At 47.5% G+C, this 57,221-nt stretch carries 58 protein-coding genes, 1 tRNA gene and 1 pseudogene (1 of these 60 cut by a window edge); 36 read left to right on the top strand and 24 right to left on the bottom strand.

What is annotated here, in order from left to right:
* The first annotated feature begins 219 nt into the window (after positions 1-219).
* Both BBR47_RS10740 and BBR47_RS10745 read left to right on the top strand, forming a co-directional pair.
* Positions 220-1,458, top strand: coding sequence for a glycosyltransferase family 2 protein (locus tag BBR47_RS10740; protein WP_012685793.1), 1,239 nt, complete (start codon positions 220-222; stop codon positions 1,456-1,458).
* 176 nt (positions 1,459-1,634) lie between these two features.
* Positions 1,635-2,603, top strand: coding sequence for a TIGR01212 family radical SAM protein (locus BBR47_RS10745; protein WP_012685794.1), 969 nt, complete (start codon positions 1,635-1,637; stop codon positions 2,601-2,603).
* Between the two features lie 48 nt (positions 2,604-2,651).
* Here BBR47_RS10745 and BBR47_RS10750 read toward each other — a convergent pair whose 3' ends face one another.
* Complete coding sequence (locus tag BBR47_RS10750) at positions 2,652-3,380, bottom strand: glycerophosphodiester phosphodiesterase (protein ID WP_012685795.1); 729 nt, start codon at positions 3,378-3,380, stop codon at positions 2,652-2,654.
* Between the two features lie 96 nt (positions 3,381-3,476).
* On the bottom strand, positions 3,477-3,791 hold the full coding sequence (gene yjcZ / locus BBR47_RS31945) for a sporulation protein YjcZ (RefSeq protein ID WP_419761083.1): 315 nt from the start codon (positions 3,789-3,791) through the stop codon (positions 3,477-3,479).
* On the opposite strand from yjcZ, the gene ablB reads away from it, so the two are divergent.
* Complete coding sequence (ablB, locus tag BBR47_RS10755) at positions 3,739-4,593, top strand: putative beta-lysine N-acetyltransferase (RefSeq protein WP_012685797.1); 855 nt, start codon at positions 3,739-3,741, stop codon at positions 4,591-4,593. The two genes, yjcZ and ablB, sit on opposite strands and share 53 nt — an antisense overlap.
* 4 nt (positions 4,594-4,597) lie before the next feature.
* Here ablB and BBR47_RS10760 read toward each other — a convergent pair whose 3' ends face one another.
* A complete protein-coding gene (locus BBR47_RS10760; protein WP_012685798.1) occupies positions 4,598-6,142 on the bottom strand; it encodes a PucR family transcriptional regulator in 1,545 nt (514 codons plus the stop codon).
* Between the two features lie 157 nt (positions 6,143-6,299).
* On the opposite strand from BBR47_RS10760, the gene BBR47_RS10765 reads away from it, so the two are divergent.
* The 7 genes from BBR47_RS10765 to BBR47_RS10795 all read left to right on the top strand — a co-directional run bounded on the left by BBR47_RS10765 (position 6,300) and on the right by BBR47_RS10795 (position 13,727).
* The gene (locus tag BBR47_RS10765; protein ID WP_012685799.1) at positions 6,300-7,652 is read left to right on the top strand and encodes an aspartate aminotransferase family protein; all 1,353 of its coding nucleotides are present in this window, start codon (positions 6,300-6,302) and stop codon (positions 7,650-7,652) included.
* A gap of 16 nt (positions 7,653-7,668) precedes the next feature.
* Positions 7,669-8,361, top strand: a complete 693-nt coding sequence (locus tag BBR47_RS10770; protein WP_012685800.1) for a 3-oxoacid CoA-transferase subunit A — start codon at positions 7,669-7,671, stop codon at positions 8,359-8,361.
* Positions 8,343-9,020: a 3-oxoacid CoA-transferase subunit B gene (locus BBR47_RS10775; protein WP_012685801.1), complete on the top strand. Its 678-nt coding sequence runs from the start codon at positions 8,343-8,345 to the stop codon at positions 9,018-9,020. Before BBR47_RS10770 ends, BBR47_RS10775 begins: the two co-directional genes overlap by 19 nt.
* A gap of 32 nt (positions 9,021-9,052) precedes the next feature.
* Positions 9,053-10,333: a peptidase gene (locus BBR47_RS10780; protein ID WP_012685802.1), complete on the top strand. Its 1,281-nt coding sequence runs from the start codon at positions 9,053-9,055 to the stop codon at positions 10,331-10,333.
* 97 nt (positions 10,334-10,430) lie between these two features.
* Entirely contained in the window at positions 10,431-11,849 is a 1,419-nt protein-coding gene (locus BBR47_RS10785; protein ID WP_173362200.1) for an aldehyde dehydrogenase family protein, read from the top strand.
* 67 nt (positions 11,850-11,916) lie between these two features.
* Positions 11,917-12,005 (top strand) — tRNA-Ser (locus BBR47_RS10790).
* A gap of 156 nt (positions 12,006-12,161) precedes the next feature.
* Positions 12,162-13,727, top strand: a complete 1,566-nt coding sequence (locus BBR47_RS10795) for an acyl-CoA synthetase (RefSeq protein WP_012685804.1) — start codon at positions 12,162-12,164, stop codon at positions 13,725-13,727.
* 65 nt (positions 13,728-13,792) lie between these two features.
* On the opposite strand, the gene BBR47_RS10800 is transcribed toward BBR47_RS10795, so the two are convergent.
* Positions 13,793-15,856, bottom strand: a complete 2,064-nt coding sequence (locus BBR47_RS10800; protein ID WP_012685805.1) for an exo-beta-N-acetylmuramidase NamZ domain-containing protein — start codon at positions 15,854-15,856, stop codon at positions 13,793-13,795.
* A gap of 223 nt (positions 15,857-16,079) precedes the next feature.
* On the opposite strand from BBR47_RS10800, the gene BBR47_RS10805 reads away from it, so the two are divergent.
* From BBR47_RS10805 to BBR47_RS10835, 7 genes are all read left to right on the top strand, one after another.
* On the top strand, positions 16,080-16,910 hold the full coding sequence (locus BBR47_RS10805; protein ID WP_012685806.1) for a copper amine oxidase N-terminal domain-containing protein: 831 nt from the start codon (positions 16,080-16,082) through the stop codon (positions 16,908-16,910).
* A 66-nt stretch (positions 16,911-16,976) separates the two neighbouring features.
* Positions 16,977-17,600 carry a YhcN/YlaJ family sporulation lipoprotein gene (locus BBR47_RS10810; RefSeq protein WP_012685807.1) on the top strand — a complete coding sequence of 208 codons (624 nt, stop codon included), beginning with the start codon at positions 16,977-16,979 and terminating at the stop codon, positions 17,598-17,600.
* Between the two features lie 122 nt (positions 17,601-17,722).
* On the top strand, positions 17,723-20,929 hold the full coding sequence (locus tag BBR47_RS10815; RefSeq protein ID WP_012685808.1) for a BTAD domain-containing putative transcriptional regulator: 3,207 nt from the start codon (positions 17,723-17,725) through the stop codon (positions 20,927-20,929).
* Positions 20,930-21,057: 128 nt separating this feature from the next.
* Entirely contained in the window at positions 21,058-21,669 is a 612-nt protein-coding gene (locus BBR47_RS10820) for a TetR/AcrR family transcriptional regulator (protein WP_012685809.1), read from the top strand.
* Entirely contained in the window at positions 21,666-22,856 is a 1,191-nt protein-coding gene (locus BBR47_RS10825) for an HlyD family secretion protein (protein ID WP_012685810.1), read from the top strand. Before BBR47_RS10820 ends, BBR47_RS10825 begins: the two co-directional genes overlap by 4 nt.
* A complete protein-coding gene (locus BBR47_RS10830; RefSeq protein WP_012685811.1) occupies positions 22,846-24,024 on the top strand; it encodes an ABC transporter permease in 1,179 nt (392 codons plus the stop codon). The genes BBR47_RS10825 and BBR47_RS10830 overlap by 11 nt, the downstream gene beginning before the upstream one ends.
* 162 nt (positions 24,025-24,186) lie before the next feature.
* The gene (locus BBR47_RS10835) at positions 24,187-24,699 is read left to right on the top strand and encodes a YpuI family protein (protein ID WP_012685812.1); all 513 of its coding nucleotides are present in this window, start codon (positions 24,187-24,189) and stop codon (positions 24,697-24,699) included.
* Between the two features lie 79 nt (positions 24,700-24,778).
* On the opposite strand, the gene BBR47_RS10840 is transcribed toward BBR47_RS10835, so the two are convergent.
* From BBR47_RS10840 to BBR47_RS10860, 5 genes are all read right to left on the bottom strand, one after another.
* Positions 24,779-26,179 (bottom strand): S8 family peptidase, encoded by a 1,401-nt coding sequence (locus BBR47_RS10840; RefSeq protein WP_012685813.1) that lies wholly within the window; start codon positions 26,177-26,179, stop codon positions 24,779-24,781.
* Positions 26,180-26,264: 85 nt separating this feature from the next.
* Complete coding sequence (locus BBR47_RS10845; RefSeq protein WP_012685814.1) at positions 26,265-27,035, bottom strand: Cof-type HAD-IIB family hydrolase; 771 nt, start codon at positions 27,033-27,035, stop codon at positions 26,265-26,267.
* A 112-nt stretch (positions 27,036-27,147) separates the two neighbouring features.
* Complete coding sequence (locus tag BBR47_RS10850; RefSeq protein WP_012685815.1) at positions 27,148-28,263, bottom strand: ABC transporter ATP-binding protein; 1,116 nt, start codon at positions 28,261-28,263, stop codon at positions 27,148-27,150.
* A gap of 112 nt (positions 28,264-28,375) precedes the next feature.
* Positions 28,376-29,383, bottom strand: coding sequence for a PucR family transcriptional regulator (locus BBR47_RS10855; RefSeq protein ID WP_012685816.1), 1,008 nt, complete (start codon positions 29,381-29,383; stop codon positions 28,376-28,378).
* 42 nt (positions 29,384-29,425) lie between these two features.
* Positions 29,426-30,325 carry a metallophosphoesterase gene (locus BBR47_RS10860; RefSeq protein ID WP_012685817.1) on the bottom strand — a complete coding sequence of 300 codons (900 nt, stop codon included), beginning with the start codon at positions 30,323-30,325 and terminating at the stop codon, positions 29,426-29,428.
* 162 nt (positions 30,326-30,487) lie between these two features.
* Between BBR47_RS10860 and acsA the strand changes: the two genes are divergently transcribed.
* On the top strand, positions 30,488-32,203 hold the full coding sequence (gene acsA, locus BBR47_RS10865) for an acetate--CoA ligase (RefSeq protein WP_012685818.1): 1,716 nt from the start codon (positions 30,488-30,490) through the stop codon (positions 32,201-32,203).
* A gap of 49 nt (positions 32,204-32,252) precedes the next feature.
* On the opposite strand, the gene BBR47_RS10870 is transcribed toward acsA, so the two are convergent.
* The 3 genes from BBR47_RS10870 to BBR47_RS10880 all read right to left on the bottom strand — a co-directional run bounded on the left by BBR47_RS10870 (position 32,253) and on the right by BBR47_RS10880 (position 34,880).
* Positions 32,253-33,278 carry a cation diffusion facilitator family transporter gene (locus BBR47_RS10870; RefSeq protein WP_012685819.1) on the bottom strand — a complete coding sequence of 342 codons (1,026 nt, stop codon included), beginning with the start codon at positions 33,276-33,278 and terminating at the stop codon, positions 32,253-32,255.
* 27 nt (positions 33,279-33,305) lie between these two features.
* Entirely contained in the window at positions 33,306-34,346 is a 1,041-nt protein-coding gene (locus BBR47_RS10875; protein WP_012685820.1) for a flavin-containing monooxygenase, read from the bottom strand.
* Between the two features lie 144 nt (positions 34,347-34,490).
* Complete coding sequence (locus tag BBR47_RS10880) at positions 34,491-34,880, bottom strand: ArsR/SmtB family transcription factor (protein WP_012685821.1); 390 nt, start codon at positions 34,878-34,880, stop codon at positions 34,491-34,493.
* Between the two features lie 175 nt (positions 34,881-35,055).
* Between BBR47_RS10880 and BBR47_RS10885 the strand changes: the two genes are divergently transcribed.
* The 4 genes from BBR47_RS10885 to BBR47_RS10900 are packed head-to-tail and all read left to right on the top strand — an operon-like array spanning position 35,056 to position 39,011.
* Positions 35,056-36,060: a permease gene (locus BBR47_RS10885; protein WP_012685822.1), complete on the top strand. Its 1,005-nt coding sequence runs from the start codon at positions 35,056-35,058 to the stop codon at positions 36,058-36,060.
* A gap of 10 nt (positions 36,061-36,070) precedes the next feature.
* Positions 36,071-37,063, top strand: coding sequence for a TIGR03943 family putative permease subunit (locus BBR47_RS10890; protein WP_012685823.1), 993 nt, complete (start codon positions 36,071-36,073; stop codon positions 37,061-37,063).
* A gap of 16 nt (positions 37,064-37,079) precedes the next feature.
* Positions 37,080-37,532, top strand: coding sequence for a GNAT family N-acetyltransferase (locus tag BBR47_RS10895; protein ID WP_012685824.1), 453 nt, complete (start codon positions 37,080-37,082; stop codon positions 37,530-37,532).
* A 24-nt stretch (positions 37,533-37,556) separates the two neighbouring features.
* Positions 37,557-39,011 (top strand): M1 family metallopeptidase, encoded by a 1,455-nt coding sequence (locus BBR47_RS10900; RefSeq protein WP_041749364.1) that lies wholly within the window; start codon positions 37,557-37,559, stop codon positions 39,009-39,011.
* A gap of 86 nt (positions 39,012-39,097) precedes the next feature.
* On the opposite strand, the gene BBR47_RS10905 is transcribed toward BBR47_RS10900, so the two are convergent.
* The 3 genes from BBR47_RS10905 to BBR47_RS10915 form a co-directional block, all read right to left on the bottom strand.
* Complete coding sequence (locus BBR47_RS10905; protein WP_012685826.1) at positions 39,098-39,502, bottom strand: SET domain-containing protein; 405 nt, start codon at positions 39,500-39,502, stop codon at positions 39,098-39,100.
* Positions 39,503-39,583: 81 nt separating this feature from the next.
* Positions 39,584-40,231, bottom strand: a complete 648-nt coding sequence (locus BBR47_RS10910; protein WP_012685827.1) for a response regulator — start codon at positions 40,229-40,231, stop codon at positions 39,584-39,586.
* Positions 40,228-41,034 carry a sensor histidine kinase gene (locus BBR47_RS10915; RefSeq protein WP_041749365.1) on the bottom strand — a complete coding sequence of 269 codons (807 nt, stop codon included), beginning with the start codon at positions 41,032-41,034 and terminating at the stop codon, positions 40,228-40,230. Before BBR47_RS10915 ends, BBR47_RS10910 begins: the two co-directional genes overlap by 4 nt.
* Before the next feature lie 108 nt (positions 41,035-41,142).
* Between BBR47_RS10915 and thiD the strand changes: the two genes are divergently transcribed.
* Positions 41,143-41,937: a bifunctional hydroxymethylpyrimidine kinase/phosphomethylpyrimidine kinase gene (thiD, locus tag BBR47_RS10920; protein WP_012685829.1), complete on the top strand. Its 795-nt coding sequence runs from the start codon at positions 41,143-41,145 to the stop codon at positions 41,935-41,937.
* 66 nt (positions 41,938-42,003) lie between these two features.
* Here the strand turns inward: thiD and BBR47_RS10925 are convergent, their stop codons facing one another.
* Both BBR47_RS10925 and BBR47_RS10930 read right to left on the bottom strand, forming a co-directional pair.
* Positions 42,004-43,335 carry a DUF4179 domain-containing protein gene (locus tag BBR47_RS10925; RefSeq protein WP_012685830.1) on the bottom strand — a complete coding sequence of 444 codons (1,332 nt, stop codon included), beginning with the start codon at positions 43,333-43,335 and terminating at the stop codon, positions 42,004-42,006.
* A gap of 5 nt (positions 43,336-43,340) precedes the next feature.
* Entirely contained in the window at positions 43,341-43,886 is a 546-nt protein-coding gene (locus tag BBR47_RS10930; protein WP_012685831.1) for a sigma-70 family RNA polymerase sigma factor, read from the bottom strand.
* Positions 43,887-43,993: 107 nt separating this feature from the next.
* Between BBR47_RS10930 and BBR47_RS10935 the strand changes: the two genes are divergently transcribed.
* From BBR47_RS10935 to BBR47_RS10950, 4 genes are all read left to right on the top strand, one after another.
* Positions 43,994-44,221, top strand: coding sequence for a hypothetical protein (locus tag BBR47_RS10935; RefSeq protein ID WP_012685832.1), 228 nt, complete (start codon positions 43,994-43,996; stop codon positions 44,219-44,221).
* A gap of 73 nt (positions 44,222-44,294) precedes the next feature.
* Positions 44,295-45,368 (top strand): spore photoproduct lyase, encoded by a 1,074-nt coding sequence (gene splB, locus BBR47_RS10940; RefSeq protein ID WP_012685833.1) that lies wholly within the window; start codon positions 44,295-44,297, stop codon positions 45,366-45,368.
* 153 nt (positions 45,369-45,521) lie between these two features.
* Positions 45,522-46,163 carry a deoxynucleoside kinase gene (locus tag BBR47_RS10945; RefSeq protein WP_012685834.1) on the top strand — a complete coding sequence of 214 codons (642 nt, stop codon included), beginning with the start codon at positions 45,522-45,524 and terminating at the stop codon, positions 46,161-46,163.
* A gap of 42 nt (positions 46,164-46,205) precedes the next feature.
* Entirely contained in the window at positions 46,206-46,898 is a 693-nt protein-coding gene (locus BBR47_RS10950; protein WP_012685835.1) for a deoxynucleoside kinase, read from the top strand.
* Positions 46,899-46,967: 69 nt separating this feature from the next.
* Here the strand turns inward: BBR47_RS10950 and BBR47_RS10955 are convergent, their stop codons facing one another.
* Both BBR47_RS10955 and BBR47_RS10960 read right to left on the bottom strand, forming a co-directional pair.
* Complete coding sequence (locus tag BBR47_RS10955; protein WP_012685836.1) at positions 46,968-47,558, bottom strand: TetR/AcrR family transcriptional regulator; 591 nt, start codon at positions 47,556-47,558, stop codon at positions 46,968-46,970.
* A 33-nt stretch (positions 47,559-47,591) separates the two neighbouring features.
* Positions 47,592-48,017: a VOC family protein gene (locus BBR47_RS10960; RefSeq protein WP_012685837.1), complete on the bottom strand. Its 426-nt coding sequence runs from the start codon at positions 48,015-48,017 to the stop codon at positions 47,592-47,594.
* A 175-nt stretch (positions 48,018-48,192) separates the two neighbouring features.
* Between BBR47_RS10960 and BBR47_RS10965 the strand changes: the two genes are divergently transcribed.
* From BBR47_RS10965 to BBR47_RS10995, 7 genes and pseudogenes are all read left to right on the top strand, one after another.
* Complete coding sequence (locus BBR47_RS10965) at positions 48,193-48,930, top strand: class I SAM-dependent methyltransferase (protein ID WP_012685838.1); 738 nt, start codon at positions 48,193-48,195, stop codon at positions 48,928-48,930.
* 76 nt (positions 48,931-49,006) lie between these two features.
* Entirely contained in the window at positions 49,007-49,291 is a 285-nt protein-coding gene (locus BBR47_RS10970) for a 4a-hydroxytetrahydrobiopterin dehydratase (RefSeq protein WP_007724250.1), read from the top strand.
* Between the two features lie 111 nt (positions 49,292-49,402).
* Complete coding sequence (locus tag BBR47_RS10975; protein ID WP_012685839.1) at positions 49,403-49,723, top strand: hypothetical protein; 321 nt, start codon at positions 49,403-49,405, stop codon at positions 49,721-49,723.
* Positions 49,720-50,484, top strand: coding sequence for a DUF3109 family protein (locus BBR47_RS10980; RefSeq protein WP_012685840.1), 765 nt, complete (start codon positions 49,720-49,722; stop codon positions 50,482-50,484). The genes BBR47_RS10975 and BBR47_RS10980 overlap by 4 nt, the downstream gene beginning before the upstream one ends.
* 56 nt (positions 50,485-50,540) lie before the next feature.
* The gene (locus BBR47_RS10985) at positions 50,541-51,050 is read left to right on the top strand and encodes an acyl-CoA thioesterase (RefSeq protein WP_012685841.1); all 510 of its coding nucleotides are present in this window, start codon (positions 50,541-50,543) and stop codon (positions 51,048-51,050) included.
* Between the two features lie 75 nt (positions 51,051-51,125).
* Positions 51,126-52,046, top strand: coding sequence for an aldo/keto reductase (locus BBR47_RS10990; protein ID WP_012685842.1), 921 nt, complete (start codon positions 51,126-51,128; stop codon positions 52,044-52,046).
* Positions 52,047-52,060: 14 nt separating this feature from the next.
* Positions 52,061-52,358 (top strand): annotated as a pseudogene (locus tag BBR47_RS10995) (RNA polymerase alpha subunit C-terminal domain-containing protein).
* A gap of 61 nt (positions 52,359-52,419) precedes the next feature.
* On the opposite strand, the gene BBR47_RS11000 reads toward BBR47_RS10995, so the two are convergent.
* The 4 genes from BBR47_RS11000 to BBR47_RS11015 form a co-directional block, all read right to left on the bottom strand.
* The gene (locus BBR47_RS11000) at positions 52,420-52,860 is read right to left on the bottom strand and encodes a thiol-disulfide oxidoreductase DCC family protein (RefSeq protein ID WP_012685844.1); all 441 of its coding nucleotides are present in this window, start codon (positions 52,858-52,860) and stop codon (positions 52,420-52,422) included.
* A gap of 79 nt (positions 52,861-52,939) precedes the next feature.
* Positions 52,940-54,454, bottom strand: coding sequence for a histidine ammonia-lyase (gene hutH, locus BBR47_RS11005; protein WP_012685845.1), 1,515 nt, complete (start codon positions 54,452-54,454; stop codon positions 52,940-52,942).
* A 329-nt stretch (positions 54,455-54,783) separates the two neighbouring features.
* On the bottom strand, positions 54,784-54,975 hold the full coding sequence (locus BBR47_RS11010; RefSeq protein ID WP_041749367.1) for a hypothetical protein: 192 nt from the start codon (positions 54,973-54,975) through the stop codon (positions 54,784-54,786).
* Positions 54,976-54,981: 6 nt separating this feature from the next.
* The gene (locus tag BBR47_RS11015) at positions 54,982-55,566 is read right to left on the bottom strand and encodes a hypothetical protein (RefSeq protein WP_231850583.1); all 585 of its coding nucleotides are present in this window, start codon (positions 55,564-55,566) and stop codon (positions 54,982-54,984) included.
* 56 nt (positions 55,567-55,622) lie between these two features.
* Here BBR47_RS11015 and BBR47_RS11020 point away from each other — a divergent pair, with 56 nt between their 5' ends.
* On the top strand, positions 55,623-55,943 hold the full coding sequence (locus BBR47_RS11020) for a hypothetical protein (protein ID WP_041749369.1): 321 nt from the start codon (positions 55,623-55,625) through the stop codon (positions 55,941-55,943).
* Here BBR47_RS11020 and uvsE read toward each other — a convergent pair.
* Positions 55,902-56,828: a UV DNA damage repair endonuclease UvsE gene (gene uvsE / locus BBR47_RS11025; protein WP_041749370.1), complete on the bottom strand. Its 927-nt coding sequence runs from the start codon at positions 56,826-56,828 to the stop codon at positions 55,902-55,904. The genes BBR47_RS11020 and uvsE overlap by 42 nt on opposite strands.
* Before the next feature lie 190 nt (positions 56,829-57,018).
* Between uvsE and BBR47_RS11030 the strand changes: the two genes are divergently transcribed.
* A protein-coding gene (locus tag BBR47_RS11030) for a bifunctional diguanylate cyclase/phosphodiesterase (RefSeq protein WP_012685848.1) crosses the window boundary here: on the top strand, positions 57,019-57,221 show its 5' end (the start). It continues 2,215 nt past the right edge of the window; the window shows 203 of its 2,418 coding nt (coding positions 1-203); it begins with the start codon at positions 57,019-57,021; its stop codon lies beyond the right edge, outside the window.

Below are 57,221 nucleotides of genomic sequence, written 5' to 3' on the forward strand. Positions count from 1 at the left end.
TTTTTTTCTGCCACCTGCGAAGCACTGTCGAATAGAAAGAGAAAAAGGTGGGAAAGGTGATAGCAGTGCCTTACTTTTTCCCACTTTTGGGTCATTGCTTATGAATCGTATTTGATGTAAACTGCCAATTGAGAGAAAAACAATAGAGAAATGTTGGAAAAACAACACTACCTAAATTCAGATCAGACCCAATCTGGTTTAGGTCGAGGAGAAGAACCCATGAGTGTAATTAGAGAGATCATTGAGGGATTATTCATCGGATTTACTTCTGCGGTGGGCGTAATCGGCACATACCAAACACTGGTTTCTTGTGCAGGCCTGTTCCGCAAAAAAGAGCAAGTAACATCTGAGCCGCAAAAGACGTTTGCTGTGCTCGTGGCTGCTCACAATGAGAGCGCCGTAGTTGCTCCGCTTATTGAAAACCTGAAGAAACTCGACTATCCACGTGAAATGTACGACATCTTCGTCATTTGCGACAACTGTACAGATAACACGGCAGAAATTAGTCGGGCGCATGGTGCAATTGCATGTGAGCGTTTTGACACATCCAAGCGTGGGAAAGGCTACGGCATCGAATGGATGCTGGAGAACCTCTGGGCAAGACCTAAGCAGTACGACGCTGTCGTCATGTTTGATGCTGACAACTTGGTTGAGAAAAACTTCCTGAAAGTAATGAATGACCGTCTTTGCAAAGGGGCTCGTGTAATTCAAGGTTACCTCGACTCCAAGAACCCGTTTGATTCCTGGATTACGCTGTCCTATGCGGTTACCTACTGGTTTACAAACCGTATGTGGCAGCTTGCTCGTCACAATTTGGGACTGCCGAACACTTTGGGCGGAACTGGCTTGTGCATTGAGAGCAACCTGCTCAAAGAAATGGGCTGGGGAGCAACCAGTCTCACGGAAGACCTGGAATTTGCAACACGTTGTATTGAACGCGGTATTTACCCGACTTGGGCTCATGATACCAAGGTCTGGGATGAAAAACCGATTGACTTAAAATCGTCTATGCGCCAGCGTTTGCGTTGGATGCAAGGGCACTACGATGTGGCAGGACGCTACATTCGAGCTGTATTGTTTAATGGATTGAAGTCAAGAAAGCTGGGAATGCTTGACGCAGCCTTCTACCTCTTCCAACCGATGTATGTGCTGATGGTGACGATGATGTCGGTATTGTTCTTGGCAAGATTTTTTGATATCGGTACGCTGACAACAGTATCCACGATCTTGCCTACATGGCTGGTATACGGTTCTACTGCCGTGTTCTACCTGTTGCCGCTCTTGGCTCTCTACTTGGATAAAGTACCGTGGAAGGGGTATTTCGGGCTCCTCTTGCTGCCATTCTTTTTCCTGACCTGGCTTCCGATTATGTTTTACGCGTTCTTTACGAAGAAAAACCAGGAGTGGAGTCATACCTCTCACACACGCGCGATTCGTATCGAGGAGATCCAGCAATAGCGAAGTTAACAAGCAAAAACCACAGGGGGAATATTCACCTGTGGTTTTCCTATTATCTTAAAGTAGCGAGACCGTTGCCGAATTTGGTATAATGACGTGATCAAGCAAGTAGCGTTCGCCAACGGGATTAAGGCACCAGCGCCAGACGTAGCGGTGCCCATAGGAGGAAAACAGCAATGAAGCTCGCGACAGATATTCACAACAACGACGTCCCATTGTTGTGGGGCGATAAACGATACCATACATGGAATTATCATTTAAGAGGGACTTTTCACGAAAAGATTTTCAAGGTTCCACTGGATGGCGGTTTTAGTTGCCCGAATCGGGATGGGAAAGTAGCGACAGGCGGCTGCACGTTTTGCAGCGCGAGAGGATCTGGAGACTTTGCCGGTGACCGCAGAATGGATCTGGAAAAACAGTTCCATGATGTGAAAAATCGCATGCACGAGAAGTGGCCACAAGCCAAGTATTTGGGCTTCTTCCAAGCGTACACAAATACGTATGCGCCTGTGGAGGAGCTGCGGGAGATGTACGAAGTCATCCTCCAACAAGAAGGCGTAGTCGGACTCTCCATTGCCACACGTCCTGACTGCCTGCCAGACGACGTCGTGGAGTATTTGGCTGAATTGAATGAGCGCACCTATTTGTGGGTGGAGCTTGGTCTCCAAACAGTCCATGAGCACACAGCCCAGTTAATTAATCGAGCGCACGATTATCAATGCTACGTGGACGCTGTAGAGAGGCTGCGCAAGCACAACATCCGTGTATGCTCTCATATCATCTATGGATTGCCAGGAGAGAGCCACGAAGAGATGATGCAGACGGCAGATGCTGTGGCACATCTGGATGTGCAGGGAATCAAAATACACCTGTTGCATCTGCTGCGCAAAACGCCGATGGTGAAGCAATATGAAGCAGGTCTCTTGGAATTCCTGTCGCAGGAAGAGTACACGAAGCTCGTTGTAGATACATTGGAAATTTTACCTCCAGAAATGATTGTCCATCGAATCACAGGGGACGGACCACCTGATCTCTTGATTGGACCGATGTGGAGTCGTAAAAAGTGGGAAGTTCTGAATGGCATTGACGCAGAACTGAAAGCGCGGAATAGCTGGCAAGGAAAGCTATTCGTACCACGCACGTAAAAGTCATAGCAACAAACAGGGAGCCTTTTTAAGGGCTCCCTTTCTTTTTTAAAGATTGCGAATCAGATTTCTCGCACGCTTCGGGTAATTGGTGATCAGACCATCTACCCCACAGTCAATGGCTCGCTGGATTTGCCGACCAGTATTTATCGTCCAGCTCAAAACTTCAAAATGATGCTGCTTTGCTTGTTTGACCAAGTCTTCCGTCAATTGATCATAGGGGACGTGCAGTTGATCAGCACGATATCTGCTGGCTACTTCCCAAGGCTTGACGAGTGGTCCCACGTATAAAAGTCCTGTTGTTTGCCTGGCATCCAATTGCTTGATTCGTAAAAGGCTGTCGAAGTTAAACGTTGAAATGATAGTTCGCTCTGTTAGCTGATAACGTCTGATTTGTTCGATGACGAGCTCCTCTAAGTGAGGTTGATCGAGGAAAAAATTTTTCATCTCGATGATGAAGCGCAGTGGTGAGTCGACAAACGACTGAAATACCTCCTGCAGGGTTGGAATGTGTGCTTTTGGTAGTCGCATAGACGAGCCTTTATCTGCTCGAAGCTGACGCAGTTCACGCAATGTGTAATGGCGAACCAAACCGGAACCATTGGTCGTGCGCTCCAGATTATGGTCATGAATGACAACCAGCTTATTGTCACTGCTGAGCTGAACGTCTAATTCGATCCCATTGGCTTTTCGTCGGACGGCTCCTTGAAACGATTCCATCGTATTTTCCGGAAACAGGCCGGAAGCGCCACGATGGGCATAGATAAGTGGGGGCACGAGGGCTTCCTCCCTTCTCGAGCGTGTCATTACCTACTACTATGATATGTAAAGGGCCCCTCGATACGACCTGACATGAGAGGCATCTCCAGAAGTCTATCCGATTACGACGAGTACGATGACCAAAAGGACAAAGAGGACAAGGATCAGGGCAAAATTGTTATTGCAGCTCACAAAAAACACCCTCCTTCCCGCACATGAAGCACCTACTCTCATGGTATGAAGAACCGGTAAATATGACCCAACAGAATGCCCACCTTCTGTTTTTTTGTGCATGAGGAACGCTTTTTTATACAGATTGGCAGATGACGGCCTTACTCGTTTTGCTACAATGAGAGGAGGAGTATTGCAGGGGAGGATGAAGACCGTGATAAATGTTGTAGGCTCACAGGATGCTGGCGACCTGATCATTGATCGACAAAATGGCCGCGTAAAGCTGCACGTGTATGAACCATCACAAATCGAGCAGTGGGATCGGGTCATGAAGGAGCTGGCTGAAGAGTCAGAGGCAACAAAAGTGATTGTGTACGGGAAGAAACAAGATATTCCACAATGGCAATCCCTGGGGTACGAGCTAGAGGGAACCATTGATGGTTTTTTTCAAGGGGAAAACGCACAGATGCTCACCTGCTATCTGACAAAGGAGCGGGCTACCTCTGGTGCAGAAAAACTTGCCGAGGAAATTCTTACGTTGAGCCTGTCAAAAGCGGGGAGTACGATAGAGAAATCATTACCAGAGGGATACAACCTGCGTGAAGCAACGGAGGCAGACACGAAGGAATTGGCGTGTTTGTATGGACTGGTATTCGCGACGTATCCTACACCGATGAACGATCCGTCCTACATTCGCAAAACCATGCAGGAAGGTACCATCTACTATGTCGTTGAATTTGAAGGCAAGATTGCATGTGCTGCATCAGCTGAAGTATCTGAACGATTTGGTTCTGCGGAAATGACGGATTGCGCGACCCATCCAGACCATGCGGGGAAAGGCCTCCTCCAACCACTGTTTATCGCGCTGGAACAAAGGATGGAGGAGACGGGGATATACTTTTTGTACACCTTGACCCGGGCACAGTCAGCAGGAATGAATGTGACGGCTGCCAAGATGGGCTATGCATACCGAGGACGGCTGATTAACAATTGTACGATCTTTTCAGGCTATGAAGACATGAATATATGGGTAAAGCCACTTCGCCCGACGAGGGATTAACAGGCTACCTGTTTGTAGGATACAACTGCTGTTGCAGACGACGGGCCATCAAGGCCAATTGAAGCTGCCAGCGTTGATGAGCATCCTCCAGGCGGTAGCCTGTTTTTTCTTCAATTTGGGTTAACCGGTACTTGAGCGTATGTCGATGGATATACAAGGCTTGCGAGGTCTGTAGCCCGTTTCCATTCTGAGCCAAATAAACCTCAAGGGTTTCGAGAAGCTGTTGATTGTATTTCGTATCATAGCGAATTAATGGTTCCAGCAATGGGTTCCACAGACGCAGCAAGCTTTCTTTTTCACGATGGTACGGAAACAAAAACTGATAGCCCTGCATATCCCGGTATCGCAAAATTTGCGGGGATTGGGCCAATAGCGGGTACGCTTGTAGAGCAAACAGCGCTTCTTCGGAGGCACTGACGACGTTTGGTAATTGCTCGCAGGGATTGCTCAAGGCGATCTGTAGGGCAAGTTCAGGGTGCAGCCCTCTCCAGCGGGAAGTAAGCTGTTCCAACAGGCGTAGGCTCGTCTGATCATCCGGCAAAATAAACAAGAGGCAATGCGGTCGTTCGCGCAGCAAATAAGAGCGCTGATGACGGTCGCTAAGCCTCCGCATCAATGTAATGACACTTTGATGCATGTCTCCGAGCATCGTCTGATCAGCTACCTCTACACGAACAGCGACACAGAGATGATGACCAGTAAGCGGGTACCCCAGCATGCGACAACGGCTCTCCAGCTCCGTATGGGTCATCTGCTGCCCATTCAGCAATTCCTCCACAAAATCCCCTTTTAACCGCCATTCCGTTGCGGCTACCGCTCTTTCCTTTACATATTCGAGTGCACATAAGGTAGAGGCATGCTGTAGAGCGACGTCATCGAGCTCTTTCCAAGCGTGCTCGGGCTTCGTTAAGGTCAACGTGCCAAAATGCTCGCGATTGGCGCGAATCGGTACACGATGCGCGATCTCCTGAGACTGATCAAGCGGCAGTGCTTCCGAACTGCCATGCTGTGTGACTTCAAAGCCTAATGCATCGACGAGCGACACGACGCCTCCGGTAAGTGCTGCAAGCTCGCCAGCAATGGCGGGAAGGCCTCCCTTGGAGAGGGCAGCATCAATCATTCGGTTATGAATCGCCGAGGAATAGGCCAGCGTTTCAAATTGCCGATTCATGATCGGCTGCAAAATGGCTTTGGTTATGGTTGAAAAGTTTATCTCCGTAGGAATTTCAATCAATGGAAGTTGATAGTGATCCGCCAAGGTCAAAAACGTCTCGGGAATTTCCCGTAAATAAAAGCCCGTATGAATCGCAACGCCACTCAGCTTTTGCTTCGCCAACGAAGGAATAAAAGAAGCAAGCTTTTCTGTATGCTCAGCCAGTCCAAAGCCGGTTGTTATCAAGAATTCGCCTTCTTGCAGGCGACTCGTATCCTCCAGTACTTCGACAATTGTTACCCAACGAATCGGATTGTCGAGTCCGCCTGCTCCTGCGATCAGCCTGGTGTGAACCATATCCGGCAGTTGTAGTGCTTCTCTTATCGTGATGGTCATCAGGCATCTCCTCCAAAAGCTCTCGGTAAAGGTTCTCTTATACAAAATGTACAAAAGATTTTGTCTCTTTTCCATGTTTTTTTGCCAGCACGTCGGATGGCTCTTGCGTGCTGGTCAGCTAGGATAGAGATAGAGAATAAGCGAGGTGGCGACGAAAATGACGAAAAGCTATGTAATCAAGCCTGAATTGGGCAAAGAGTATCCAGTTATTTCTCACGGAAAAGGCATCTATCTTTACGATAAAGAGGGGAATCGTTACATCGACGGTTCCAGCGGAGCGGTGACGGCAAGCATTGGTCACGGTGTAGAAGAAGTGGCTGAGGCGATGTATGCGCAAGCCAAGGAGGTTTCCTTTGTATACCGCTCGCATTTCAGCAGCGATGCTGTGGAGAAGCTGGCAACAAAGCTAGCAGAGTGGGCACCAGGCTCTCTGAACTGGACGTTTTTTGTCAGCAGCGGTTCGGAAGCAACGGAGACAGCACAAAAAATTGCGATTCAGTACTGGCAGGAAAAAGGAAGACCAACGAAAAATCGGATTATCTCCCGCTGGATGAGCTATCACGGGATTACAATGGGCGCACTTTCGATGTCTGGGCACGTCTTGCGCCGAAAGCGTTTCACTCCATTATTGGCTGACTATCCGGCGATCACAGGACCATATCCGTATCGCAAACCAGAAGACATGTCCCTCGAATCGTATGCGCTTGCGTGTGCAAACGAGCTGGAGACCGCAATTTTGCGCGTAGGACCTGAGCAGGTAGCGGCATTCATCGCAGAGCCTGTTATCGGGGCTTCTGGGGGAGCGGTCGTGCCGCCAGACGGTTACTTCCAACGTATTCGCGAGATTTGTGATAAGTATGAGGTTTTGTTTATCGCAGACGAAGTAATGACAGGAGTAGGGCGCACGGGGAAAGCGTTTGGGGTCAACCATTGGGGCGTCGTACCTGACTTGATGACATTGGGCAAAGGCATGAGTGCCGGTTACACGCCTATGGCTGCTACGATTGTCTCGGACGAAATCATTGAGACGATTACAAAAGGCAGCGGCTCGATTATGGCAGGACATACGTATAGTGCTAACCCACAATCTGCTGCTGTTTCTCTGGCTGTCCTCGATTATGTAGAGAAGCATCAGCTCGTCGAGAAAGCGGCAGAACAAGGTGCCTATTTGCTTGCCCGCCTGAAAGAACTGGCCGACGAGCTCCCATTGATCGGAGATGCACGTGGTCTTGGTATGCTGTGCGCGCTGGAATTTGTGAAAAACAAGCAGACAAAAGAGCCGTTTGCGCTTTCTCAAGGAGTAGGCGGGAAGGTCATTCAAAAAGCATTTGAAAAAGGCCTGCTTATTTATCCGGCAATGGGCGGAATCGAAGGGGTGGCAGGCGACGCTGTCATCATCTCACCTCCACTGACCATTACTACGGAGCAAATCGATGAACTGATAGCTCTGCTAAAAGAAGCGGTGATAGCTGTTCAGCAAGAGCTCCAGGACAAAGCACTGATCGGATAGAGAAGGAGGAACGAGGATGACAAACCGATTTGAAAAGGTCGTCTCCCTGTCCGAAGCACTCACCCATTTTCGCGATGGGATGACGCTGTTGGCAGGGGGATTCGGTGGGGTGGGCAATCCGCCTACATTGATTCAGGGAATTTTGGATAAGGGCGTGCGTGATCTGACGCTGATCAGTAACGATACTGCTTTCCCGCATATCGGAATAGGTAAGCTGGTGACCGAAAAGCGCGTCAAAAAGGTGATAGCTTCTCACATTGGCTCAAATCCGAACGCAGGGGCCCAAATGACGGCTGGAGAGCTGGAGGTAGAGTTCTGCCCGCAGGGGATACTTGCAGAGCGTGTACGGGCAGGTGGAGTCGGCCTGGGAGGCATTCTCTCGGATGTCGGCATCGGGACGATCGCGGAAAAAGGGAAGCAGAAGGTCGTTCTGGATGGAAAGGAATACTTGTTGGAGACACCGCTCACTGCCGAAGTGGCTATCGTACATGCGAAAAAAGCGGATCGTTTTGGCAATTTGGTGTTTGATACTAGTGCACGCAATTTCAATCCGTTAGTGGCGATGGCGGGCGACATTACCATCGTGGAGGCGAATGAGATAGTAGAGGTAGGCATGATCGACCCGGAAGAAATCGTCACCCCGGGCGTTTTCGTGAACTTTATCGTCCAAAGTGAAGGGGTGAACTGGCAATGGGCATGGGAGAAGTAAAAGAAACCGAGAGCTATCGTGAACGTATTGCCCGCCGCGCAGCATTGGAAGTGGAAGACGGGATGATTATTAACTTGGGAATCGGCATTCCAACGTTAGTTGCGGATTTTATCCCAGCTGAGAAACGAGTCATGTTTCACGCGGAGAACGGCATCCTTGGTACAGGACCAAGCCCTGCGAAAGGCGAGGAGAACGCCATGCTATGCAATGCGGGCGGTTTTCCTGTCACGCTTGCCACAGGGGCATCCTTTTTTGACAGTGCGACTGCTTTTGCCATCATCCGCCGTGGACTATTGGATATGACGATTTTAGGAGTCTTGGAAGTAAGCCAAAATGGTGACATTGCCAACTGGATCGTTCCAGGCAAGCGTGTCCCTGGCATGGGTGGAGCTATGGAGCTGGCACAAAAGGCCAAGAAGGTCATGGTTGTGACCACGCATCTGGATAAAAACGGACGTTCGAAAATCGTTCGGGAATGCTCACTGCCGTTAACCGCGACAAAAGCTGCGGATTTGATCATCACGGACATGGCTGTAATGGAGGTCATGCCAGATGGTTTGTACCTGCGAGAAGTCATGTATCCATACAGTGTCGCTGACGTGATTGGAGCAACGGAAGCCGAACTCAAGATGGACGGAGAGGTTGGCGTTTTCCGCTAAGCAAAGACAAATCCATGGAACGGGGGAAAAACATGGCAAACTGGCAGGTGCTTATACGGGAGCAGTTGGAAAAAGATCGCGAGGCCGCAGTTCAACTGCTGCAGCAATGGGTAAAAAGCCCGAGTGTACAAGGAGAAGAGCAATCCATTCAACAAAGCATTGCAGAGCTTTTGGAGCAGATGGGGCTGGCCGTTGACTTATGGGTGATGGAAGGCGATGAGCTGGTGTCACATCCGTATTTTGTCTCCCCGCGTACGACGTTTGAAAGCAGCCCGAATGTCGTCGGTGTGTGGAAGGGACAAGGAGAGGGCCGGTCCATCATTCTAAACGGACACGTGGATGTAGTGCCCGCGGGTGATCTGGCACAGTGGAGCGATGATCCGTTTAGCGGGAAGGTTGCGGACGGCAAGCTTTACGGGCGCGGAGCAACCGACATGAAGGGTGGAAACTTATCTTCCCTGTTGGCGATCCAGGTTCTACAGAAGTTGGGTGTGCAGCTGAAAGGCGACGTCATTTTTCAAAGCGTCGTAGAAGAAGAAAGCGGTGGTGCAGGCACATTGGCGACGATCATTCGTGGTTACAAGGCGGATGCTGCCCTGATTCCAGAGCCGACCAATATGAAAATTTTCCCGAAGCAGCAAGGTTCCATGTGGTTCAGATTGACCGTCAAAGGCCGTTCAGCTCACGGAGGGACCCGCTACGAGGGAGTCAGTGCCATCGAAAAGAGCATGCTCGTCGTTCAAGCAATTGGCCAATTGGAAAAAGAGCGTAATGATCGACTCGACGATCCGCTTTACGCCAAGCTGCCCATTCCAATCCCGATTAATCTGGGGGTGATTGAGGGAGGCAAGTGGCCTTCGTCTGTAGCTGATCTCGTCAAGCTGGAAGGAAGGATGGGAGTTGCCCCAGGAGAACAGATGGACGATGCCAAAGCGGAAATGGCGGCAGCACTCAAAAAGCTGGCAGAGGTCGACCCGTGGTTTGCGGAGCAGCCTGTTGAGCTGGAGTGGTTCGGAGCTCGTTGGGTTCCGGGAGCAGTGGAGCTCGATCATCCGTTAATGGATATTTTGCAAGCGCAGTTTGAAGCTGTGACAGGAGATCGTGCCATTGTGGAAGCATCGCCTTGGGGAACAGACGGCGGTTTGTTGACTGCTTTGGCCAATACGCCAGCGATTGTTGTTGGACCTGGAGTCACGCAGGTTGCACATTACCCGAATGAGCACATCGTGTTGGATGAGGTGTTCCGTTGTGCGGAGATCTTTGCGCTGACGTTACTAGAATGGTGCGGTGTAGCTGAAAGAGTGACAGAGTAAAGATATCCAAATATTTAAAATTCAAGACAGGAAGGCACGGGTATGAGGGAGAATGATTGCAAGGTGAACGCCAATCAATGAGGGTGGGGATATGCCGATGAAAAAAACGTGCTTTATCGGGGGAGAATGGGTGCCAGCTACTGTTCATGCACCCCTACTCTCTCCATGTACGGGTCAAGAGATTGCACAAATTTCGCAAGCAGACTCATCATTGGTTGAAAAAGCAATTGCTGCGGCCCACGAAGCGACTGCCGTCATGCGGCGCCTTTCTGCCTATCAACGTGCCTTCCTACTTGAAAGAATCTCGATTTTGATGAATGAACGTTTGGAGGAAGCGGCGCGGATCATCGCAATAGAAGCGGGGAAACCAATCAAAACAGCCCGTGGTGAAGTGATTCGAACCATTCAGACGTATAAGTTTGCGGCAGAGGAAGCCAAACGCCTCCACGGCGAAATCGTACCTCTCGATGCAGCGATCGGGGGAGAGGGACGCTTGGCTTATACCGTGCGTGAACCACTGGGAGTTATCGGGGCCATTACACCCTTTCCTTTTCCGATGAATCTCGTTGCCCATAAGGTCGGACCTGCTCTCGCTGCTGGCAATACCGTAGTTCTCAAGCCAGCATCGCAGACACCGCTTAGCGCATTGTTTCTCGCAGAGCTCGCAGAGCAAGCTGGTGTGCCTGCTGGCGCCCTCAATGTGATCACGGGTAGTGGGGCGAGCGTTGGCGATCAAATCGTGTCTGACCCGAGAGTCAGGGCGGTGACCTTTACAGGGAATCCAATTGTTGGGCTGGATATACGCAATCGAGCGGGAATGAAAAGAGTCACGCTCGAGCTGGGATCGAATTCGGCAGTGATCGTTGATCGCGATGTGCAACTGAATGAAGTGATTCCCCGATGCGTTTTTGGCGCCTTCGCCTACTCTGGGCAGGTATGCATCTCTGTGCAAAGAATTTATGTGGTCAAAGAAATCTATCAGGATTTCGTCCAACGTTTTGTTGAACAAACACGAGCACTACGCGGTGGTGATTCGCTTTCTGAGGATGCGGACTATTCCGCTATGATCAATCCCCGGGAAACAGAACGTGCGATGGAGTGGATTCATGAGGCACTCCTACAAGGGGCGCGTTTGGAGTGTGGGGGACAGATCGTGGATCGGATGCTCCAGCCTACGGTGTTGACGGGTGTTCCGGCAGATGCAAAAGTATCTTGTCAGGAAGTACTCGGCCCTGTCGTTCTCATCAATCCAGTGGAGTCGGTCCGGCATGGCATTACGTTGGTCAACGATTCCCGCTTTGGATTACAGGCTGGTGTCTATACCAACAATCTGTCGTTGGCTTTGGAAGCGGCAGAAGAACTTCGCGTGGGCGGTGTGATGGTAAATGATATTCCGACATTTCGCGTGGACCATATGCCCTATGGTGGCGTAAAGGAGAGCGGACTTGGTCGGGAAGGGGTCAAATACGCGATAGAAGAAATGACGGAATTGAAACTCGTTGCCATCAAGCGATAAAAGAAATAATGAAAGAGCTCTTGCAAAAAATAGTAGAGCTGTGATATAATTTATATTGTTGAAATACGGAGGGATACCGAAGTGGTCATAACGGGGCGGTCTTGAAAACCGTTAGAGTGCAAGCTCACGCGGGTTCGAATCCTGCTCCCTCCGCCATAAATACAAATGAACCGACTCCAGTTGAAAAGCTGGGGTCTTTTTTATGGTCGAGAGCTTTGAGAGTGGTTGTCGGCTCTTTTTTGTAAAAATATCAGAAAATAAAGAAAACTATTATATAATGGAGAGGAGACTATAACTGATGGGGGAATTTGCATGCTTGAAGCGCAAAGGGTTCGTAGAAATGCACTTGGCGATATTTTGCGAAGAAGTCGTGGACGAAATCCTGATAAGCCTGCCCTATACTTTGAGGAAGAAGTATTGACCTACACGCAGCTTGATCAGCTTGCTAACAAGACAGCTCATTCGCTTCTTTCCAAAGGCTTGCAAAAAGGGGAGCGGGTAGCAGTATTGTCACGCAACTCGATGGATTTTGCGATTCTAAACTTTGGGATAGCAAAAGCAGGGGCCATCATGGTGCCGATCAACTTCATGTTGAATAAAGAAGATGTCGCCTATATTTTCGGTCATGCGGAAGTGAGTGCGTGCTTCGCAGCTCCCGAATTCATGCAACTCGCCCAAGACGGACTCCAATTAGCTGGAATGTCCCCCAAGCTGCTTTCTCTTATGTCCAAACCAGCCGTACAAGCAGGGGAATGGTTGCCTTTTCGCACGCTGATTGAAGCGGCAGACGACCACGAGCCTGAAGTAGACATAGTGGACGAAGATGTTGTGCAGATTTTGTATACCAGCGGAACGGAATCAAAGCCAAAGGGCGTTATGCTCACACATAAAAGCATTATCTCCGAATATGTCAGCACGATTATCGAAGGCGGGATGACTCAGGATGATGTGGCTGTTCATGCACTTCCCTTGTTCCATAGTGCACAGCTTCACTGCTTTTTGGGACCGTACGTGTATCTAGGTGGAAGTGGAATTATTTTGGAACAGGCAACCCCAGCGTTGATGCTACAGACAGTAGAGACGTATAAGGCGACTCAGTTGTTTTGCCCGCCAACTGTGTGGATTGCTTTACTGCGGTCTCCCGATTTTGCCGCGCGTAATTTGAGTTCTTTGCAAAAGTGCTACTATGGTGCAGCAATCATGCCAGTAGAAGTGTTAAAAGAGCTCGGTAAACGCCTTCCAAACGCTCAGTTTTACAATTTTTACGGACAGACGGAAGTGGCGCCATTAGCAACTGTGTTACAACCGAAGGATCAGATGAGAAAACCAGGCTCTGCAGGCAAGCCAGCATTAAATGTGGAAACGAAAATCGTCGATGATGACGGGAATGAAGTCCCTCGTGGTAGTGTTGGTGAAATTGTACACAGGACCAGCCATGCGATGCTGGGGTATTTCCGAGATGAGGAAAAGACACAGGCTGCCTTCCAAGGAGGGTGGTTTCACAGCGGGGATTTAGGCATCATGGATGACGAAGGCTATATCACGGTCGTTGACCGGAAAAAAGATATGATTAAATCGGGGGGAGAGAACGTAGCAAGCAGGGAGGTTGAGGAGCTTATTTATCAACATCCGAAAGTGTCAGAGGTCGCTGTGATCGGAGTTCCCCATCCGTTCTGGATCGAAGCAGTGACGGCTGTTGTTGTCCCAAAAGCGGGTGAGTTACTGACTGCTGACGAGATGCTTGCTTTTTGCAAAGACCGCCTTTCCTCCTTCAAAGCACCCAAATATGTAGTGATTGCTGACAATCTTCCTCGAAACCCCAGCGGAAAAATCTTGAAAAGAGAGTTGCGCCTCCGATACGAAACACTGACGACTTAGCCAGTCACAAGGTCTAAAGCACAGAAAAACCCGCTCTGTTATGGAGCGGGCGTTTGCTGCTGTGATTATTTGACGTTGGAAACAGTTGGGCGATCGGCTTGAATGACTTCAAAACGATAACCTTTTTCCTTCAAATACGAAATGATTTGGGGGAGAGCTTCAGCTGTTGGCGACTTGGTGCTGGAATCATGCATCAAGACAACGATTTCTTTTTGTGACTTTACTTGCTGCTTTACATTTGCCAGTGCCTGCGCGGCTGTGTACTTGTTGCTCCTTGCATCGCCGTTTGTTACATTCCAGTCGATAAACGTATAGCCACGTTGTTTTGCTTCTTCTTTGATCGCATGCATGACGGTCTGCTGCTTGTTATAACGTGTGGGATCTTGATATTTCAAACTAACGGTATTCGTACTGCCACCTGGATAGCGGTACACGGTTGGTTTTACGCCAATTGCCTTTTCAATCATTTGACTACCTTTTTCCACGTCTGCAAAAAAGCCATCCATATTTTTGTAAAGAAGCTGATAATTATGGGAATACGAATGTCCTCCCACCGCATGTCCTTCAGCTACGATCCGTTTGAGAATGGCCTCATGACCAGCTACCTCACGGCCCACAATAAAGAAAGTGGCTTTGACCTGATGCGCTTTCAGCGTATCCAAAATGCGTGGAGTGACAGGTGAAGGTCCATCGTCAAAGGTTAAATAAGCGATCTTCTCAGAAGACTTCGGTGTCTGAGGGATCGGCTTTGTAGCTGGTTCAGGCTTCTTCGTTTGATTGGTCGTTCCTTTTTGTTTGTCAGTCTGCGGTGGAGTCGGTGTCTCTGGTTTTGCTGGCTTAGATGGTTTTGGTTGTTCTGGTTTCGGTTGCTCCGGTTTCTTTGGTTGTTCTGGCTGCTTTGGTTGCTTCTGTTGAAGCGGCTGCATCGGGATAAACGGTTCATCGCCATAGATCAAATATTTTTGCCGCAGCTCAACAAATTTCTTAAGATCCGCTTCATAGGAAGAAACAATCTCCTGAGGGGATTTGCCTTGTTCGAGAAGCAGACCGATTTTGTTGGTACCCATCACCTTGTCGAACATGGAGATTTGCATACTCGTACTTTTTGGTATAGGGAATGATTGTAATTGCTTGGCATAAGCCAGCGCGTAAATACCTGTTTTTGCCGGGTTAAACTGATGTGGATCGTTGATCTGAAGGCGGACGCCCCCGGCAGTTCCTTTAGTCTCAGGAATAAAGATGACGCCAGGCAGAAGACTTCCATTTAACAGATCGGCGTACTTGTGCGAATCTAGACCCTCTGCCCCGATCCAAGTGAAATGGTCGCCTTGTCGAAGGGGGGTACCCTCACCCAAACCAGTTGCCATATACCCGAAAACCGAGGTCAAGTTAGGGAGATGCGGAGAACTCGGAATCCAGGCCAATCCTGTCTGTTGATAAATCAAGCTACGTGTATACCCTTGCATCGGAATAACGGTTAGATCTACACCGATGGTACGATTGAAATACAAGGCCAGCTCTCCGATGGTCATGCCATGTGCAAGCGGGAGGGTATCCACTCCGATAAAGGAACGGTAAGGCAGTTCAACTACTGGCCCCTCGACAATCGTTCCACCGAGAGGATTCGGTCGATCCAGTACCATTACTTCTTTTCCTTGTTCTTTTGCTGCAGTCATGGCGTATTGCAAGGTAGATATGTATGTGTAGGTTCTCGATCCAATATCCTGCAAATCAACGAGAAGAATATCAATGTCTTTGAGCATTTCTGGTGTCGGCTTGCGAGTTGAACCAGACAAGCCGTAGACCGGAATAGCGTAGACGGGATGAACAAAGCTCGTTACCTGTTTTCCTGCTACCGTTTTTCCGTCGAGGCCGTGTTCAGGTGCAAAGAGAGCGGCTAAATGGACGGAGCGATCTCGTCGTAACATGTCGATCGTGCTAACCATTTGACTGTTCTGACCTGTTTGATTCGTAATTAATCCGACTTTTTTGCCTTCAATGAGATAGTGGAACTGATTGAACAGTACATCACTTCCCAATTGGATGGCAGTCGTATTGGCGGAGCTTCCTACTGGAGGAATTAAAGTTAAGATAAGTGCCAGGATGAGGAAAGGGAGAAATTTGTTCATCATTCATTGCCTCTTTCAAGATAAAATACTGTCGCTTCTTGTCTATTGTAACGCTTTTGGAAAGCAAGATGGTTGCATTTTTGTAACAATTTGAAATTAGGTCAAAAGGAGCAGAAAAAAGGAACAGAAAAGAGGAGGGGCATTAGGAAAAAATGTTCTTTTGAAAGGGAGTCTACAGGAAAATCTTGAAACAGCCTTCATCCTATAGTAGATTAAGAATCGTGTGAACCTTTTTGGAAATGGAGTGAATGTATTGCTGAAAAAAGTAACCTCATTACTGCTCGCGATTGCCTTGGTACCGATGGCAGCGTTTTCTGCAGCGGCAGCGACTGCACCTGTAGTGCCTAAAACCGTACAGAATGCTGTTAAGGTGGAGTACAATAAAAAACAAATTGCGTTTCCTGACCAAGCACCTATTATCTCCCAAGGGCGGACATTGGTTCCGATTCGTCCGATTGCAGAGAGTCTTGGATTTGAAGTGAAATGGAATGAACAAACTCGTACCGTTACCATCAATAAAGGGAAAGATAACATCAGATTGGTCGTTACTCAAAAAATTGCCAACAAAAATGGACAAACCATCAACCTCGACGTACCTGCACAGATTGTGAACAAGCGTACTGTAGTGCCTGTTCGTTTCATCGCGGAAGCTCTGAGCTACAAGGTTGAATGGGATCCGAAGACACAAACGGTATTGATTGCGGATAATGTGAACCCTAATCAAGTCGGCCAACAGGAAAAGCCAAAAGATACGACGAAACCGGCAACAGATGAGAAAAAGCCTGAGCAGGTAGCTTTGATCGACAAGGAAAGTATTGAAGGGAAATCTACCAAAATAGCTGTGATCGGACTGTATCGAGTTACTGGTAAGGTTGATCCGAAAGCGGATCTAACCGTTGTAATTGACGATGATACACATGAAGTAGATGTTAATGCAGATGGAACCTTTAAATTACAAATTAATGGCGATGAAGGTATTCGCAGCTTTACCGTAAAAGCTGAAAAAGACGGTAAAAAAGATACTTTTGAAGGCGAATTTATTTCCATTGATTAAGCCATCTGATTTCTGAGTAAGAACACCTCCTGCACATCACACTAAGTGCAAGGAGGTGTTTTTGTTGTGAGACGAATAAGTAGGAGTATCATTGCTGTACTCCTGTTTGCCGGCTTGCTGACAGGGTGTTCGCCTAACAAAGAACAGGGCACCGAAGATCAGAACGGAAATCAGGCCAAATTTGAATCTCTCGGAATTAACTTCCAGAACGATAACGTCGGTAGGGACAAAGGACCGGCAGCCATGATTAGCCAAAAGAGGGTTCATCAGCGAGAACCGCAGCTGGTGACGTACTTGGAAGGGCGTGCGGAAAAGCTACCTGGTGTAGCCGATATCAAGGTGTTAGCGTACAAGGATAACTTGATTGTAGGTGTGCTGCCAGTTGATACACCAAAGCCTGACGAAGTCAATCCGCGAACGTCGATCCCGTATACGCCTGGAAAAATTGTGCGAGTCGATAATGGACATCCAGATTCCCTGCACAGACGTGTTGTGAACCGGATGAGGTCAAGCTTACAGGCAGAAACACGCTTTAACATTTTGTACGTGTCTACCAATCGCGCTATTTATGACCGAATCGCAGATTTGCATTCACGAATTACGAACGGAGAGCACATCAGTGACGAGGAATTTCAAGTCCTGTTAAATGATATTGGATATACGGTTATTGGATATAATTTAGTGGATTGAAAGAGCACCACCTGGACTCCCGGGTGGGCTTTTTGTCGATTAAGGGTCAAATGGCAGGAGAATAGTTAGAAATGGGGAAATAGTCAAAGAAGAGCAGGAGAACGGCAAGGAGTGCACATTATATGATTCCAATCCACATCCCTATATCCAAAATAACTCCTCCAGGACAGAAGCCATATGTTTTACGGCGACCTGCATTGGCAAAAAAATTACGCCTGTTGAAATATACGCAGATTTGTCTCATTCATGCAGGGGCAGGCTATGGCAAAACGACTTCTTTGGCTACATTTCTACATGATGAAGCACTGGCTGCGTCCTGGTTTACCATTCAGGATGGAGACGATGCCCTTCTTGCGTTTGTCCTTTGTCTCGTCGAAAGTGTTCGGCAGGTTCATTCTGGTTTTGGACAGGTATTGAAAGAACAACTCAAAGACATCACTGAGCAAAGTCCGGTGCCGTCCCTAGACAGTAAAGTTCTGGTCGACTGGTTTGTCGGGGAATGCGTACAGCTCCAGGCTGACCACATACTTGTTTTGGACCATTTCCAACGAATTGAGAATGGGTGTGAAGTCGATCAATTTGTTCAACGATTAGCCGAGGCGCTTCCACAAAAGGTCAAGCTGGTTATCTTAACGCGTTCCCGACCGAAATGGTCCAATCTCGACTTGTTGTCCGCAAGAGGAGAGTGTCTGGAGCTTACAACCAATGACCTTTCTTTTACACTGGAGGAGAGCGAGGCCTTTTATTCTGATCAATACGACATCACGTTGTCCGAAGAAGATTGGGGTCGAGTCGAAGAGGTGGCGCTAGGCTGGGTGATGGCACTGCGAACTTTTGGTGAAATGGTAACGAGGGGGCAGACGGTGCCCGATAGTCTGCGTGAGTTATCCCGATTGTTGCATTTGCTGGAAGTAGAAGTCTGGACACAGCTGGATGCAGGTATGCAGCGCTTCTTGATGGAGGCAGCGGTTCTCGAACAATTCGATTTGGAGGATTGCAAGCAAATACTCGGGGAGGGATGTATCGAGCACCTGTTGGAAGCACAGCGTTGTCATCTTTTTCTGCATGTCCAAGCAGATTCTCATTATTCCTTTCATCCGCTATTTCAGCGTCTCCTGTCGAGCAAGCTGGCAGCGAATCAAGCGACGTACGTGCATGTAAATCAAAAGGCCGCAGGATGGTACAGACGAAAAGGGGACGAGGCAAAAGCTTTTAGGCGGTTGCGTCTCGTCGAACAGTGGGAGATGCTGGGTGAGTGGCTGTGCCAAGCATCGGAAAGGTTGCTGCAAGCAGGGAAGCTGGACTTTTTATACGAGTGGATAACGTTATTACCAGAGCACATCAAGTGCGAACAGCATTGGCTGTTGTTTTATCAGGGCGAGGTAGAACGCTATCGCTGTCTATATGCGAAATCCTTTGCTTCTTATGAGCAATTTTTGAAACAATGTGAACAAAAGCAAGATCAAATCGGATTGTGCCGCGGGTTGGAAGGGCAAGCACGTGTCCATCTCGACAGCGTCCAAGGCGTCAGGGCCGAAGAGCTGCTTAAGCGGGCAATTCAACTTTTGCCCCCATTTGAACAAGAGAATGAGATGGCACCGAGGCTATATCGCTTGCTGGCAGAAATTTATACGAATCGCGGAGATGCCAAACAGGCGGCAGCTTGGTATGAACGGAGTCAGGAATTAGAGCAGCAGACGGAGGTTGAGCTAGAATCACGCCTGTTGTTTCGTACTGGCCGACTGCAGTCCTCCATCCAGCTCTTGGAAAGTAAGTGGCAGGTAGAACAAGGGAAGCATCCCCCACTGACCAGATCGTATCGGGAAACCTCTTTACTACTATCTTTTGTGTATGCATTGAATGGCGAATGGGAGCGAGGGTGGGAAGCAGCAGAAACTGCCATACAACTCGGACGTGCAGCGCATTCCCCTTTTGTAGAGGCGAATGGCTATGTTCGAAAAGCGCATGCGGCCCTCATCAGTCAAACATTGCCTACGGACGAGATTCGTGAGCTTTATGAAAAAGGTTTGCAAATCATGGAGGAGCTCCAGTCCACACGCGGAAAGTCAGAAACGCTTCTGGGACTAACCTTGTTTTATGCAAGAGAAAAGGCACTCGACCAAGCACTTCTGTATGGCAACAGGGGAATACAAGAGACAGAGGCAATGCGCGACGACTGGTTAGGCAGTTTGGTACGTATGGCCATTGGGATTGCCTATGCCAAATACGGGAAAGAAGAGGAAGCGTGGGCTATCTTTATCGATTGTGCCGACCGACTCAGTCACTGCGGGGATAGCTATAATGTCGTCATTTGTCAATTGTGGTTGAGCTTCTTGGCTTATCGTAAAAAACAATGGGATTTGTTTGTACCTGCGGTGACGCAAGCTCTGTCCTTGATGAAGTCCGGTGAATATCAATTCCTTTTGCAGAGACCTACGCTGCTTACACCGCATGATGTACAGCAGCTGATGCCGATTCTGATTGAGGCAGAGCGCCGAAAGGTATCGCCGGATTACGTCTCTCAGCTGTTAAATGATTTGGGCTTGCAAAACGTGACATTCCACCCCGGGTATACCCTTCGTATTCAGACGCTGGGCGCCTTCCGTGTATGGCTGGGAGAGCGGGAATTGAGCGAAAAGGCATGGCAGCGTGGGACGGCCAAGCTGTTGTTTCAGCTTTTATTGACGAAGAGACACCATTTGTTAGCCCGGGAAGAAATCATGAACCGACTTTGGCCAGACAGTATCGAAGAAGCGGCAATTCGCGATTTTAAAGTGTCGTTAAATGCATTGAACAAAGCTCTCGAGCCAGATCGTGCTGCCAGAACAGACACCTTCTTCATTCAGCGCCATGGCAGCTCTTACGGTTTCAATCTGGCATCGGGCTACCATATGGACGTCGAAGAGTTCGAGAAGCTCGTTACACTGGGCTTGGCAGAATCAGATCGGCGTCAAGGGGCTATCCTGTTGGAAAAAGGGCTTGCCTATTACTTGGGTGATTACATGCCGGAATGCCGTTATGAGGATTGGTGTGTAGAAGAGCGTGAGAGAGTGCAGACGCTGTTTTTACGCGGAGCAGAAAGGTTAGCCAAAATCATGCTAGCGGACGGGCAGTTGGAAAAAACGATCCGCTGGTGTGAAGCGATTCTGCGGGTGGATGATTGCTGGGAGGAGTCGTACCGCTTACTTATGACTGCGTATTATCAGCAAAATAATCGCACACAGGCAATCCGCTGGTATGAAAAATGTGTAGCAAAACTGAGGGAGAACCTCGGCGTCGCGCCGATGCCTGCAACGATGGAGACTTACCTTCAAATCATAGAGAAGTAAAAGATCGCCCACAAAGCGATCTTTTTTTTGTACATAGAGCAATGGCTGCTTGACAAAACTAGGAAGTATTCGTAATATAAATTTTGTACTGACCAGTCAGTTCAAAAAATCGAAAGGGGACAGGAGTGATGGCACCATCCAAAAAAGATCAAATTGCAAACGGAGCTTTAACCGCATTTGCCCAATTGGGTTATAGCGAAACGACCATGGATGCAATCGCGGAAATGGCACAGGTGGCAAAAGGAACCCTCTATTATCACTTTTCCACAAAGGAAGAGCTGTTTTTGTACGTGATAGAAAAAGGCGTGAAGATGCTGATTTACCATGTAGATCATGTAATGCAGAATGAAGAGCTTTCCTTGGAGGATCGTATTCTGAATGTGCTGGATGAGCATCTTCGCTTCTTTTCCGAGAATCAAGATTTGTGTTTCCTGTTGCTGAGTGCTTTCTCAGGAGATGGACAACGCGACAGGATGGTTGGCAATCTGCTAGGTGGCTATTTCAGCACGATGGAGTCACACATGCTAGAACTGCAGCAGCAGGGGTATATCCGGGCGGATATCGATATTCGCACACTTGCTTCCTCGTTGTTTGGCATGGTTGGTTTTACCGTACTTCGCAAGCAGTTTCGCAAAGAGCCAGTGAACAGTGCCGCAGATAAACAGACACTTCGTTATTTGCTGTCAGGAATGTTCCAAAATAGTCTAGAGAAATGTAAAACAAGAGGAGAAGACAGATGAACAAACGTGCATGGATCGGTGTAGGTGGCTTTGTAGTGAGTATTGCAGTACTTGGAACCGTATTGTTTGGTTCGAATGTGAGTAGCATGGCTGGTCAGAATACAACGAAATTAGCAGGTGTAATCGAAGGAACAGAGGTCGACCTCTCTTTTAAAATGGGTGGTTCCATCGAACAGCTCTCCCTGAAAGAAGGAGACGAAGTAAAGGCAGGGCAAGTAGTTGCCACGCTAAGCAGCGCGGAAATCCTTGCGAAGAAGGAACAGGCTGAAGCTGCTTACAAGCTCTCACTCGTCAAGCTTGATCAGGCGAAAAAAGGAGTATCAGTGACAGATAGCTCCAGCAATGCCCAAGTCGACCAAGCAAAAGCAGTAGTCAACTCGGCGCAAGCGCAGCTTGACGCAAACAGAAATGGAGCGCGTTCAGAAGAAATTACGCAGCTCAAAGCGAAATTACAAGCAGCACAAACTTCGAATCAAATTGCCGCGACGAATTTGGAACGAATGAAGAAATTAATGGCGGAAGGTGCCGTTCCACAAGTGAAAGTGGAAGAGGCGCAGATGCAAGCAGATAAAGCCCAAGCAGAGTTTAAAGCAGCAGAAGAGCAGTTGAAAATGGCTCAAACTGGATCGCGCAAAGAGCAGGTCGATGCCGCACAAGCACAACTGGATCAAGCAAAAGCTGCATACAACCAAGCAGTAGCAGGGAGAGGTCAAGTAGGCTTGAAAGAGCTGGATGTTAAATCCGCAGAAGCGAACGTCATGCAGGCAAAAGGTGCACTGGCTGAAATGGAAGCCTATGTGAACAACACCAAGCTGACAGCTCCAGTAGACGGTATTGTAAAAGCAGTTGCCGTTCAAAAGGGAGAGCTGGTTTCGCAAGGCTTCACTGTATTGACGATCCAAACCAAATCAGACAAGTATGTCAAATTTTATGTAAATGAATACATGCTTTCGAATGTGAAAACAGGCGATCAAGTGAAATTGTTTGTCCCAGCCCTGAACAGAGAAGTAGACGCCAAAGTGGTTACTGTAGCTCCTGCTGCTGACTTTGCCGTAAAAAAAGCGACACAAGAACTCGGTGATCGTGACATTCGTTCCTTCCAGGTGAAGCTTCTGGTGTCCGATTCGGAATTGCGTCCAGGCTTGACGGTTGAGTGGCATCTTGAAGGAGCTGGTAATGGTGAATAGTTTCTCTCACCTGTTCTGGAGCGAATGGAAAAATCTTTTTGCAAACAAAACCATTCGGAATATTCTGTTCCTCGTTCCACTGATTTATTTGACGATGTTCGGCTTTCTGTACAGTGAGAAAAAAGTGATGGAGATCCCTACTGTGATGGTGGATGCCGATCAAACCGAATTGAGTCGTGAGCTCTACCGCGCTTTTGAGGTCGATCATACATTTCGGATCACGTCAATCGTAGGAACAGAAGAAGATGCAATGAAGTTGGTTGACAAGGGCGAAGCAAATATCGCCCTGATCATACCTGCTGGATTAGAAAAGGATGTGAAAGCTGGGAGAGAAGCAGAGGTACTGACTGTTATCGACGGCAGTAACATGATGATTTCGAATACGGCAGTTCGAGCAGCGAATACAGCAATCAAGTCTGTTTCAGCAGGAACCACGCTGAAGAAGATGGAAGCAATTGGCGGATGGGGAGAAAAAGGGAAAAACATGTTTACGGGTATCGACTATCGATACAGAGTGTTGTACAACCCGACCTTTAGCTATCTGTCCTTCATGGTATTCGGTCTTGCAGGTACAGTGCTTCAGCAGGTGCTGTTCCTTGGAATCGTATTGTCCGTTGCCCAGCAAAAAGAAGAGGGGACCTGGAAGGATACACTCTCTCGCCATAGCTTCTTCGCGATCACGGCGAGCAAATTGTTGCCGTACTTTCTGGCAGGAACCCTCAACATGTTCCTCGCGTTTACACTGTTGTTAAAAGGTTTTGATATCCCTTATTACGGAAGCACGTTTGATCTAATGCTATTGGCTACCATGTTCAACTTGGCGGTGTTGGCTATCGGGTATGCCATCTCCTTTGTGTCCAGCAGCCAGCTCCAAGCTACTCAGATCGGGATGATGATTGCAGTCCCTTCTTTCATGCTATCGGGTTATACTTGGCCAATCATGTCGATGCCAACAGGGATTGCTGCGATTGCAAAATCTTTGCCGCTGACCTATTTCTTGGGTGGTGTAAGGGAAATTTTGTCGAAGGGACACGGGCTGTCAGCTGTCATGAACGACTTCATGGTTCTCGCTTTCATGACACTCATCGGGTTGTTCGCAGCCTATGTCATTTATTTGTTGCAGATAAGGAAAAGTAAGGGGAAAGTTAGAGAACAAACGGCGGTATAAATAGAAGGATTTGGCTGCGCCAGAGTGATGGCGTAGCCTTATTTTTGTTTACAAGGATCTTGTTTGGCAGTCAAGTTGTATAAAAATAAACCTTGTATAATAAATAATCTCTCCTTTATACTTATTATAAAAAAGCAGATTCTTCAACACTAGGGGGACTTTATGTCAGCGACTCATCTAAAGCAATTGTGCGAGGAGACGTACACCAAGTTGAAAAAGGTCAGCATGGAAGTAGAGCGTTTTTTGAATCAGGTTACCTTATCTGGTCTTGTATCGGCATCAGGTGATCCTGAAGAATTTGAAACGTATTACCGTAACTATCTTTCCGACTTGCGCCACCTTTTAGTCTACTGCGAAAATGCATACGAAAGGCTGGGAGTATCACTCCGACGCGCACGATTTCATGAGGAGTTTGCTGAGGAAGTATTGTATCAGGTATACCATTCCTGTATAAATAACTTCTACTATCCTAAAGGTGAGGTTTACGAAGAAGATGGTCGGTTGGCCTATACGGGTCAGGACTGTATCATTTTCCGTAAACAGGTGGTTCCTGAGTTGGAGCAGTTGACCTTGTCCCTGTCTAGAGTGTTCGAACAGTTGCGTAATGATTTGCAGTATTACGAGACAGACTACATAGCGAAAAAACAAATGCAACAAGAAAAAGCACGAGCTTAAAAAAGCCGTGCCTCTATATAAACGGAAAAAGGTGGAATGGACCACCTTTTTTATTTTTGAGCTTTTTTGCTCACTAATCTTATTGCGCACCAAAACGCAGACGTTGAAAAAATTTATTGAGCAAGCCGCCGATTGTTTTTGGAGGCTGTTCCGTTTTGACTTCCTCGACCGGCTGGGCTTGACGAAGGGCCTGATTCACATTGATCATACCGTACCCGTATAACTGATCGTGACCCGGAGCTCCGAGGTCAGTTGCAGAATGTCTTATGAGATTCATCACGTCTCGGGTGTTCATATCGGGATGAACGGAACGGATGAGCGAAGCGAGTGCAGCGACATGAGGACAAGCCATCGAAGTACCTGATAGCGAGGCATAGTCGCTATAAATGTACGTGCTCGGAATATCGACCCCAGGAGCAGATACATCTACATAATCACCAAAGTTGGAAAAATCCGCGCGTTCTTTACGGTGGTCGACAGCGGCAACGGCGAGGACTTCATCATAGGCTGCAGGATAGCTAGGCTGATCGCTCGCATCGTTTCCGGAAGCCGCGACTAACACGACATTATTATCAAAGGCATAGCGACAAGCTTCCCGCAGAGCAGCAGAGGAGGTGTAGTTACCTACGCTTAAGTTGATGACATCTGCTCCGTTATCGGTTGCCCAATAAATCCCGTGAGCAATGTCTACAGCTGATCCCGAGCCGTCTGCGCCAATGGCTTTAACCGGCATGATCTTACTATTCCAGGACATCCCGGCAATGCCATCTCTGTTATTCGTTTTCGCTGCTATGACACCAGATACGTGGGTTCCATGACCATTATCGTCCTGAGGTTTGTTACTGCCATCCAAAACGTTATAGCCTTTGACCAGCTTTCCAGCAAATTCTGGATGCTTCATATCCACACCTGTATCGACGACTGCTACGATAACATCACTGCTACCTTCGCTGACATCCCAGCTTTTCTCCATGCCGATTAGAGGAAGATTCCATTGGTATTCCTTGTAATACGGATCGTTTGGCTTCACGTTCGGGAGTAAGAGGTAATTTGGCTCGGCAAATACGGAGTCAGGATGTTCAGCCAGTTTTTTCATGAGCTGCTTGGTAGTCATGCTCTTTGATTTGATGATGAGAAATTTGTCAAAGTCGCGCTTGATCTTGGCATCCAAAGAGGAAACAAGCTGATCAATTTTTTCTTGCTTGGGACGAGGGGAAAAGCGCACGACGACTTCATTCTCTACATAATGACTGCGGTCACGTTGGTTATGATGAAGCGTTTGGATATGGCTTTTTTTCTCCAGGTCACGACGGACGTCTTTTACCTGTTCAATGTAGTTAATCCGTGGAATTCTCGCCTGAACGGATGTCACGCGGGGATGAGGTTCGCGCATTTCCTGTTCTGCATGCTGATTCATCCGATACGGGACAACGACGAGACCGACCAAGGCAATAGCGGCAACAAAAGGCCAGACGCGCAAAAAAACTCACTCCCTCCAGTGCTGTTATCTATATCGTGCACATGAAGGGAGTGATTATGAAGGAAATACCTTACAGTTAACGTGACTAGATTAAACCAAGCTTTGCTAAACCATGTTGGATGCCATTGTCGTTTACGTGGCGCGTAATCATATTGGCGAACGGCTTCAATTCTTCATGAGCATTCCCCATCGCTACTCCCATGCCAACATAGGAGAGCATCTCTTTATCATTCAATCCGTCTCCAAAGGCAACAGCATCCGCTGGAGTCAGTCCAAAATGTTTTAAGACAGCTTCAATTCCTTTTGCTTTGGAGCCGTTCGGGGGCAAAATATCCATGCAGTGTTCATGCCAACGAATATATGAGACGTCATGGAATTCACCCGTGTATCTCGATTCATCTGCGCCACAGTAGAGAAATGCTTGATAAATCGGTGTTTCCTCCCAGTAGCGATGGCGATACGCTGGGTATTCCAGTCCCAACCAATCAAAAGACTCGATGATATGTGGGTGGTCCATCGCATTGGCATAGAAGTGATCTGCACTCAAAAATACCATCGGATGGGAATGACCCTCAGCCATTTGTTCGAGCTTTGCCAATGTATCTGTCGCAATTGGCTTGTGCTGGATGATCTTCCCTTCGCTCTGCACATACGACCCGTTAAAGCCCACGAATGTCTCAATGCCCAGTTGCTTAGCGATTGGCATCAAATGATAAGGAGCTCGGCCGGTTGCGATCGCGACATGGACACCGTTTTGTTTTAATGTTTGTACGGCGTCCACCGTTGTTTGTGGAATAATATGATCGGTGTTCAGTAAGGTTCCGTCAATGTCAAAAAAGACGATTTGATAAGCCACTTCTTATCCGCTCCTCTCCACGCTCTCTCTCGTTGTTCTCTCTCTATAAAAGGTCTTGCACAAAAAAATAGGAAAAGGAATGCCGACTGGGACACTCCTTTTCATTTCGCTATTAGAATACTGCTACTTCTGTCTCGCTGTCAAATACATGACATTTGGCAAGATCCATCGCTAATTTTACCTTCATCTTTGGTTTTAGCGCTTCACGAGAATCCACGCGCGCCACCATCTGGGTATTCCCGATATTGTGGAAATAGACGTACAATTCGGAGCCCATGTTTTCTACGACTTCAACTTCTGCTTCCAGTGTGCTCTCAAATGGATTTGCTTCCATAAAAGAAGCGTCGCTGTAAATATCCTCCGGGCGAATTCCAAAAATAGCCTGCTTATTTACATAACCTTTTTCCCGTAAAGTCTTGGCTTTATCTTCTGGGAAGCGTACATGAATATTTTGGGCATCAAAATAGAGTGCTCCGTCTTTCTCGGAGAGATTCCCTTTCACGAAGTTCATCGCAGGGGAGCCGATGAAGCTCGCGACAAACAGATTGACTGGATGATTGTAGATTTCAGTCGGGGTTGCCACCTGTTGGATAAGACCGTCCTTCATGACGACGATTCGGTCTCCCATGGTCATGGCTTCCGTTTGATCGTGCGTCACATAAATGATCGTGGTATTCAAGCGTTGATGCAGTTTCAAAATTTCCGTGCGCATTTGTACACGCAGCTTTGCATCGAGGTTGGACAACGGTTCATCCATCAAAAATACTTGCGGCTCACGCACGATCGCACGACCTAGTGCGACACGCTGTCTTTGCCCCCCGGATAGCGCTTTTGGCTTCCGGTCTAGCAAATGCGAAATATCGAGGATTCGCGCTGCATCTTGAATGCGTTTATCAATATCGGATTTGGAGAATTTGCGCAATTTCAGGCCGAAAGCCATATTTTCGTATACATTCATATGCGGATAGAGTGCATAGCTTTGAAACACCATGGCGATGTCGCGATCTTTGGGAGCTACATCGTTGACGCGGCGATCGCCTATGTATAAATCACCTTCCGAAATCTCTTCCAGACCTGCAATCATGCGCAGCGTGGTAGATTTTCCACAACCAGATGGTCCGACGAGAACGAGGAATTCGCGATCTTGAATTTCCAAGTGAAAATCGTCAACTGCCGTAACGTTGTTTCCATATCGTTTATAAATGTGGGAAAGACTTACCTTTGCCATGAAAAAGGCACCTCCTCGGGATTGTGAAGAGAGAAAATTCTTGGATGACTATAAGGGTAGGGTACCAATTCACTTGCAGGTTGGATATGGACAGTATATACAAAATGTTTTGTTAATTTTGACGAAAGAGAAGGTAGAGCTGTAGCAAGACGGCATCAGGAAACAATCGCGGGTCTAATCCGGTTTGTTCCGTCAGCTTGTCCAATCGATACAACAGTGTATTCCGGTGAAGGAAAAGCTGTCGTGCGGTATCGCTTACATTCAATTGTCTGGCGAACAACGTATCTAATGTTTCCAGTTGTTCATCTGTCATGTGCGGAACAGTTATGACAGCGGACAGCTCGTTTGCGAGAGCGGCTGCTATTTCTTTGGGGAGAGAAGCTGCCCATCGTTCTAGCGGATAAGACCAATCTCCAGCGACCATCATTTGTGGCCGATAGGCTTGAAGGGCACGAGCTAGTGATAATTGCCGTAAAAGAGTGTCGCCCAATGCAAGTGGACTCGTGATTGGCGATCCGACAACAAGGCGAACAGGTTCCATCCATTCCATCGAAATCAGATCATGTAGGCCAGATGCCCACTCCAAAAGCTCTGAGGCCGTTTTTTGATGATCGAGCATGGAGACAGGGACGATGAGAAGCGCATATGTTTGTGTTAACGGAATGAAATCGGGTACGCCTTCAAAAAAATCATGCAGCAAGGGCTGCAAAAAATCCCATTCTCCCTTTCGATCCGGTCTGCATCGCTCTAATAAAAAAGAGACGCGCGCTTCTTTCCACGGCCATTTTGCTTCCAGCTGAGCAGGGATGGCAACAGGGGAGCCGGAGACCATGCTTGAAAGCCAACTGGCTATCTGTTTTGGGAGGGGAAGCGTTGCTGGATCATCCAGATGAGAAAAAATCAGATCCAACAACGCTCGGGCTGAAGTATGCCAGGATGCCGTTTCGATAAGGATCACTGTCATCACATCGTTGCTCGAATGGAAGGCAACTTGCTCCCAGCCTTTTTGTACCCAATCCTGCTGGGCCTGCGCTGCTTCTGTTTGTGAGACTTGTACATATTCAATAGGTAAATTCGTCGCTTGTCGGATGTGCTCGACATCTCTCTTCCAATTTTCCACAAGGTGACCCCCATCTCGACACGAAAGTAAGGCTATTATACCTTAGTCGAGGGCGAGCACGGCAGCGGTTTCTTGAAGAGCCGGAGCTGGAGTGGCTATCTCATGAAGTGGAGTATCACTGCCCAGTACATGCAAGGTGATCTCGGGGCGGGAACGCAGACGGATGTTTACCCCTGTTTGCCCCAGGCCCTCGCTGATGTAAAAGGGTCGACCATCCATCTCGTGAAGACCTTTCACGATATTTTGCTTCGGAAGTTTCCCCATCTTTACGAGATGAAAGGGGCGAGGCCAATGGATCTGTCCTCCGTGAAAATGCCCTGACAACAAATAATCGTAAGCATACTCCTTCATGTGCAAAACTATATTAGGATCATGAGTCAAGACGAGCCTTGCTCCTGTCTCGGGAACTCCGAAGAAAGACTTGGCCAGGTTGCTATGGCGCGTGCTAAAATCATCCACACCGATAAGGTGCAGGGGCTGCCCCTTGTGATAGATCGTTTCATTTTCGTTGACAAGAACACGACAGCCAATTCGTTCCAACTCTGATTTTAACTGTGCAAGCTTGAAAGGGGTAAGCACGTAATCGTGATTGCCAAAAACTACATAAGTTCCGAGTGTCGGCTGTAATTGCTGAAGACATTGCACAAAAGCAACTGCCTTCGGAATGTTTTTGTCGCGGTCGAGCAAGTCTCCGGTAATCACAATCAGGTCTACCTGACGCTGCGAAAAGTCAGCGACAATGCGCTGGGGCAATACAGATAAGTTTTCCATGTGCAAATCAGACAAATGCAAGATCGAAATCGGCTCAAAATCATGCGGTTGTTGAAGGTGCCGGGATTTTTGCAAGGGTATTGCTACTTCCTTTATTTGAACATCGAATGTATTGCGATAGGCCCGAAAAAGCAACAAAGCGATAGCGCCAAGTAAAAGAAACCAGATCATCAAGGTCAGCCATCTCCTTTGTGGTAAGAATACTGTCCATTATACAAGAAAAAGTTCGCAATCGAATAAGTAGGTTCTGGCAGGAGGAATTACGCAAAAAATGTAGAAATATTATGAATGTTACGTAGTGAGAAAAACGATGTAGAGTGGGAGAGTGAAGACATGAACGTTGAGAAAATTCCAGCAACGGAAGGCCCTTATAATCTGAAAAATTATGACGAAACATATGCGAATTTTGATTGGGCAGATGTGGAGAAGCAATTCTCTTGGTATGAAACCGGGAAAGTGAACATGGTGTATGAAGCCATTGATCGACATCTCGCTACTGATCGGAAAGACAAAATTGCTTTGATGTACAGCAATGCCACGAGAGACGAGACCTATACTTTCGCGCAATTAAGCGAATTATCCAATAAATTCGGGAATGTTTTGCGGAATTTGGGCATTGTAAAAGGAGACCGCGTTTTCGTCTTTATGCCGCGTTCGCCGGAGCTTTATGTAAGCGTTTTAGGCACAATCAAGGTTGGCGCAATTGTAGGACCGCTGTTCGAAGCGTTCATGGAAGCAGCTGTGCGTGATCGCTTGGAAAATAGCGAAGCCGTTGCGATCGTTACGACACCTGCACTATTGCCACGCATACCTGTTAACGACCTGCCTGCCTTAAAACACGTGATTGTTGTAGGTGCAGAAGAGGAGCTAAAAGAAGGTCACATCCGCTTTGAAAAAGCGATGGAAGAAGCCTCCACCGAGCTGGAAATCGAATGGGTTGATCGTGAGGATGGAATGATCCTTCATTACACCTCAGGCTCAACGGGCAAGCCAAAGGGTGTTCTGCATGTTCACAATGCCATGATCCAGCACTACCAAACTGGGAAATGGATTCTCGACTTGCAAGAGGATGATATTTATTGGTGCACAGCCGATCCTGGCTGGGTAACGGGTACTTCTTATGGCATTTTTTCACCTTGGTTGAATGGAGCAACGATTGTCGTACGTGGCGGACGTTTCACTCCGGAAGACTGGTATAAAGTCATTGAGAAGAACAAAGTATCGATCTGGTTCAGTGCTCCGACTACGTTCCGTATGTTCATGGGGGCAGGGGATGAACTCGTCAAGCAATTTGACTTATCCAGTCTGCGTCACGTCCTGAGCGTTGGAGAACCGCTCAATCCGGAAGTTGTTCACTGGGGCATGCGGGTGTTTAATCAACGCATTCATGACAACTGGTGGATGACGGAAACAGGTGCTCAGTTGATTTCTAACTATCGCTGTATGGCGATCAAGCCTGGATCGATGGGTAAACCGTTCCCAGGTATATACGCAGCGATTATTGACGACCGTGGAAATGAGCTGCCACCGAATCGAATGGGGAATCTGGCAATCCGTACAGGGTGGCCAGCTATGATGAGACAAATCTGGAACAACCCAGCGAAGTACGAAGAATACTTCAGCATCCCAGGCTGGTATGTATCCGGGGATTCTGCATACAAGGATGAAGAAGGCTACTTCTGGTTCCAAGGCCGTATTGATGACGTGATCAATACTTCCGGTGAGCGAGTCGGTCCGTTTGAAGTAGAGAGCAAGCTCGTGGAGCATCCAGCAGTAGCCGAAGCGGGCGTCATTGGTAAACCAGATCCGGTTCGTGGTGAAATTATCAAAGCATTCATCGCGCTGCGGGCTGGGTATGAGCCAAGTGAAGCGTTGATGGAAGAAATTCGCAAGTTTGTGAAAGAAGGACTGGCTGCACATGCTGCTCCTCGAGAAATCGAATTCCGCGACAAGTTGCCAAAAACGCGTTCCGGAAAGATCATGCGCCGCGTCTTGAAAGCGTGGGAATTAGGTCTACCAACTGGTGACCTGTCTACGATGGAAGATTAATCACAAGTAAAACCATCTCTCGGAAATGCCGGGAGATGGTTTTCTTTTTTTAGGAATGGCTATGTTGTTTATGATCATGCGGATGGTCATGGTCATGGTCGTGATTGTGCTCATGGTTATGATCGTGATCGTGATCGTGCGAATCGGATGTTGCCTGGCAATGTAAGTCACCATGTCGAGTAGAGGAGTTCTCAATCTGGATGGTAGCGTGTGTAATGCCGAAATCTTTTTCCAAAAGGACCAGTGCGTCATTTAACACAGGGTAGCTGGGCAAATCGTCCTCGACAACCAGATGGCATGTCAGGGAATCAAATCCGGAAGTAACCGTCCAAATGTGCAGGTCATGCACTTTGATAACTCCAGGCAGCTGACTGAGTGACTCTTCCACTTTTGTTGTATCCAGGCGTGAAGGGGCGCCTTCCAGCAAAATATTGACGGATTCTTTCGTTACACGCCATGCGCTCAGCATGATCAGGACTGCCACGACGATACTGATGATCGGGTCGGCAATGTACCAGCCAAAAGCCCACATCAGGATACCACCAACGATTGCCCCAACAGAACCGAGAAGATCGCCGAGAACGTGGAGATAGGCACTGCGTACATTGACGTTGTTTTTGGTATCGCCACGCATGAGTACCATGGCTGCAGCAATATTCGCCAAGAGTCCGACTGTGGCGATGATGATCATGGAGCCACTGGCAACCTCAGGCGGATTCCACATGCGTTGGAACCCTTCCCAGAAAATGAACAAGGAAATCAGTACAAGTGTCACGCCATTGGTCAGTGCAGCCAAGATTTCAAAACGTTTCAACCCGAATGTCCTCTTTGCAGAAGGTGGTCGTGCAGCGAAATGAACAGCGATCAAGCTCAATAGAAGTGCTAATGCATCGCTCAACATATGCCCAGCATCAGAGAGCAGCGCCAAACTATTGGTGAGGAAGCCCCCGATGGTTTCTACAACCAGAAATACAGCAATGATGAGGAAAGAAATGAGAAGAGCTCGTTTACTGGCTCCTTTTCCATGATGATGGTGATCGTGTCCATCTCCGTGATCGTGATGGTGAAAGCCCATGATAGAATCCTCCTTATAGAAAATAACTTATAAATGTTCCACTAGATAAAGGGCGTCTTTTCCTACACCGCCCATAAGCGCTGACGCCCTCGTATGCTGCCATGGAAGTCCGAGAAAGGATAGGCCAGGCACTTTTGTGATACCCCGAAGATGAATGGGTCTGCCTTTCGAATCAAGCACATCTGGAATACTCAGCCAATCGTAGTTTGGTCGAAAGCCAGTGGCCCACAATACGTTATTGACTGTTGCCTCTGTTCCATCTGCAAAATAAACGGTACGCCCATTAACCTGTACGGTTCGAGAAACCAACCGCAATGCTCCTGAGCGAGAGAGCTCGCGCACCTGGTTTTTGTAGCCGAATATCGGATCGGGTGAACTGCGCATTTTCTTGCCGATCCAAGTGGAGTGGGGAGCATCGAGTAATCCAAATGTCTTCATGTAATCAAATATAGGTTTTCCAAATATGAAGTTTGGCAAATAAGAGCGTGATTCTCCCTGTGAAAAAATAACGGGTCGATGAGCGGCGAGCTCTACCGCAATCTGTGCCCCAGAGTTGCCGCTGCCAACGACAAGGACCGGGCCGTCGATAAGCTGGCTCTCATTCTTGTACTGCGAAGTGTGCAGTTGATGAACGGTGTGGTCCAATCTGTTCGCAATATCTGGGATAAACGGCGTATGAAATGGCCCTGTTGCAATGACGACTTGCTTCGCGTGGAGCAGACGGTCTTGTGTCCGTACTTGGAAGCGGGAACCAATTTTGCTAAGCTCCATAACAGTCATACCAAGCATGACAGGCAATTCGAAATGTTTGGCGTACAATTCTAGGTAGTCTGCCGCTTCATCCTTGTTTGGGAGCGTATTCTGCTCTCCGGGAAACGTAAGACCAGGTAGTTGATTATGTTTACGTGGTGTAAAAAGCACCAGCGAATCGTAGCGTTGCCGCCAACTGTCCCCGATCCGTTGGTTTTGCTCCACGATGACAAAACGGCGATTTTTACGCTTGAGTGCATATCCGAGAGCAAGTCCTGCCTGCCCTCCGCCAATTACGATGACGTCATAGTCGTTCATGATTTGGGCCTTCTTTCTGGTAATTGATTACCTAAATCATACCATACTCATTATTATATTCAATTAATTGTTTGAATGTTTTTTTGAAAATCAGCAAAAAAGGCCGCCACTATTAGTGACGGACCTGTTTAAAAGCCAGTGGATTTACGGTTTTGATTGCCTCAATTCGGCAGCATGCTCAATACCACACATGATTAAATGGCGGACATGATCGTCATCGAGTGAGTAATAGACGAGCTTGCCACTTTTGCGGTATCGGGCGAGACCCATGTTTTTTAACAAGCGCAGATGGTGAGAGGTATTGGGGATCGAACTATTGATGGTTGCTGCGACATCACAAACGCATAGTTCTCCTTCAAGTGCCAGCGCGTAAATAATTTTTGCTCGCGTATCGTCTGCGAGAGCCTTGAAGAGAGGGGCGACACCATCCGTTTCCGTCATTCTAGGCCGAAGCCTGTTTACTTTTTCTTCATCGATCGTCTGGACTTCACAAACCTCTAGATCAGTGGGAATGCGCTGAATGTCTTCGCTCACTTCATTCACCCCGAACCGTACGATTTTTCACCATTATAAGACGGATACAGGGGGAAGGGAAGGCTGGACAACCTGTTGATTTTGTAAAAAAAATAAAGGACAAGAAGGAAAAATAGGTGTCTGCATATAAATAGGAATGATACCTATTTACAAAATGAGAGGAGAGAACTCCCGCTTGATTCTGAAGATTCGCCAATTTTTAGTTGAAATAATCGGGGCGCTTCTGCTTGGTCTAGGTGTCGTTTGGTTAACGATGGGAAGTGACAGCAGCTTGTTTTCCGGTTGGAGCATAAAGTGGTCCCCTTTATGGCTTGATGTGAAAACCTTTTTCCTTAGTATTTGGCTGGAAGCAATTCCGTTTGTCCTCTTGGGTGTATTCTTTTCGGCATTTATCCAGACGTTTGTGACAGAAGAGCAGGTGAGGCGTTGGACACCGAAGCATCCACTCGTGGCCCTGCCATTTGCCGGGTTGCTTGGATTTTTGTTCCCTGTCTGTGAATGTGCCATTATCCCTGTGGTTCGTCGCTTGATCCAAAAAGGGATGCCGCTGTCAGTCGGGATTGTTTTCTTATTGGCAGGTCCGATTGTGAATCCCGTTGTTTTGTCATCGACCTATGTCGCTTTCGCCCGTCAGCCGGAAATGGCTCTCTACCGGGGCGTTGCGGGATTCGTTGTTGCGCTCATAGTGGGCATGCTTGTCTTCTTGTTTGTCAAAAAAAATCCGATACGGCTCGGCATGGAATCGCAAATCAGTCATGAAGCCGATCATGTAAAAGCGACGAGTGGAAAGCTGTCCTCGACATTTGCGCACGCAGTGGACGAATTTTTTGATATGGGAAAATATTTGTTGTTTGGTGCGTTTATCAGTGCACTTTTACAGGTGTACATCAGCCGGGATACGCTCATGGACATCGGTCAAACGCCCCTCACCTCCCATTTTGTCATGATGGGGATGGCGTATTTGTTTTCGCTTTGTTCAGAGGCGGATGCGTTTATTGCTGCCTCCTTTTCCAATACGTTTTCAAGCAGCTCGTTGCTTGCGTTTCTGGTTTTCGGTCCCATGCTCGATTTAAAAACGACGTTGATGCTATTTGGAACGTTTCGCTTTGGTTTTGTTGTCAAGCTGGTCGTAGCTATTACGCTTTTGGTGATTGGCGTCACTATGCTTATGCCGATGTAAGGAGGAGAATATGGATCCGAATAAATTGAAGCGTCATCACATCATGCGCAGTTTGATTTTGGCGGGCATTACAGCGTTGTTGGCCTATTTGATCCTGTCGGAAGCACTCAGTCACTATCTCGCACCCCGATTGCACATGTTCAGCTATGTCACGCTCGCCATTCTGGCTCTGTTGACAATGGTCAGCATACGGCAAATTTTTGTTGGCAGTAGCGTTTACGATTGCGATTGTGAGGAGCAGCACAAAGTACCACGTACACCTATGGGCTCCTTTTTGGTTTATGGATTGTTTGTGCTACCCATCGTAATGGGATTTTTCATGCCGGATAAAATTCTTGGCAGTGATGTAGCGGAAAAGCGGGGGATCACGCTACTCAGCAATGATGTACGAAAGCTGGCGGATGTAACGGCGAATGCGAATGTGAATGCAACAGAGAATGTGAAGCAGACAGCAGGAGTCAAAGAAGATGCCGAGCCAAGTATAAAACCACAGCCAGAGGCTACCAATCAAGTAGCAATACCCCCGGTGCAAGCAACAGACGACGAGCAATTGCGGCAGCGATTCTCGAACGGGGGATTTGGTGACTTTTACACGGATATAGCCGTCTTTTTACATAAACAACCAGTGATTGAACTGAATGACAAAATGTTCTTGGACGGACTCACCACGATGGAGCTATATGCAAAAGAATTTGCTGGAAAAGAGCTTGAGACTTTTGGGTTTGTATATCGACAGCCTGATTTTACCAAGCAGCAGTTTGTCGTGGCGCGGTTCTCCGTCACCTGCTGTACAGCAGATTCCAGTGTCTATGGGGTTCTGGTGGAAAAGGAGGACGCGGACAAATGGAAAAAAGATAGCTGGGTAAAAGTACGCGGAAAGCTAGAGCTGCGTCAGGTAGAAGGATATGACATGCTTGTTCTCAAAGCCTCTCAGGTTGAAGCCGTCTCCGCTCCCAAAGATCCTTATGTGTATTACAGCTTTGAATCAGCTCCAGAAAGTTAAAAGCGGGGGAAACAAAATGATCGTGCGACTAGATTTACAGGATGAACAAACGGTACAAAAACTTTGGAACATGCAGAAAAGAGCGTATCGTGTAGAGGCGGAGTTAATTGGAACAGAAGATATTCCACCTCTGCGAGAATCAGTAGAACAACTGAGGGCATGTGGGGAAACGTTTTATGGCTACATAGAGGGAGACGAGCTGGCAGGGGCTGTTTCTTTTATGATCGAGGGGGAAACGTTGGATATTCACCGAATCATTGTCGATCCTATTCATTTTCGCAAGGGAATCGCGAGTCAATTGCTAGCCTCTGTCCATGAGCATGGTTGCAGCAGGATCGTCGTAGCAACTGGTTCCTTGAATGAACCGGCTGTTCGATTGTATGAAAGACATGGATTTACCTTGACGGATAAAAAAGAAGTGAAGCCCGGTCTGTGGCTATCTTTTTTCGAGAAAACGATTCGACGATAAGGAGAGAGGTTGGGAGGGTTTACGTTGATATCGATTAGGAAGGAAATCAAGTGGCAGCAGCGTTTACTCAAGGCCACGACAATGGCTTCCTTGTTGGCTTTGGTCCTCGGTGGATCTGGGAGTGGCTGGTGGATGCCAGAACAGGTAGGGGCGCAGTCTCCTGCGGTGGGGAAGATAGACGACTTCACAGCCAAGCCTATAGCAGATGGCAGTAAAGGCTCGTACGACCTGAAGTTTGAGATGTCGCCGGAAGGAAAGTTTACCGCTGAGGCCAAGATCATCGTTGAAAATCGTTCCAAGGACGAATGGGATCAGCTGATCTTTTATTTCCTCCCCAATGCATTTACAAAAGAGAACAAACCTCCATTCTTCGAGGACGCAGCCGAAGTGAAAATTCGTGACGCCAAACTGGATGGTGTGAAAGCGAAGTATCAACTAACGGGTGATACGCTTGTCATCCCACTTGCCGAAAAGCTTGCGCCAAATGAGAATCGAGAGGTAACCGTAAAATATGCGTTTACCGTTCCGCGAAAAGGACTGCGTTTTGACCGTACGGAAAATGGCTTTCATTTGGCGCAAGCATATCCGATGCTAGCTACCTACCAGGGGAAAGACGGATGGAATAAGAAGCCGTACTCGCTTCGAGGCGAATCGTATCATACGAGCCATGCGGATTTTTCTATTTCGTACCGCTTGCCGAAAGGGTATACCATCATCAGCTCATCTGATCAGGATAAGGCGTCTAACAATCAGAGCGGTGAAATAAAAGTGAAAAATACGAAGGAAGTATTCATCGCAGTTGTAAAAGGAATGCGTAGTATAAGCAAAACGGTCAAGGGTGTCGAGCTTCGGGTATGGGGAAAGGAAGCAGACAAGGAAGCGATGACAGTCGCCCTGCAAGCTGCGGAAAAATCGTTTGAACAATTCACGGATAAATTGGGGCCGTATCCCCATAAACAACTCGATATCCTGCTGGATGAAACCGCAAGTATGGAATATCCTGGCGTGGTGACGGTCGGACACATGGGGAGTGTGGACCCCGATTTAAGTCACACCGTGGTGCACGAGATTGCCCATCAATGGTTCTATGGAGTGGTCTCGAATGATCCGTTCCATCACGCCTGGTTGGACGAAGGAATAACAGAGCTTGCCACGACGCTCTATTTTTACGATGTTGAGAAAAAAGGGGATGCCAGCTTTTATTTTGCTGAACAAGCTGACGCGACCCAATCGGTTTCCAATCTGCCGCTGGATCAGTTTGGCAAGGGACCGATCGTGGGTCCGGTGTACGGTCAGCCTGTAAAAGAGCTATGGAAGCTGATTACAACATATGGCGATGCGATGGATGGCTGGGAGTTTTTGCAAGCGTATTATCAGACGTACGCCTACAAACAGGTGGATACGCTTGAGTTTGTTCGTTTTGCCACAGCGTATTTTCCAGTGAATGAACAGTACTTCGCGAAATGGCTGCGTTTATAGTACGCCCCTTTACACAGAACAACCCGGATAACGGCACTTTTTTCAAGTGTCAGTTTCCGGGTTTTCCTTCTTTTTAAGGCGTACGCTTATTTGGTATCATCTGTTTCTTTCTGTTGGTCTTCATAAAACCAGAGAGGATCATCGCAATCCTCATCGCCATTGTAATTGATTAAAATTTCTTCACCCGCTTGAATGTCCGTATACGCATAAAAGTCAAACGTGTGGTTGTCGAAGTTAATCTCATACGTGGCATTTGGCGTGTAGGAATGATTAAATAGCATGCCATACCCTAACAAGAAGGCTGTGTGATTTGCACCGTACTCAAATGCATAATCCGCGAGCAAGGTTTTCTCGATATGCTCATGCTCTTCGTTCAAATAGGGCAGCACGGGCGCTTCATGAATCAGGTCGCCTTTTCTGATATCTTGCGTTGCAAATACACCTCTATTTAATTCTCCATTGCTAAGTTTGGAGGTCTTGACTTCGATCATGCGGATCACCTGCATTTCTTATGTCTGTGGAAAACGTATCTTTCTAAGGATGACAGTTGATCGAGCAGAAAGCAATGTTTTTTATTTGATAACCAAATGATGGCGAACCGCATAAGCAGCGAGCTGGACGCGATTAGCCAATTGCAGCTTCTCGAGAATGTTTTTCAGGTGGTTTTTCACAGTGTTTTCTGCGATGATCAGCGCTTCGCTTATTTCCCGATTCGTTTTTCCGGCTCCCACATACATGACGATCTCTCGCTCTCGCGGGGTCAGAACAGCTGGTACCATTTCATCCGTCGCCTCTTCTTGACGGAAGCGGTACATGAGCCGGGTTGCCATTTCGCGGGTCAACTCACTGTCCTCGCCGAGCAAGGCATGCAAGTAGTTAATCCAGTCGTCAGGCTCTAAATTTTTCAGCAAGTAACCTTGGGCACCGAATTGAATGGCCGTGATCAGGTCAGCAACGTCATCGGAGACGCTGAGAATGACGACCTTGATGTGCGGGTATGCTTTCTTGACCTCGCGGGTCGCTTCGAGTCCGCTCCATTTCGGCATGTTGATGTCCATGAGCACAAGGTCCGGTTGTATTTGTCCGCATAGGAGAAAGGCTTCCTCGCCATTTTGTGCTTCTCCGATGACTTCAAAAGAGGGATCGGGATCAAGCAGGCTGCGAATGGCCATGCGAGCCATCGGGTGGTCGTCGGCGATCAATACACGGTAAGCGTTCATAGTGTTTTTCCTCCTGAATGAGAAGATAAGCGGATGATCGTACCGCCTGCCGGTCGTAACTGAATGTCGATGGATGCGTTCAACTGGCGTGCTCGCTCGCGCATCATGGACAGACCGTATTTTTTCGTGTCGGGAAAAGGGTTAGAAATCCCAATGCCATCGTCCTCAACGGAGAGAACCCAGCCAGTTGGTTCATCTGTCGTGAGGTGAATCCACGAATGCTTGGCCTGAGAATGCTTGCGAATGTTTGCAAAAGCTTCCTGGATGATCCCGAACAGTTGCACCTCTGCGGTGGGAGTAAAAAAGCCGTCTTTGACATGTAATTCGCTTGCAACGTCGATTCCAGATAAAGCGCTCCATTGCGCCAGCCATTTCTCAAGGCGCTGATCCAGACTGCCTTCTTCTGGCAATGAGCGCAAGTTAAAGATGGCTTGCCGCACATGATTGTCGATGGCAGATACAGCGATCCGTGCATCGTCCAAGTGTCCCTGCTTCAGCTTTACGTTGAGGAAGAACAGAGATTGGGCAATCCCGTCGTGTAATTCGCGAGCAAGGCGTTCCCGCTCTTCATAAACAGCGCGACGAGCTTGTTCCTCGATAATTCGTGCATTCATTTGTTTAAGGGTGTGAAACATCCAGGTAGCGAATAAAAAAGAGAGAAGGAGCGTCAAGAGGGTAATGTACACATTTCCGGCTTCCATAGACATATAGGGCAGCAGAAAGTCGTGACGGATGAATTCAAAACCCCCGATGATGATGGTTGGAATCAAAAAGGTCAACCAATAAAAAATCCGATAGGACATGCAGATGCCTCCTAGCATGACTGTTGGCAAACATTCCTTTAGTATACCGAATGGGACGAGCGGATGGTATACTCAGGTGAGAAAAGGTGGAGAGCAGGAGGGAATATCATGAGCACGATTGCGAAAGCATTGACGATAGCGGGTTCAGATAGCGGTGGGGGAGCTGGGATTCAGGCAGATCTGAAAACCTTTCATCAACACGGTGTGTACGGAATGAGTGCGATCACAGCAATCACTGCACAAAATACATTGGGCGTAGCAGGTGTGTATCCATTGCCGACAGAGGCAGTTTCCCAGCAAATGCATGAGGTGCTGCGTGATCTTGGCGCTGACGCGGCGAAAACGGGCATGCTGTTCAACGCTGATATCATTCGTGCTGTTGCGGAAGAGCTCAAAGCATTTGGCCTGAAAAAGTTGGTGGTAGACCCGGTGATGATCGCCAAGGGAGGGTCAAAGCTCCTGCTGGATGAGGCGATCGTTGCATTGAAAACAGAGTTGCTACCGCTGGCGGAAGTCGTCACACCAAACTTGCCGGAAGCAGAATGCTTGACTGGCATGAGAATCGAGACGACAGACGAGATGCGCGAAGCGGCAAAAGCGATACATGCGATAGGCGCTCGCAATGTCCTGATGAAGGGTGGACATATGCAAGGGGACGTTGTCGTTGATATTTTATTCGATGGTACCGCCTTCCATGAAATATCCCATGAGCGTATTCATACACGCCATACGCACGGCACAGGTTGTACGTTCTCAGCGGCTCTTACAGCAGAGTTAGCCAAAAATACACCGCTCATCACTGCGGTTGAAAAAGCAAATCGCTTTATCTTCGAAGCTATTAAGACAGCTCCGCAATTGGGTGGCGGGCATGGGCCGACCAATCACTGGGCGGTTGTAGATTGATTTGACGAATCCAAAAATGAATGCCCCACAGCGATACCGTACAAACAATCGCTGAAGGGGCATTTTTTATTTGACTTCAATAGAAAAAGTACCTTGAAGTCGTTCAGGATAGCTGGACAGAGGAAAGGAATAAGAAGTAGGCGTACCTTTGTTTGTTTTTCGCTTGAATAGCATGGAATAGTCTTGAATGGATTCATCATCTGTGGAAGAGGAGATTGTTTGCACAGAATCATATTCATTTCCCAGATCGTCAGTTAGCTCATACCCTAAGGAGATATAAGAGTGTTTATCTTGTGGAGGAACCCTCAAGGAAAAGTCCATGCCAACGACTTCATCAACTTGACGGAGTGCCGTTAATTTTAGGCGATCATTCGGGACTTTTGTTAATAAGCCTGTCTTCGCGTCGATTACGATTTGCAATTTATCTTTGTCTATGGCACGAATGCCATCGGCTTTGAGAATAAGCTTTTCGGGCTCAACGAAATAAATACTCTCCAGATGGTATACTCTCCCATTCTCACCGTTGTTCCGTACAGGAACGCCATTTCCCCAAAAAGCGAATGTTTCTCCTTTTTCATCTTCGAGCCTCAGCTTATCAAAATCAAATACGTGCTTTTGGTTAGCTGGATCAAAGCGAATGCTCACTTCAGTCTGAGTAGGAAAGACTGCGATTTGTTCGATTGTAAACCGCTGTCCGTCAACCGTGACTTCCTTCATCACTGGATACACTTTTTTCTCAAAGGTCTTGAATTTGTTTTTATCTACAGCAAAGTCGATCAAGAGAGGAGTCTTTTGCTCGAGATTATCGATTTTTAGCGTGACTTTTGCAGTCATCGCATCGGGTATTTCAGCGGTTTCTTCGATGACAATATCAATACGATTCTGAATCACAGGCTCTTCGCTCTCCATGCTTGACCAAGCCATACCGCGTTTCCATTCTTTCCCTGTTTGGTCTAACAATTCTATCTTGTGCAAGCCTACATTTTTATCGGTGAAGGAATGCTTTAGTGTATAGAAGAGAACCATCCGTTTCTCGTCGGCCAAAACTTGATCGATGGTAAACGTCACATCTTCTACTGAACCACTGGCACCAATATTTTGGACAAGATTGTGTTCTGCTGCCTTTTGTAAGCCTTTGTCATCCCGAAGAAACTCAACGATCTTCTCCATCCCAGGAATCGAGCTGACATAGGCGGCAACAGCAGGTGAAAGTCGAACGGAAAAAATAAACACGAAAATGAACAAACAAGCAACCAGACTAGACCCCACGCGTATCCACCGGTTGCGGCTCCGATTTTGACGCAGCTCCTTTGCTTGTTCCATTCCTCTGCGAATGTATTGATCAATCTCAGCGGGAACCATGAATGGACTCGCATTCTTTTTATCACTTTCACTCATAAAGCTCACCAGCCTTTCCCGAGATCTTTGCGAAGTGCACCTAGAGCCTTGTGCAGCCATGTTTTGATGGTGCCTTCCGGATGACCGAGTACCTCTGCAATATCGCGTATCGTCCGATCTTCAAAATATTTCAAAATAATGATGTGGCGATAATTTGGACGGAGACGAGCGAGAGCCTCTTCGATTTGTATACGTTCGACATTTTGGTCGTCCATAGGAATACTTGCACGACTCTCGATGTCATCTTCCATCGCACTCAAGATAATCCGTTTTCGGCGCTTTTGCTCATCCAAACAAATATGAATAAGGATGCGGGTCAGCCATGTACGAAAATACGCAGTCTGTTTCAATCGTGCAAGCTTGAGATAGGAACGGCACGTCGCTTCCTGAATGGCCTCTAATGCATCTGTCTCGTTACGAAGAAAGGCGTAGGCGATTTTATACAGTTGATCCTTATGAAGGCTGACGAGTTGAAAAAAGGCATCATCATCCCCATTTTTTGCGCGCGAAACGAGCTGTTCCAGATTCACTTTTTCCCCCTCCTCTACCATTAGACGGTGCAGAGGCAAAAACGGTTTTCCTAAAATGTCAGCAACTTTCTTTTGTTTGAACCAATCATCCGTCCACTGCTTACTGTAAAAGAAAGAAGTGTGTAAGGATGGGGTGCAGGTGTATGTGGATCAAATGGGTTACGATTCATGAATCGTATGGCCTCCCACGGATTGCTCAGGAATGTCGGCGTTATTTAGAAATGAAAGGAATTCGAGTCAGGCTTTTGTCCAAACAGACCAAAAAAGCAGGACATGTCTATACATTGCAAGTGCCGCTAGCTCAACAGGAGCAAGCAAAGGTGCTGCTACGCGATTTTAAAAACACCCTGAAATAACGGGGCACAGCCATACTTCTCCTTACGTCCAGTCGAATGGCACGGGCATACTAGGTGAGGGAGGGATGAAGGCATGGGAACGACCCTTTTGGAAAGACCTGAAAAGACGGAGCAAAAAGGCAGCAAGCTGTTTGTTCCGGATTATATTTTCGTGGAGCCACATGCATTGAATTATCCACTTGGGAAAGAACTGTATCAACGTTTTCAAGCAGAAGGGATTCCGATGCAGATGACGACCAGCCATAATCAGGTTCGTGGCATCCCTGGGGATACAGAAGTGGAGAAATATCGCAATGCGAAGCGGACGTTGGTCATTGGTGTACGCAAAACATTGAAGTTCGAGACTTCCAAGCCTTCCGCCGAATATGCCATTCCACTGGCTACGGGATGTGCTGCCCACTGTCATTATTGCTATTTGAACACCAATATCGGGACAAAGCCGTATGTTCGAGTGTACGTCAACACAGATGAAATTCTGGCACAGGCTGAGAAGTATATCCAGGAACGCCCGGGTGAGATCACTCGTTTTGAGGCAGCCTGTACATCCGATCCGGTTAGCATTGAGCATCTTACGGGCAATTTGAAACGAGCGATTGAGTTTATGGGCCAGCAGGAGTTTGGGCGGTTGCGCTTCGTGACCAAGTTTCACCACGTGGATTCCTTACTGGATGCCAAGCACAACAAGCATACCCGGTTTCGCTTCAGCATGAATGCCGACTATGTCATCAAAAATTTTGAGCCAGGTACCTCCAGCTTTCATCAGCGACTAGAGGCTGCAGGGAAGGTAGCAAAGGCCGGTTATCCGCTCGGCTTTATTTTAGCGCCTTTGTATTGGTTTGAGGGATGGGAAGCAGGGTATACCGATTTACTGGAAAGACTGCGTTCGCAGTTGGTTCCCGAAGCGATGGAGGATTTGACGTTCGAGCTGATCCAGCACCGTTTTACCAAGATTGCTAAAAGCTTGATCCTCCAGCGCTATCCGAAAACGAAGCTTGAGATGAAGGAAGAAGAGCGCAAGTACAAATGGGGGAAATACGGGAAAGGGAAGTACGTCTATCCCGACATCCAAGCAAAGGCTTTGCAGGCCCATTTGGAAAGTGAAATTGCCCGACTGTTTCCACAGGCTCGCGTTGAATATTTTACGTAAGAACCAGACTGCTCTCGATGAAGAGCAGTTTTTCTTTAGAAAAAGGAGTACCAAATGATACCAAACGACACAATGCGAATGTTTTCGACAAACGCTTACATACGTGCTAGAATATGGAGTGCTCTCATTTTCTTGAAAAGGATCGAAGCATACATGAAGTCCATATTGATTACCGTTGAGGGACCTATTGGTATTGGGAAAACCTCTTTATCGCGGGAACTAAGCCGTGCCTGCAACTTGCAGCTACTGGAAGAGATCGTGTACGAAAACCCATTCCTGGGTAAATTTTATGAAAATATTGCCGAATGGAGCTTTCAACTCGAGATGTTTTTCCTCTGCAATCGTTACAAGCAGTTGCAGGATATACATTCACAGTTCCTGAATCAAGGTATCTCCGTTGTTTCTGATTACAATATTTTCAAAAATACGATTTTTGCCAAACGGACGTTACAAGGAAATAACCTACCAAAGTACCTTAAAATTTATGATATCCTAACAGAGGATTTGCCTCAGGCCCATTTAGTGATCTACATGACAGCTTCGATTGAAACCGTGATGAAGCGGATTGCGATGCGCGATCGCGAAATGGAGCGCAGCATGGATGTCACCTATATGGAGAACCTGATTGCGGATTACAACGAGTTTATGGACGCGTTTGAAAAGCATCATCCGGATACTCCTGTCATCAAATTCGATTGTGACGATTTGGATTTCGTACATAGACCAGAAGATTTAAAGTATGTACTGGATCGAATTGCACCACGGATTCAAGCGCTGATGGGACAAGAAGGATAGGGAACAAGGGAAAAGTAAGCATGGGGATAAGGAGTTGCGTACATGTCGAGGTTTCAAAACAGCACGCTTCGTGAAAAATACGGGATACCAAACAACGCAGTGATTACGATCGGCGGGACAGTAGGGGTAGGAAAATCCACCTTTACACATGCCTTGGCAGATCAGCTCGGATTTCGTGTATCTGTAGAGAAGGTTGACAATAACCCGTATTTGGGCCGTTACTATAATGATTTATCGCGTTGGGGTTTCCATTTGCAAATTTTCTTTTTGGCGGAACGCTTCAAGGAACAAAAACGGATGTTTGATTATGGCGGCGGTTTTGTCCAAGATCGCTCCATCTATGAGGATACCGGGATTTTTGCCCGTATGCTGTACGAGCAAGGCAACATGACAGAAGAAGATTACCGCACTTATACAGAGCTTTTTGAAGCGATGGTCATGACGCCTTACTTCCCGCATCCAGATATTTTGATCTACTTAGAGGGAAGCTTCGATGATATTATTGGTCGCGTAAAAGAGCGCGGGCGTCCGATGGAGCAACAAACGCCAGTGGATTACTGGCAAGATTTGTTTAGCCGCTATGATAGCTGGATTGCTTCCTTTACTTCCTGTCCGATTTTGCGGGTCAATATTAACGAATACGACGTTGTGGATGACCCATCTTCGGTAGAGAGCATTATTGCGCGGGCTGCTGAAAAAATTCGGCTTGGACGAGCTACCCGCTTTTCATCATAAAGATCCTATGTCATAACAGAGCACCCCTGCATTTTGCCAGTAAGAGGCGGAAGCAGGGGTGCTTTGGTTTTATTTGCTGCGATATCCTTCTAAGAGAAGGGTCATCGCTGCTGAAATTTCCTCAAGGGACTTCTCCTGATCAGGCGTCTCCGAAATCCAGAGCACGGCTTCGTTCATCGCACCAGACAGCAAATGCGTCAGAGCATCGATAGAAACGGGACGTAGGTACCCTTGCTCCTGCATCGTTTGAAGCTGCTCTCTGAGATGCCGCATGGAGTTTTCCTCGTCCATTCGGCGCCACTTTTCCCACCCGATGACAGCTGGGCCATCGATAAGCAAAATCCGCTTGTTCCGATGTTCGACGGCCGAGGAGACAAAGGCCAAGCAACCCAAGATCAATTGTTGCCAAGGCTCCTCACTTTTCGCAGCTTCCGCTTCTACGCGCTCTCCGATTTCTTGTTGGACAGAAGCCAGTACTGCCTCAAATAATCCTTCTTTGCTCCCAAAGTTATGGTATAGTGCGCCACGGGTCACCCCGGCTTGCTTCACGATGTCTTCCATGGCCGCATCCGCGTAGCCTTTTTTGGAGAACATCTCTCTTGCCACTTCGATCAGCTTTTGCATCGTCTGCTGTTTTTGCTCGGCTTTGGACATCTTCATGGGATACGATCTCCTTACTTATTTCATGCCAGATTAGACAGGGGCAACATAACTGTCAGCAAATGCTTCGGAAGGCGGGATTACCTTTATGATATCAAGTAAAATGCCATTAGGATCGGATGTAATAAAATGCCGCTGACCAAAATCCTCATCTCGAATGTCGAGATGGAGAGGAAGACCTGCTTTCACAATAAGCCTCTCGTATTCAGCGTCAACATCATCGACTTCGAAATTAAGGATAAGACCACCCTCTACAGGCTTTCGGAATCCTTGTGGAATGGTGTCATGAGAAGGATTTAAGATGGCGAGCTCAAAAGCTGGAGTGCTGCTCTGATTCTGCATGCTCACATACCAGTCTGCTTCGAAAACAATATCAAATCCAAAGTGCTCTCGATAAAACTTCGAGCTAGTCTCAACTTGTTCTGTCAAGATGACAGGATAAAAGCTGTTCACTTTCATTCTGGGTCTCTCCTCACGATTGGATGAGGTTAATTTAACATACATACAGTATGTACGTAAAGTGATTTCGCTTTTTTCAACAAAGAGTTTCCTACACTTTGCCACACGCAAATCGGCTACGGATAAACCCCGCTGTGGTATAATAAGAACATCTTGGAATTAAAGGGGCTCAGACATGGCTGAAGAATGGTTTGAACGCAGCTTTCGCGAAGATTATGTGCTTGTGTATCGTCATAGGGACGATTCGGCCGCAGATGGAGAGATCGCTAATCTGTTGGAAAGATTGCCGGTAAAGGACACAGGACGCGTACTTGATCTTTGCTGCGGGAGCGGGCGTCATTCGCGTGCGCTGGCTCGCCGGGGGTATGAAGTAGTTGGTGTGGATTTGTCGCCTGTTCTTTTACAGTTGGCTGAGGAACAAAACACCTATCCACAGCTAAGTTTTGCCCGCTGTGATATGCGCGACATTCCGTTTCGCGAAGAATTTGATATCGTGGTGAATTTGTTTACCAGCTTTGGGTATTTCTCCACAGATGAAGAAAATGCTAACGTTATTCGCAACATGGCACAAGCACTCAAAACAAAAGGTGAAGTGGTCATCGACTTCTTAAATGCAGCGTACGTCATCGATAACCTCGTGCCGCACTCTACCAAGGAAGTCAGTGGGATGTTGATTAAAGAAGAACGCTGGATCCAAGATGGATTTGTGAAAAAGCGGATACTGATTTCCGACGAGTCATCGAATGAACCGCGTGAGTATATGGAGCAGGTTCGCTTGTTTTCTGCCGAGCAAATGATTGCGATGCTAACAGAAGCGGGATTCGAAAAAATCCAAGTATTTGGAAACTATCTGTTTGAAGAATATGTAGCGCATGAATCACCTCGTATGATTTTTTATGCCGTGAAGCAATAGGGTGCGGATAACCTGTACGTCTCGTGAATATGATGGTGTAACAACCATTTATCGGGTAAAAGGGGGCATTGCTACAATGAGCAAGCTGTCTTTGGAACAGGTCAAATTGTATCTGAGCAAGGTACCTGGCTGGAAGCTGGTAGAAGACCGAATGGCGCTATCACGCACGTACCACTGTCGTGACTTTTCCACTGCAATCAGTTTCGTCAACCGTGTGGCAGAGATGCTTGAGCATGACAATCAGCATGTGGAAATTCATCTGGCAGGTGGCACAGTCACGTTTACATTAGCCACCCGCGAGGCAAAAGGTTTAACCGGCAAAGATTTTGCATTAGCCCAGACGATTAGCAAAGTAAGCTGACAGGCAAAAGAGAAATAGCCGCTTCTCACAGCGAAGCGGTGTTTCTTTTTGGCTTTTTAAGAGCTACTTTGTTATGATGGGCAGTATGAACCATTTCGGAGGGATTACAAGATGGACATTCAACAACATGAGCAATTGATTCAAGTGTTGGCGGAGTATAAGAATCAAAAGGCTTCCGTGACTTTTACCCAATGGGATACTGATAGGGAAGAAGAGGAAGAGGTAACACAATTTCAAGCTCAGCTTCTGGAAACCAAGCTGACTGACAATGAATTTGAAGAAAAAGATCTCCTGCTCGTCTTTACGACAGAAGAGGGCGAAGAAATGGAAATCCTGATGGAGATTCCGGGTGATGAAGTAGATTTGGCTAGCTATGAGGAAGGCCATTTGCGAATTTTTGGAACAGAAGCGGAGATTGTTTTGCAAAAATGAAAACGAAACGAGCTTTTCGTTATGTAGGCACGCCTGATCCCATGTCTGATAAAGAGGCGTACCACTGCGAAAAATATATAAAGAAACACAAGCATTCCTTGGTGAGAGCGGGACAATATTTGGTTGATGTATCAGCCCTCCATGCTTTGTTTCATTTGGACTGTTGGAATTGCAGGACTGTTCATCGTGAAACCTGCTGTGAGGGTGGACAACCTTACGCTGTAGAAGAATGGCAGATTCCCATCATGGAGGGGGAAATCCCCTCTATCTCTGCTGGACTTCAGGATGAGGCTGAACGCAATCATTGGCTTCTTCATGGGGTTTGGGATCGCAATGAGCCTCGAGGAACCATTCGTATGCGACATGGCAATTGTCTTTTTTATCAAGAAAACAATGGGCGTTACGGCTGTGCGATCCATGCTTATGCTGAACAGGCTGGTCGTGAAGTTGAGCCTCTCAAGCCATATAGCTGTCAACTGTATCCAATCGACTTGATTGATACAGGGGAAGGGATCCTGCTAACGGCGGTTACCAACGAAACGTCATCCTTTTCCAGATGGGGTACGGATTATTTGGAGCAGTTTTACTGTGCCAGTCCGGCCCGCCGAAAGCTAGCTACGCATATAGACGACAAGCTGTTTGCACTAGACGGCTATCGGCCAGCCTATAAGTGGAATCTGCCTTTGTTACGTTATATTTTGCAAGAAGAGGCAGAGAGGATCGAAGGCATACTTGGGAGCAGCTATCAATTGGAACGTTGAATGCCTTGTGATATGATGATGTATGCATCAAGTAGATTGATAAAGGAGCAACAGCGATGAACGTCAAGACAACTCAAGAATCTCGTACAATTCAGGCATCACTGGTTCAGCCATCTGATACGAATTACCATGGTACTATTTTTGGTGGTACGATGATGGCTTATATAGATGAGGTAGCTGCAATCGCTGCGATGCGACATTCGCGTCGCCCTGTTGTGACAGCATCGATTGACTCGATTGATTTTCTTGCTCCCGTCAAAATGGGACATTCCATTTGCCTCGAAGCATTTGTTTCGTCAACGGGCAAAACGTCCATGGAGATTTTCGTCAAAGTCGTCTCGGAAAATCTCCAGACCGGCAAGCGTATTTTGACCGCGACATCTTTTCTTACCTTTGTTGCTTTAGATGAGGAAGGGAATCCGACTGAGGTGCCAGCTATTGTCCCTGAAACAGAGGAAGAAGAGCGATTGATGGCCACTGCGGACGAGCGGAAGAAAATGCGCAAAGAACGAAAAGGGAATCTGCAAGATTTTGTGAGCCAATTGAACATCGAGAAAAGCATATAATTTTTTTAGTCTTCACCCTGAGCGAACATTCGTTCAGGGAATTCTCGTTTATTTATGAGGAGGAGGAATCGGGCAATGAAGTACCGCAGATTAGGAAAAACGGATCTGAACGTATCCGTAATCGGTGTAGGTACCTGGCAATTTGGCGGGGAGTGGGGACTGGATTTCTCCCAAGAAGCTGTTGACCAGATTCTCGACAAAGCAAAAGATCTCGGCATCAACTTGATTGATACAGCGGAATGCTACGGAGATCATCTGTCCGAACAGCTTATCGGGGGATATTTGAAAAAAAACCGCCGGGAAGACTGGATTGTGGCGACGAAATTCGGGCATCATTTTCACGACAAATTTTCTCGAACCAATCATTATGGAGCGGCTGAAGTTCAGCAGCAATTGGAAAAATCACTACAAGCCTTACAGACCGACTATATTGACTTGTACCAATTCCACTCGGGACCTGACGAAGCATTTGACAATGATGACTTGTGGACCTACCTCGACAAGCAGGTGCAGGCAGGAACGATCCGCCATCTCGGACTCTCGATTGCGAAAAATGATAACATGCATCAAACATCTGCTGCTACTTCGGTAAATGCAAAAGCCATCCAGGTAGTTTACAATCGTCTGGATCAAAAGCCGGAAGAAGGTGTATTTGCTTCTTGCCAGCAGCAAGACCTGGGTGTATTGGCTCGCGTTCCGTTGGCGAGTGGTTATTTGAGCGGAAAGTATAAGCCGGGTTCTGTATTCGGTGGAAACGATGTGCGACATCGACACGATCAGGAGCATGTCAACAAGCTGCTCCTCCAAGTAGAAGAAATCAAGAAAAATGAAGTTCCAGAAGGAATGGATATGGCGCAGTGGGCACTGGCGTGGTGCCTCAAGCATCCGGCTGTCACGACCGTGATCCCAGGGAGCAAGAGCCCAGCGCAGGTAGAGGCAAATGCCAAAGCGGCTGACTATGTGAGCGATGAGCATCCACAAGCGATGTCGAAATAAAAAGGATACGTGCCATGACAACTTCCAAAAAAACGGTAAGAACTTGCGCGAATGGTCATTCATACAGGAAAAGCACGGATTGTCCGACTTGTCCAATCTGTGAGCAAGAACGTCAACCGGACACTGGCTTTCTTTCGGTTGCTCTCTGCACCAGCGAGAAGAGCATTGGAACACAATGGGATCACGTCCTTGGAACAGCTCGCAAGCTACAGTGAAAAAGAGATCCTGAAATTTCATGGGATGGGGCCAGCATCTATGCCGAAACTTCGGACTGCATTGAAGGAAAAGGGATTGTCATTCAAGAACGAATGAGTAAGGCACGGCGAATAAAAAAAGGAGGAGCCGCGAGAGACAGCGACTTCTCCTTTTTCTTTTAATCCAAAAAGCGGGATCTAATCTGCGGGGTAGGAAGCAGGCATTGCTCTGCTTTACCCATCCACCGATATCGATTTCTCGCGACCCAATCATAAATCGGATTGCGGACAGGCCTTGGGATGAGCCGAGCTACATTTGACAGCAGAGGCCATCCACCTTGAAGCTTGCGACCAACGTGCAGGATCGCATCCGATTTTGTATATAGCTGTCCGTTGGCGATAAAGACCACGGATGACATGTCTTTTTCCTGATAGTTGTAATGAGACAAAATTTCCTGCGCTCTCTGTGACTGCAAGGAAGCAAAATGAATGTAACCGTGCGGATCACGCTTCAAAATAAACTGCACAGCACCGTGGCACAGATGACAAACCCCATCAAACAGTAACAGGTACGCAGGATGGTCCACTTCTCTGCCTGCTTTCATGAGACAGCCCTCCATACTTCAAGTGGTTTGGTCGAAATGCTTATCCTTAGCTCCATCATAACAGAGAAAAACAATGGTTCCTATACATGAACGATTATTCCGTCACAAACGCGAGTGTCCCTTGGTGGATCAGCTCTTCTGCCTTGACGAGGTCAGGGTGCATTTCGCGGTCTTCATGCAGGCGGGGAATCACCCGGCGCAACTGCTCATAGGCTCTTGCTGTACCTGTTCCGAGATCTCCCGAACCAAAATCAATAGCTTGAGCTGCTGCCAAATATTCGATAGCAAGCACCTTGGTGACGTTTGATACAATCGTGCGAAGCTTGCGAGCAGAAGTCGTACCCATGCTGACATGGTCCTCCTGATTGGCAGATGACGGGATCGAATCGACTGATGCCGGATGGCAGAGCACTTTGTTTTCAGAAACAATGGAAGCGGCAACATATTGCGTAATCATAAATCCAGAATGGAGTCCGCCATTTTCGGTTAAGAATCCGGGAAGGCCACTTAGCTGTGGATTGACGAGACGTTCTGTGCGTCTTTCGGATATATTTGCTAGCTCAGCCATCGCAATGGCAAGAAAATCAGCTGCGAATGCCATTGGCTGACCGTGGAAATTCCCGCCGGAGATGACATCGCCTGTTTCTGTGAAAAGAATAGGGTTATCGGTAACGCTATTGCATTCGCGTGTAACCGTAGTCCATACATACTCAAGCGTATCACGAGTTGCACCGTGCACTTGCGGGAGGCAACGAAGGCTGTATGGATCTTGGACGCGTAGCTCACCCTGTCCAGTAGTTCGTTTGCTGCCGGATAAGTGCTGGAGCAAACGCTTTGCTGATTCCTGCTGTCCTGGATGCGGGCGGATGAGATGGAGCTGGGGATCAAAGGCTTTTGGAATTCCACGCAGCGCTTCAATCGTCATCGCCGCAATCAATTCCGCGCTTTCAAGTAGAACTCGCGAATCATACAAGGCGAGGCAAAGCTGTGCGGTCATTGCCTGTGTACCGTTAATCAGAGCCAGACCTTCTTTTGCCTCGAGTCGAATAGGGGAGAGGCCCACTTCGCTCAGTGCTTCTTTACCGGATAGCCGCTTGCCATTGACGAGCGCTTCACCTTTGCCGAGCATGACCAGTACCATATGAGCAAGAGGTGCCAGGTCGCCGCTTGCACCAAGGGAACCTTGTTGAGGAATAATCGGATGAACCCCGCGATTGCATAGTTCTACTAGCTGAAGCAATGTTTCTTCCCGAATTCCCGAATACCCCTTTGCCAACGCATTGATGCGCAATGCCATCATCGCACGGACAACTTCAACGGCATAAGGGTCGCCCATCCCGCAGGCATGACTCATAATTAAATTTTCTTGCAGCTTGCTTACGTCCTCATCGTGGATCATGACATCGGAAAATTTTCCGAAGCCAGTAGTGATTCCGTATACGACTTCCTGCTGTGATACCATTCTCTCCACCATGGCACGTGAAGCACGAACACGATGCAATGCTTCTTCAGTTATTTGGATGTGGGTGGCGCTTCTTGCAATGGAAACAACATCTTCGATACGCAATTGATCCCCATCTACTTTTACAACGTTTACTTGCTGATTCATCTGTAATTTCCTCCTTTAGCAGAGCAGAGAACGAAAAGAGCGAGGGGTTAGGATACTATCTCCTAACCCCTCGCTCGAGAGCATGTATGTGATTGGATAAAAACGTGTAAGCCTGCATTCGTCGCGGCATACGTTCTTCCTCACTTTCGTTCATGTGCAACTGTCTGATTATTTTAGCTATTGCTATCATTGTATCAAATGCCTACGTGCAGTCAAGATGATCTTGTCACGGCGGCTTCCCTAGAGAGTAAAAAACGGGCTTAGTTCAATTTTTTAAACTGGGCGAGAGTCGTCTCTTGAGTTGGATAAATGTCATACCATGTACTGTGTTAGTTCATCCGAAAGGACGTGTAGAATTCCGTGGAAAAGCGACGTAAGATGCCGCCTATGCCTACCGCACTCCCAAGGCGTCCTAAAGAAATGCCGAAACCGCCTTCTTCAGCGATGCCATTGCCCTCTCCATCGATGCCGTCACCTATCAAGCCTTCTCCTGAAAAGCCCAAGTCGGAAAGTCCAATCAATCCGAATCATTCTATTCCTGCGCGCCCAATGCCGCAAAAACCGATCATGCCTGCTCCCAATCTGGCTAACCCAAACGTACCAAACGTGATGCCGCCAAATCGGATACCAGCGAATCCGATGCCACCTAATAAACCTTCCAATCCAATGCCACCAAATCTCAAACCGAATCCAATGCCCATGCCACCGAACCGGATTCCGGCAAATCCGATGCCTAACGCTTCACCAAATGTAAGGCCAAATGAGAGCCCAAACATGAGGCCAAATGTCAGACCCAATGTGCGACCAAATGAGAGTCCAAACATGCGGCCAAATGTGCGACCGAATGAGAGTCCAAACATGAGACCAAATGTCAGACCGAACGTAAGGCCAAACGAAAGTCCAAACATGAGACCAAATGTCGGACCGAATGTAAGACCGAATGTCAGACCGAATGTCAGACCGAATGTCAGACCGAATGTGCGGCCGAATGAAAGTCCAAATATGATGCCAAATCTAAGACCGAATATCAGACCAAATATCAGACCGAATGTAAGGCCAAATGCTCGACCGAATGAAAACATAGGAAGGGAGCTGGAGTTGTACCTTTTCAAATTCCAGTTCCATATGGATCGGATGGATTATTTCCGCCACAAATGCGAGGAGCATCGTGAAAATCGCCGCAAATACATGGACTACCGCAAACATTACAAGCATCATGAACGAAGAATGCATCATTATCATGACCGTTGCCAATTATGGAATGACGGTAGCAGTTCATTTGGGCGAGGTTCATCATCTTCATCCTCGGGTGGCAGTAGCTCCTCCTCCGGATACCATTATCGACATAGACGGGATCATAGACGAGGACGTGGGTGTGACTGCGGATGTTCATTTTGAAGGGTATGAGGAAGGACGCCAGCTAATTAAGCGGCGTCCTTTTCCATACTCAATTCGTAAATGCTTCAACAGCGACTCCTTTTTTCTTTAACTCGCGTCTTAAAGTAAGGAGGGCATCATCTTTGTTTTTACATTCCAAGATGATGTCCACATTGTAATCCGCAAGCGCACTGACAAATGTAAGGAACGCCTCTGGATCAATATCGTCAGCATGAGCGCGAAAGTCATTTGCTGACTTAGGCGAGGACATGTGCATCTTCGGTGTGCGTTCTCCCCAGGTTTGAATAATTCGTGGAAGGTATTCCGTCCAATCCTCGCCATCAGAATGGCAGTTGTGGTGGTGAATATCGAGCACCATCGGCACACCGATCCGTTCGCACAGCTCCAGAACCTCGCGCATGGTAAAAGAAGTGTCATCGTTTTCCACGACTACACGACGTTTCACGTTTTCAGGAAGCTGCTCGAAGTTGGATGCAAAACGAGCAAGAGAAGAGGCTTTATCTTCGTATACCCCTCCCACATGTGTCACCAAGACGGAATTATCGTCAAGTCCCAGTAAATCAAACACTTTTGCATGGTAGGAAAAATCGGCAATGGTCGCTTCCAGCACAGAAGGCTTGTCACTGTTCAATATGCTGTAATGTCCGGGATGAGCTGTCAAACGAATGCCATGATTGCGGATATAATTCCCAGCCTTTTGGAAGTCCCATGCGAATTCCTTTGCCCAATCCCATTCAGCTGCTACCGGATGAGTAGCCAGTGGAACAAATTCAGAAGGAAGCCGATACAAAAAGATCTGATTTTCTACATTATAAGCAAGTAAATCCATTAAATTGAAAAAGTTTGCCTGCATAACTTGCCGCAGCTTTTTTAATCGAGCTGGGGGATCTAATTTATTTACTTGGGCAACCGTCGTTTTTTTGTTTGGATTGTTTTTCGTCTTTACACTGATGCAGGCATAGCCCATACGGATCAAGGAAATCTCCCTCCTTTGCAGCACCATTCCTTTGTAGTATCTCCAAAACGGGAACGTCGTCGACTTCTTGCCAGGGAATTATAAAACGGATAAGATGGGAGAATGTCACAGGCACGCCTACAACCTTTCCGTAAAAATGCAGACGTTCCTCGTGAGTAGACTTCGGTAAAGGTTTTTGAAGGAGAATGCAATGAATAGTCTTGACCAATCCTATAGTATGACTCTGTTTTTTCTCTCCTATTTTATTTCAGCAATGGCGTCATACACAGCATTAGATCTAGGCGCACGTCTCCATTATGCAAAAGGCAGGGGACGTGTGTTTTTGTTATGTGCTGGAGCCGTCTCCATGGGGCTTGGTATTTGGGCTATGTATTTTGTTGCCATGCTTGCTTT

Origin of the sequence: Brevibacillus brevis NBRC 100599, from assembly GCF_000010165.1 — a bacterium.
Classification (GTDB): domain Bacteria; phylum Bacillota; class Bacilli; order Brevibacillales; family Brevibacillaceae; genus Brevibacillus; species Brevibacillus brevis_D.

Bases quoted from the DNA above. Each gene is read 5' to 3' on its own strand.
- BBR47_RS10925 (WP_012685830.1), bottom strand. From the start codon at position 43,335: ATGAGTGAAAGTGATAAAAAGAATGCGAGTCCATTCATGGTTCCCGCT.
- BBR47_RS10860 (WP_012685817.1), bottom strand. From the start codon at position 30,325: ATGATCTGGTTTCTTTTACTTGGCGCTATCGCTTTGTTGCTTTTTCGG.
- BBR47_RS10905 (WP_012685826.1), bottom strand. From the start codon at position 39,502: ATGATCGAAGTCAAGACCTCCAAACTTAGCAATGGAGAATTAAATAGA.
- BBR47_RS10895 (WP_012685824.1), top strand. From the start codon at position 37,080: ATGATCGTGCGACTAGATTTACAGGATGAACAAACGGTACAAAAACTT.
- BBR47_RS10980 (WP_012685840.1), top strand. From the start codon at position 49,720: ATGAAAACGAAACGAGCTTTTCGTTATGTAGGCACGCCTGATCCCATG.
- BBR47_RS10740 (WP_012685793.1), top strand. From the start codon at position 220: ATGAGTGTAATTAGAGAGATCATTGAGGGATTATTCATCGGATTTACT.
- BBR47_RS10875 (WP_012685820.1), bottom strand. From the start codon at position 34,346: ATGAACGACTATGACGTCATCGTAATTGGCGGAGGGCAGGCAGGACTT.
- BBR47_RS10770 (WP_012685800.1), top strand. From the start codon at position 7,669: ATGACAAACCGATTTGAAAAGGTCGTCTCCCTGTCCGAAGCACTCACC.
- BBR47_RS10830 (WP_012685811.1), top strand. From the start codon at position 22,846: ATGGTGAATAGTTTCTCTCACCTGTTCTGGAGCGAATGGAAAAATCTT.
- BBR47_RS10775 (WP_012685801.1), top strand. From the start codon at position 8,343: ATGGGCATGGGAGAAGTAAAAGAAACCGAGAGCTATCGTGAACGTATT.
- BBR47_RS10965 (WP_012685838.1), top strand. From the start codon at position 48,193: ATGGCTGAAGAATGGTTTGAACGCAGCTTTCGCGAAGATTATGTGCTT.
- BBR47_RS10780 (WP_012685802.1), top strand. From the start codon at position 9,053: ATGGCAAACTGGCAGGTGCTTATACGGGAGCAGTTGGAAAAAGATCGC.
- BBR47_RS10825 (WP_012685810.1), top strand. From the start codon at position 21,666: ATGAACAAACGTGCATGGATCGGTGTAGGTGGCTTTGTAGTGAGTATT.
- BBR47_RS10960 (WP_012685837.1), bottom strand. From the start codon at position 48,017: ATGAAAGTGAACAGCTTTTATCCTGTCATCTTGACAGAACAAGTTGAG.
- BBR47_RS10795 (WP_012685804.1), top strand. From the start codon at position 12,162: ATGCTTGAAGCGCAAAGGGTTCGTAGAAATGCACTTGGCGATATTTTG.
- BBR47_RS10985 (WP_012685841.1), top strand. From the start codon at position 50,541: ATGAACGTCAAGACAACTCAAGAATCTCGTACAATTCAGGCATCACTG.
- BBR47_RS10945 (WP_012685834.1), top strand. From the start codon at position 45,522: ATGAAGTCCATATTGATTACCGTTGAGGGACCTATTGGTATTGGGAAA.
- BBR47_RS10765 (WP_012685799.1), top strand. From the start codon at position 6,300: ATGACGAAAAGCTATGTAATCAAGCCTGAATTGGGCAAAGAGTATCCA.
- BBR47_RS10975 (WP_012685839.1), top strand. From the start codon at position 49,403: ATGGACATTCAACAACATGAGCAATTGATTCAAGTGTTGGCGGAGTAT.
- BBR47_RS10910 (WP_012685827.1), bottom strand. From the start codon at position 40,231: ATGAACGCTTACCGTGTATTGATCGCCGACGACCACCCGATGGCTCGC.
- BBR47_RS10815 (WP_012685808.1), top strand. From the start codon at position 17,723: ATGATTCCAATCCACATCCCTATATCCAAAATAACTCCTCCAGGACAG.
- BBR47_RS10870 (WP_012685819.1), bottom strand. From the start codon at position 33,278: ATGGGCTTTCACCATCACGATCACGGAGATGGACACGATCACCATCAT.
- BBR47_RS10785 (WP_173362200.1), top strand. From the start codon at position 10,431: ATGAAAAAAACGTGCTTTATCGGGGGAGAATGGGTGCCAGCTACTGTT.
- BBR47_RS10970 (WP_007724250.1), top strand. From the start codon at position 49,007: ATGAGCAAGCTGTCTTTGGAACAGGTCAAATTGTATCTGAGCAAGGTA.
- BBR47_RS10950 (WP_012685835.1), top strand. From the start codon at position 46,206: ATGTCGAGGTTTCAAAACAGCACGCTTCGTGAAAAATACGGGATACCA.
- yjcZ (WP_419761083.1), bottom strand. From the start codon at position 3,791: ATGATCAGGTCGCCAGCATCCTGTGAGCCTACAACATTTATCACGGTC.
- BBR47_RS10990 (WP_012685842.1), top strand. From the start codon at position 51,126: ATGAAGTACCGCAGATTAGGAAAAACGGATCTGAACGTATCCGTAATC.
- ablB (WP_012685797.1), top strand. From the start codon at position 3,739: ATGAAGACCGTGATAAATGTTGTAGGCTCACAGGATGCTGGCGACCTG.
- BBR47_RS10915 (WP_041749365.1), bottom strand. From the start codon at position 41,034: ATGTCCTATCGGATTTTTTATTGGTTGACCTTTTTGATTCCAACCATC.
- BBR47_RS10835 (WP_012685812.1), top strand. From the start codon at position 24,187: ATGTCAGCGACTCATCTAAAGCAATTGTGCGAGGAGACGTACACCAAG.
- BBR47_RS10820 (WP_012685809.1), top strand. From the start codon at position 21,058: ATGGCACCATCCAAAAAAGATCAAATTGCAAACGGAGCTTTAACCGCA.
- BBR47_RS10935 (WP_012685832.1), top strand. From the start codon at position 43,994: ATGGGGTGCAGGTGTATGTGGATCAAATGGGTTACGATTCATGAATCG.
- BBR47_RS10760 (WP_012685798.1), bottom strand. From the start codon at position 6,142: ATGACCATCACGATAAGAGAAGCACTACAACTGCCGGATATGGTTCAC.
- splB (WP_012685833.1), top strand. From the start codon at position 44,295: ATGGGAACGACCCTTTTGGAAAGACCTGAAAAGACGGAGCAAAAAGGC.
- BBR47_RS10955 (WP_012685836.1), bottom strand. From the start codon at position 47,558: ATGAAGATGTCCAAAGCCGAGCAAAAACAGCAGACGATGCAAAAGCTG.
- thiD (WP_012685829.1), top strand. From the start codon at position 41,143: ATGAGCACGATTGCGAAAGCATTGACGATAGCGGGTTCAGATAGCGGT.
- acsA (WP_012685818.1), top strand. From the start codon at position 30,488: ATGAACGTTGAGAAAATTCCAGCAACGGAAGGCCCTTATAATCTGAAA.
- hutH (WP_012685845.1), bottom strand. From the start codon at position 54,454: ATGAATCAGCAAGTAAACGTTGTAAAAGTAGATGGGGATCAATTGCGT.
- BBR47_RS11000 (WP_012685844.1), bottom strand. From the start codon at position 52,860: ATGGAGGGCTGTCTCATGAAAGCAGGCAGAGAAGTGGACCATCCTGCG.
- BBR47_RS10745 (WP_012685794.1), top strand. From the start codon at position 1,635: ATGAAGCTCGCGACAGATATTCACAACAACGACGTCCCATTGTTGTGG.
- BBR47_RS10930 (WP_012685831.1), bottom strand. From the start codon at position 43,886: ATGGTAGAGGAGGGGGAAAAAGTGAATCTGGAACAGCTCGTTTCGCGC.
- BBR47_RS10800 (WP_012685805.1), bottom strand. From the start codon at position 15,856: ATGAACAAATTTCTCCCTTTCCTCATCCTGGCACTTATCTTAACTTTA.
- BBR47_RS10850 (WP_012685815.1), bottom strand. From the start codon at position 28,263: ATGGCAAAGGTAAGTCTTTCCCACATTTATAAACGATATGGAAACAAC.
- BBR47_RS10890 (WP_012685823.1), top strand. From the start codon at position 36,071: ATGGATCCGAATAAATTGAAGCGTCATCACATCATGCGCAGTTTGATT.